This window comes from Paraburkholderia sp. RL18-085-BIA-A (assembly GCF_046027075.1).
In the GTDB taxonomy this organism is placed as follows: domain Bacteria; phylum Pseudomonadota; class Gammaproteobacteria; order Burkholderiales; family Burkholderiaceae; genus Paraburkholderia.
On the sequence record NZ_JARESU010000056.1, the window covers coordinates 1 to 56,256 of the forward strand.

54 protein-coding genes and 2 pseudogenes are annotated in these 56,256 nt (G+C 61.6%); 33 read left to right on the plus strand and 23 right to left on the minus strand.

Going from position 1 to position 56,256, the window contains the following annotated elements; all coding sequences use genetic code 11:
• Positions 1-158 precede the first annotated feature (158 nt).
• The 3 genes from P0D89_RS29595 (at position 159) to P0D89_RS29605 (ending at position 2,347) form a co-directional block, all read left to right on the plus strand.
• Positions 159-668 (plus strand): nuclear transport factor 2 family protein, encoded by a 510-nt coding sequence (locus P0D89_RS29595; protein WP_408363142.1) that lies wholly within the window; start codon positions 159-161, stop codon positions 666-668.
• 95 nt (positions 669-763) lie between these two features.
• A complete protein-coding gene (locus P0D89_RS29600) occupies positions 764-1,876 on the plus strand; it encodes a Gfo/Idh/MocA family protein (protein WP_408363144.1) in 1,113 nt (370 codons plus the stop codon).
• A gap of 234 nt (positions 1,877-2,110) precedes the next feature.
• Entirely contained in the window at positions 2,111-2,347 is a 237-nt protein-coding gene (locus P0D89_RS29605; RefSeq protein WP_408363146.1) for a hypothetical protein, read from the plus strand.
• Between the two features lie 77 nt (positions 2,348-2,424).
• Here P0D89_RS29605 and P0D89_RS29610 read toward each other — a convergent pair whose 3' ends face one another.
• From P0D89_RS29610 to P0D89_RS29625, 4 genes are all read right to left on the minus strand, one after another.
• Positions 2,425-2,955, minus strand: coding sequence for a MarR family winged helix-turn-helix transcriptional regulator (locus tag P0D89_RS29610; protein ID WP_408363148.1), 531 nt, complete (start codon positions 2,953-2,955; stop codon positions 2,425-2,427).
• A gap of 441 nt (positions 2,956-3,396) precedes the next feature.
• Entirely contained in the window at positions 3,397-4,164 is a 768-nt protein-coding gene (locus tag P0D89_RS29615; protein ID WP_408363150.1) for a glucose 1-dehydrogenase, read from the minus strand.
• 18 nt (positions 4,165-4,182) lie between these two features.
• Positions 4,183-4,566, minus strand: a complete 384-nt coding sequence (locus tag P0D89_RS29620; RefSeq protein ID WP_408363152.1) for a nuclear transport factor 2 family protein — start codon at positions 4,564-4,566, stop codon at positions 4,183-4,185.
• 276 nt (positions 4,567-4,842) lie between these two features.
• Complete coding sequence (locus P0D89_RS29625) at positions 4,843-5,268, minus strand: nuclear transport factor 2 family protein (RefSeq protein WP_408363154.1); 426 nt, start codon at positions 5,266-5,268, stop codon at positions 4,843-4,845.
• 358 nt (positions 5,269-5,626) lie between these two features.
• Here P0D89_RS29625 and P0D89_RS29630 point away from each other — a divergent pair.
• Positions 5,627-6,212 (plus strand): annotated as a pseudogene (locus P0D89_RS29630) (LysR substrate-binding domain-containing protein); the annotation flags it as partial.
• 115 nt (positions 6,213-6,327) lie between these two features.
• Here the strand turns inward: P0D89_RS29630 and P0D89_RS29635 are convergent.
• Both P0D89_RS29635 and P0D89_RS29640 read right to left on the minus strand, forming a co-directional pair.
• Positions 6,328-6,867, minus strand: coding sequence for a MarR family winged helix-turn-helix transcriptional regulator (locus P0D89_RS29635; protein WP_408363156.1), 540 nt, complete (start codon positions 6,865-6,867; stop codon positions 6,328-6,330).
• A gap of 236 nt (positions 6,868-7,103) precedes the next feature.
• Positions 7,104-7,259: a hypothetical protein gene (locus P0D89_RS29640; protein ID WP_408363158.1), complete on the minus strand. Its 156-nt coding sequence runs from the start codon at positions 7,257-7,259 to the stop codon at positions 7,104-7,106.
• A 211-nt stretch (positions 7,260-7,470) separates the two neighbouring features.
• Between P0D89_RS29640 and P0D89_RS29645 the strand changes: the two genes are divergently transcribed.
• From P0D89_RS29645 to P0D89_RS29655, 3 genes are all read left to right on the plus strand, one after another.
• Positions 7,471-8,379 carry a LysR family transcriptional regulator gene (locus P0D89_RS29645; RefSeq protein ID WP_408377608.1) on the plus strand — a complete coding sequence of 303 codons (909 nt, stop codon included), beginning with the start codon at positions 7,471-7,473 and terminating at the stop codon, positions 8,377-8,379.
• A gap of 132 nt (positions 8,380-8,511) precedes the next feature.
• Positions 8,512-9,525: an aldo/keto reductase gene (locus P0D89_RS29650; protein WP_408363160.1), complete on the plus strand. Its 1,014-nt coding sequence runs from the start codon at positions 8,512-8,514 to the stop codon at positions 9,523-9,525.
• A gap of 304 nt (positions 9,526-9,829) precedes the next feature.
• Positions 9,830-10,213 (plus strand): hypothetical protein, encoded by a 384-nt coding sequence (locus P0D89_RS29655; RefSeq protein ID WP_408363162.1) that lies wholly within the window; start codon positions 9,830-9,832, stop codon positions 10,211-10,213.
• Between the two features lie 204 nt (positions 10,214-10,417).
• Here P0D89_RS29655 and P0D89_RS29660 read toward each other — a convergent pair whose 3' ends face one another.
• The gene (locus P0D89_RS29660; RefSeq protein WP_408363164.1) at positions 10,418-10,606 is read right to left on the minus strand and encodes a hypothetical protein; all 189 of its coding nucleotides are present in this window, start codon (positions 10,604-10,606) and stop codon (positions 10,418-10,420) included.
• 274 nt (positions 10,607-10,880) lie between these two features.
• On the opposite strand from P0D89_RS29660, the gene P0D89_RS29665 reads away from it, so the two are divergent.
• A complete protein-coding gene (locus tag P0D89_RS29665) occupies positions 10,881-11,159 on the plus strand; it encodes a DUF1488 family protein (protein ID WP_408363166.1) in 279 nt (92 codons plus the stop codon).
• A gap of 18 nt (positions 11,160-11,177) precedes the next feature.
• Complete coding sequence (locus P0D89_RS29670; RefSeq protein WP_408363168.1) at positions 11,178-11,969, plus strand: phosphate/phosphite/phosphonate ABC transporter substrate-binding protein; 792 nt, start codon at positions 11,178-11,180, stop codon at positions 11,967-11,969.
• 17 nt (positions 11,970-11,986) lie between these two features.
• Here the strand turns inward: P0D89_RS29670 and P0D89_RS29675 are convergent, their stop codons facing one another.
• The 4 genes from P0D89_RS29675 to P0D89_RS29690 form a co-directional block, all read right to left on the minus strand.
• Positions 11,987-14,050: an acetyl/propionyl/methylcrotonyl-CoA carboxylase subunit alpha gene (locus P0D89_RS29675; protein ID WP_408363170.1), complete on the minus strand. Its 2,064-nt coding sequence runs from the start codon at positions 14,048-14,050 to the stop codon at positions 11,987-11,989.
• An 86-nt stretch (positions 14,051-14,136) separates the two neighbouring features.
• Complete coding sequence (locus P0D89_RS29680) at positions 14,137-14,922, minus strand: enoyl-CoA hydratase/isomerase family protein (RefSeq protein ID WP_408363172.1); 786 nt, start codon at positions 14,920-14,922, stop codon at positions 14,137-14,139.
• Between the two features lie 31 nt (positions 14,923-14,953).
• Positions 14,954-16,561 carry a carboxyl transferase domain-containing protein gene (locus P0D89_RS29685; protein ID WP_408377610.1) on the minus strand — a complete coding sequence of 536 codons (1,608 nt, stop codon included), beginning with the start codon at positions 16,559-16,561 and terminating at the stop codon, positions 14,954-14,956.
• Between the two features lie 238 nt (positions 16,562-16,799).
• A complete protein-coding gene (locus P0D89_RS29690; protein ID WP_408363176.1) occupies positions 16,800-17,981 on the minus strand; it encodes an isovaleryl-CoA dehydrogenase in 1,182 nt (393 codons plus the stop codon).
• A gap of 305 nt (positions 17,982-18,286) precedes the next feature.
• Here P0D89_RS29690 and P0D89_RS29695 point away from each other — a divergent pair, with 305 nt between their 5' ends.
• The 3 genes from P0D89_RS29695 (at position 18,287) to P0D89_RS29705 (ending at position 21,319) form a co-directional block, all read left to right on the plus strand.
• Positions 18,287-19,030 carry a TetR/AcrR family transcriptional regulator gene (locus P0D89_RS29695; RefSeq protein WP_408363178.1) on the plus strand — a complete coding sequence of 248 codons (744 nt, stop codon included), beginning with the start codon at positions 18,287-18,289 and terminating at the stop codon, positions 19,028-19,030.
• Positions 19,031-19,137: 107 nt separating this feature from the next.
• Positions 19,138-19,995: a DUF72 domain-containing protein gene (locus tag P0D89_RS29700; protein WP_408363180.1), complete on the plus strand. Its 858-nt coding sequence runs from the start codon at positions 19,138-19,140 to the stop codon at positions 19,993-19,995.
• Between the two features lie 205 nt (positions 19,996-20,200).
• Positions 20,201-21,319, plus strand: coding sequence for a 3-deoxy-7-phosphoheptulonate synthase (locus tag P0D89_RS29705; RefSeq protein ID WP_408363182.1), 1,119 nt, complete (start codon positions 20,201-20,203; stop codon positions 21,317-21,319).
• A 187-nt stretch (positions 21,320-21,506) separates the two neighbouring features.
• On the opposite strand, the gene P0D89_RS29710 is transcribed toward P0D89_RS29705, so the two are convergent.
• Positions 21,507-21,785 (minus strand): HU family DNA-binding protein, encoded by a 279-nt coding sequence (locus P0D89_RS29710; RefSeq protein WP_006049832.1) that lies wholly within the window; start codon positions 21,783-21,785, stop codon positions 21,507-21,509.
• A gap of 351 nt (positions 21,786-22,136) precedes the next feature.
• On the opposite strand from P0D89_RS29710, the gene P0D89_RS29715 reads away from it, so the two are divergent.
• Together P0D89_RS29715 and P0D89_RS29720 are read left to right on the plus strand one after the other, a co-directional pair.
• Positions 22,137-22,532: a hypothetical protein gene (locus tag P0D89_RS29715; RefSeq protein ID WP_408363184.1), complete on the plus strand. Its 396-nt coding sequence runs from the start codon at positions 22,137-22,139 to the stop codon at positions 22,530-22,532.
• Positions 22,533-22,716: 184 nt separating this feature from the next.
• A complete protein-coding gene (locus P0D89_RS29720) occupies positions 22,717-24,690 on the plus strand; it encodes a putative bifunctional diguanylate cyclase/phosphodiesterase (RefSeq protein ID WP_408363186.1) in 1,974 nt (657 codons plus the stop codon).
• Positions 24,691-24,748: 58 nt separating this feature from the next.
• Here P0D89_RS29720 and P0D89_RS29725 read toward each other — a convergent pair whose 3' ends face one another.
• Entirely contained in the window at positions 24,749-25,489 is a 741-nt protein-coding gene (locus P0D89_RS29725) for a DUF899 family protein (protein WP_408363188.1), read from the minus strand.
• Positions 25,490-25,560: 71 nt separating this feature from the next.
• Entirely contained in the window at positions 25,561-25,740 is a 180-nt protein-coding gene (locus P0D89_RS29730) for a hypothetical protein (protein WP_408363190.1), read from the minus strand.
• Between P0D89_RS29730 and P0D89_RS29735 the strand changes: the two genes are divergently transcribed.
• The gene (locus P0D89_RS29735; RefSeq protein WP_408363192.1) at positions 25,739-26,677 is read left to right on the plus strand and encodes a LysR substrate-binding domain-containing protein; all 939 of its coding nucleotides are present in this window, start codon (positions 25,739-25,741) and stop codon (positions 26,675-26,677) included. The two genes, P0D89_RS29730 and P0D89_RS29735, sit on opposite strands and share 2 nt — an antisense overlap.
• 108 nt (positions 26,678-26,785) lie before the next feature.
• Complete coding sequence (locus tag P0D89_RS29740) at positions 26,786-28,036, plus strand: MFS transporter (RefSeq protein ID WP_408363194.1); 1,251 nt, start codon at positions 26,786-26,788, stop codon at positions 28,034-28,036.
• A gap of 45 nt (positions 28,037-28,081) precedes the next feature.
• Here P0D89_RS29740 and P0D89_RS29745 read toward each other — a convergent pair whose 3' ends face one another.
• Positions 28,082-28,684, minus strand: coding sequence for a peroxidase-related enzyme (locus P0D89_RS29745; protein WP_408363196.1), 603 nt, complete (start codon positions 28,682-28,684; stop codon positions 28,082-28,084).
• 231 nt (positions 28,685-28,915) lie between these two features.
• On the opposite strand from P0D89_RS29745, the gene P0D89_RS29750 reads away from it, so the two are divergent.
• From P0D89_RS29750 to P0D89_RS29785, 8 genes and pseudogenes are all read left to right on the plus strand, one after another.
• Positions 28,916-29,332 (plus strand): cupin domain-containing protein, encoded by a 417-nt coding sequence (locus P0D89_RS29750; protein ID WP_408363198.1) that lies wholly within the window; start codon positions 28,916-28,918, stop codon positions 29,330-29,332.
• A gap of 347 nt (positions 29,333-29,679) precedes the next feature.
• Positions 29,680-30,708, plus strand: coding sequence for a VTT domain-containing protein (locus tag P0D89_RS29755; protein ID WP_408363200.1), 1,029 nt, complete (start codon positions 29,680-29,682; stop codon positions 30,706-30,708).
• A 456-nt stretch (positions 30,709-31,164) separates the two neighbouring features.
• Positions 31,165-31,386 carry a hypothetical protein gene (locus P0D89_RS29760; protein WP_408363202.1) on the plus strand — a complete coding sequence of 74 codons (222 nt, stop codon included), beginning with the start codon at positions 31,165-31,167 and terminating at the stop codon, positions 31,384-31,386.
• 340 nt (positions 31,387-31,726) lie between these two features.
• Positions 31,727-32,530 (plus strand): gamma-glutamyl-gamma-aminobutyrate hydrolase family protein, encoded by an 804-nt coding sequence (locus P0D89_RS29765; protein WP_408363204.1) that lies wholly within the window; start codon positions 31,727-31,729, stop codon positions 32,528-32,530.
• Positions 32,531-32,563: 33 nt separating this feature from the next.
• Positions 32,564-33,898 (plus strand): glutamine synthetase family protein, encoded by a 1,335-nt coding sequence (locus P0D89_RS29770; protein WP_408363206.1) that lies wholly within the window; start codon positions 32,564-32,566, stop codon positions 33,896-33,898.
• A gap of 69 nt (positions 33,899-33,967) precedes the next feature.
• Positions 33,968-35,407 (plus strand): aspartate aminotransferase family protein, encoded by a 1,440-nt coding sequence (locus P0D89_RS29775; protein ID WP_408377612.1) that lies wholly within the window; start codon positions 33,968-33,970, stop codon positions 35,405-35,407.
• Positions 35,408-35,451: 44 nt separating this feature from the next.
• Positions 35,452-35,643 (plus strand): annotated as a pseudogene (locus tag P0D89_RS29780) (5-oxoproline transporter, DUF979 family subunit); the annotation flags it as partial.
• 48 nt (positions 35,644-35,691) lie between these two features.
• Positions 35,692-36,702 (plus strand): DUF2891 domain-containing protein, encoded by a 1,011-nt coding sequence (locus P0D89_RS29785; RefSeq protein WP_408363248.1) that lies wholly within the window; start codon positions 35,692-35,694, stop codon positions 36,700-36,702.
• Positions 36,703-36,862: 160 nt separating this feature from the next.
• Here P0D89_RS29785 and P0D89_RS29790 read toward each other — a convergent pair whose 3' ends face one another.
• The gene (locus P0D89_RS29790) at positions 36,863-37,297 is read right to left on the minus strand and encodes a PRC-barrel domain-containing protein (protein ID WP_408363210.1); all 435 of its coding nucleotides are present in this window, start codon (positions 37,295-37,297) and stop codon (positions 36,863-36,865) included.
• A 204-nt stretch (positions 37,298-37,501) separates the two neighbouring features.
• Here P0D89_RS29790 and P0D89_RS29795 point away from each other — a divergent pair, with 204 nt between their 5' ends.
• From P0D89_RS29795 to P0D89_RS29810, 4 genes are all read left to right on the plus strand, one after another.
• The gene (locus P0D89_RS29795) at positions 37,502-39,868 is read left to right on the plus strand and encodes a DNA polymerase II (protein ID WP_408363250.1); all 2,367 of its coding nucleotides are present in this window, start codon (positions 37,502-37,504) and stop codon (positions 39,866-39,868) included.
• 99 nt (positions 39,869-39,967) lie between these two features.
• Positions 39,968-40,942, plus strand: coding sequence for an LLM class oxidoreductase (locus P0D89_RS29800; RefSeq protein ID WP_408363212.1), 975 nt, complete (start codon positions 39,968-39,970; stop codon positions 40,940-40,942).
• 246 nt (positions 40,943-41,188) lie between these two features.
• Positions 41,189-41,341: a hypothetical protein gene (locus P0D89_RS29805; RefSeq protein WP_408363214.1), complete on the plus strand. Its 153-nt coding sequence runs from the start codon at positions 41,189-41,191 to the stop codon at positions 41,339-41,341.
• A gap of 185 nt (positions 41,342-41,526) precedes the next feature.
• The gene (locus P0D89_RS29810; RefSeq protein WP_408363216.1) at positions 41,527-42,624 is read left to right on the plus strand and encodes a hypothetical protein; all 1,098 of its coding nucleotides are present in this window, start codon (positions 41,527-41,529) and stop codon (positions 42,622-42,624) included.
• Positions 42,625-42,779: 155 nt separating this feature from the next.
• On the opposite strand, the gene P0D89_RS29815 is transcribed toward P0D89_RS29810, so the two are convergent.
• From P0D89_RS29815 to P0D89_RS29825, 3 genes are all read right to left on the minus strand, one after another.
• Entirely contained in the window at positions 42,780-43,481 is a 702-nt protein-coding gene (locus tag P0D89_RS29815; RefSeq protein WP_408363218.1) for a ferredoxin reductase domain-containing protein, read from the minus strand.
• A gap of 711 nt (positions 43,482-44,192) precedes the next feature.
• Positions 44,193-45,410 (minus strand): sensor histidine kinase, encoded by a 1,218-nt coding sequence (locus P0D89_RS29820; RefSeq protein WP_408363220.1) that lies wholly within the window; start codon positions 45,408-45,410, stop codon positions 44,193-44,195.
• A 1,152-nt stretch (positions 45,411-46,562) separates the two neighbouring features.
• On the minus strand, positions 46,563-47,036 hold the full coding sequence (locus tag P0D89_RS29825) for a PRC-barrel domain-containing protein (protein WP_408363222.1): 474 nt from the start codon (positions 47,034-47,036) through the stop codon (positions 46,563-46,565).
• A 171-nt stretch (positions 47,037-47,207) separates the two neighbouring features.
• Between P0D89_RS29825 and P0D89_RS29830 the strand changes: the two genes are divergently transcribed.
• The gene (locus P0D89_RS29830; RefSeq protein ID WP_408363224.1) at positions 47,208-47,468 is read left to right on the plus strand and encodes a DUF2442 domain-containing protein; all 261 of its coding nucleotides are present in this window, start codon (positions 47,208-47,210) and stop codon (positions 47,466-47,468) included.
• A gap of 471 nt (positions 47,469-47,939) precedes the next feature.
• On the opposite strand, the gene P0D89_RS29835 is transcribed toward P0D89_RS29830, so the two are convergent.
• From P0D89_RS29835 to P0D89_RS29845, 3 genes are all read right to left on the minus strand, one after another.
• Positions 47,940-48,077 (minus strand): Rossmann-fold NAD(P)-binding domain-containing protein, encoded by a 138-nt coding sequence (locus P0D89_RS29835; protein WP_408363226.1) that lies wholly within the window; start codon positions 48,075-48,077, stop codon positions 47,940-47,942.
• A gap of 90 nt (positions 48,078-48,167) precedes the next feature.
• A complete protein-coding gene (locus P0D89_RS29840) occupies positions 48,168-48,533 on the minus strand; it encodes a hypothetical protein (protein ID WP_408363228.1) in 366 nt (121 codons plus the stop codon).
• A gap of 257 nt (positions 48,534-48,790) precedes the next feature.
• Positions 48,791-49,528 (minus strand): hypothetical protein, encoded by a 738-nt coding sequence (locus tag P0D89_RS29845; RefSeq protein ID WP_408363230.1) that lies wholly within the window; start codon positions 49,526-49,528, stop codon positions 48,791-48,793.
• Positions 49,529-50,664: 1,136 nt separating this feature from the next.
• Here P0D89_RS29845 and P0D89_RS29850 point away from each other — a divergent pair.
• The gene (locus P0D89_RS29850; RefSeq protein WP_408363232.1) at positions 50,665-50,928 is read left to right on the plus strand and encodes a helix-turn-helix domain-containing protein; all 264 of its coding nucleotides are present in this window, start codon (positions 50,665-50,667) and stop codon (positions 50,926-50,928) included.
• Between the two features lie 139 nt (positions 50,929-51,067).
• Here P0D89_RS29850 and P0D89_RS29855 read toward each other — a convergent pair whose 3' ends face one another.
• Positions 51,068-51,289, minus strand: a complete 222-nt coding sequence (locus P0D89_RS29855) for a hypothetical protein (RefSeq protein WP_408363234.1) — start codon at positions 51,287-51,289, stop codon at positions 51,068-51,070.
• Positions 51,290-51,904: 615 nt separating this feature from the next.
• Here P0D89_RS29855 and P0D89_RS29860 point away from each other — a divergent pair.
• From P0D89_RS29860 to P0D89_RS29870, 3 genes are all read left to right on the plus strand, one after another.
• On the plus strand, positions 51,905-52,237 hold the full coding sequence (locus P0D89_RS29860; RefSeq protein ID WP_408363236.1) for an antibiotic biosynthesis monooxygenase family protein: 333 nt from the start codon (positions 51,905-51,907) through the stop codon (positions 52,235-52,237).
• A 1,056-nt stretch (positions 52,238-53,293) separates the two neighbouring features.
• Positions 53,294-53,515 (plus strand): hypothetical protein, encoded by a 222-nt coding sequence (locus P0D89_RS29865; protein ID WP_408363238.1) that lies wholly within the window; start codon positions 53,294-53,296, stop codon positions 53,513-53,515.
• 45 nt (positions 53,516-53,560) lie between these two features.
• Positions 53,561-55,924, plus strand: a complete 2,364-nt coding sequence (locus P0D89_RS29870) for an alkaline phosphatase family protein (protein WP_408363240.1) — start codon at positions 53,561-53,563, stop codon at positions 55,922-55,924.
• Positions 55,925-56,256: the final 332 nt, after the last annotated feature.

Genomic DNA, 56,256 nt, shown 5'->3' on the forward strand with positions numbered 1-56,256 from the left:
CACGGTGAAGTGACCACTGGAGCGTAGACCGGCTCGATCGTCACGTTACGTTCCGGATTCGCAAGTGGATTGCGCTCGCGTTGGGTTTCAATCCACTCACCCCAGGTGCGTGGCATCGATTTGCTTCAGCCGCGACGACTCAATCAAGGAGACCGAAGTTGGAAGCGAAACTTCAGCAGCTAATGGATGAAGCGGAGATTCGCCGCGTTCATGTCCGCTATTGCCGCGGCATCGATCGGATGGACTGGGACCTCGTGCGGTCGTGTTACCACCCGGATGCGATCGACAGGCACGGCGCGTACGAGGGTGGTGTCGAAGGTTTCATCGACTGGGCAGCCGAATTGTTGCCGAACTTCGAATCGACGCAACACTTCACCGGCAATCAGTATGTCGAGGTCCACGGCGATGTAGCGTTTGCGGAACATTATGCGCAGGCGAGCCACCGCACGATAGCCGACGGCGACAAGCCTGCGATGGATTGGGTGGTGAACATTCGCTACGTCGACCGCATGGAACGGCGAAACGGTGAATGGCGCATTGCCGATCGGATGGTCGTACTCGACTCCCAGCGATCGGACCCGGTTCCCGGAGACCTCGCACCGCTCGAAAATTCCAATGTCGGGCGCCGTGACAAGGAAGACCCGTCGTACAAATACCAGATCGTATGACAGATGCGGCCCGTGTCTGTGGCCGGCTCCAGAGGGCCAAGCTTCGAGATCAGGTGCCCGAGGTTACTGCAGTTATCTAACGGTTAGAGGAAGCAATGGAAGGAAAATATCGTGTCGGTATCGTCGGCTTGAGCCCAGGGCGCGGTTGGGCGGCAACAGCGCATATTCCGGCCCTGCGGGCGTTGTCCGACGTTTTTGAGCTCGCCGGCGTGGCGAATACCAGCCTCGCGAGCGCGCAAGCAGCGGCCGCCGCGTTCGGTATCCCGCAGGCATTTGAAAGTGCCGCTGTGCTGGCCGCATCGCCGGACATCGACATCGTCGTCGTCACCGTCAAGGTTCAGCACCACAAGGAAGTCGTCACGGCGGCCCTGGAGGCGGGCAAGGCCGTGTACAGCGAATGGCCGCTCGGCAATGGACTCGAAGAAACCATCGCGCTTGCCGGACTCGCGCGCGAGAAAAAGGCATTGGCCGTCGTTGGCGCACAGGCGATCGCCTCGCCTGAAGTGCAGTTCATGCGCAAGCTCGTCGCCAACGGCAAGATCGGCGAGGTCCTGTCTTCGACGTATGTCGGATCGGGTTTCAGCTGGGGCGATGACATCCTGCAGGGTGACGCTTACGCCATGGACAACCGGAACGGCGCCACACTGCTTTCCGTGATCGGTGGGCACGCGATTGCGGCGATTGATACCGTCCTCGGCGATATCGAACAGATCGGCGCGGTGCTGTCGCAACGCAGGCAAACCGTGCGCGTCATCGAGACGGGCGAAACCGTCGAGATGAAAACGCCCGACCACCTGATGGCGAACGCGATTCTGCGCTCCGGAGCGCCGCTGTCGTTGCAACTCCGCGGTGGCCTGCCGCGCGGGACGAAGCTGCTGTGGGAGATCAACGGTAGCGAGGGCGATCTGCGCGTCACCGCGAGGAATGAATACGTCCCGGCGGTCAACATCTCGCCCCTGCGCGTCGAGTACGGACGCAAAGGCCAGAACGGCTACGAGGAACTCGACGTCCCGGATCCGTTTCCGATCGATGCCGGCGATGCCGTTGCAGCGCGCAATGTCGCCGGCATTTACCGGTTGATCGCCGATGACCTGCGCCACGGCACCCGCACGGCGCCCAGCTTCGATCACGCACGCGCACTTCACGAAGTGCTCTATGCAATCGAGCAGTCGAGCGAAACGGGCAATCGGATCAAAGTGAGCAAGTAGCAAGCGTGTACGGCTCTCGTATGCGCCGTACTCGCACATGAAGCGCGTAAGCGTGGGCGCGCAACGCCCCCTCTTCTGTCCATGGTCGGACGGGCCCGGGAGCGGAGCGCGCTGCAAGCAGGTTGCAGGCGAAGAGCCTGACTGGCCTCGCGGTGGACGTTGCGTCCTTTTGGTCAGCGAGGCCCGTCAGCGGGATGTAGTCACGCGATAAGCGAGCGTGATAAGGAGAAGATCATGGCTAGCGCAGCAAAGTCATTACGCTCGATGGTGGAAGACTGGCTTGCTCCCACCTCGATGGACATGGTGCATGTGGTCGAATTCAAGAACCAGCGTGCGACGCGGCAATGCTACGTATGCGTCGAAGCACGCAGGGCCGCCGGAACCGCAGCGATGTTCTTCTTTCACCACAAGGACGGACTCTGGTCTATTTTTCCGCCGGGCCGGGAGCGCCCTGCGATGCGCGCGGCGTGAGTGCGCCGCCGTTCTCCGCACACCGATCACCAATGCTTCCACGACGAAGTCGTTGTGCCGAAGACCGGGGCCGGCGGCTAGTCGATCACAGAGTCGCTCTGAGACATCATGATCAGGTTGTCTTCGATCTGGTGCATGACTTTCCAGAAAACCAGGAGATCTTTCGCCGGGATGCCGTCGAGCGAAGCCGAAATCATCTCGGTGAGTTCAGGCAGCATTTCGTCGACAAGGCGTCGTCCTTCATCCAGCAGGCTGACGTAGCATTTCCTTCTGTCCTTGGGGTCGCGCGTCCGTCGCACGAGATTGCGCTTTTCCATGCTATCGAGCGCCGGTACGGCCGTCGTCGATGCGACCCCTACCCGCTTGCTGAGTTCGAGCTGGTTCACCTCGCCGCGTTCTGCCAGAACCCGAAGATAGAACCAGTGCGCAACCGAAATGCCCTCCTTGTCCAGTAGCTTCTGGCCTTGCGCGTCGTAGAGCCGGTATACCGTGCGAGCCATCCATGGCACGGTTCGGCCGCGGTCGTCAAAAACGTCCGAGCGCTGACCATCCACCGCTTCCGGCCCCTCGCGTGCGTCGTGCACTACATTCGAACTCGACTTTGACATTGGCCATTCCTCATCGGGGTCACGCGGCCGGCAACGCATAGACCGGCCTGGCGGCGAGCGTCATGCTCTCGATACAGGGAGCTCATTGGAACCCTTGATTGTGGTCACCCCAAAGCACCTTATTTTATATCAATCTATCTTATATGGAATTATCTGTTTTACGATAACCCGCCTCATGACGATCATACAACATGCGCAAAATGGATGTGCAAACGCTCCGCCGCAACGCCGACCCGCCAACGTTGATCGAATGACGTCGCACTCTGATTCCCGGAAGCGGCAATGCCTACGCATCGATCGTCAATCACGCGAGTGCAGGGTCGTCGCTGAAGTGGGTCAGTCCGGGCGTGCCGTAGTCGCGTACCCCTGCATATCCGAATAGTTCCGTGTGGGGCGGTCCGTCCACGATGACAGGACGGCCGCATCAAACGCAAAGCAGCGTCAAGTGGCGAGGAATCCCCCGTCGACGGCCAGTTCGGCTCCCGTCACGAAGGATGCCTTGTCCGAAAGTAGCCAGACGGCGGCGGCAGCAATCTCCTGCGGAACGCCGATTCTTCCCAGTGGGTGACTCGCTCGGATCTTCTCGATCAAATCGGCGAATTGCGGATCGGATCCCAGCGCCTGAACCATTGGTGTGTCCACCGCACCGGGGAGGACGGCGTTGACCCGGATATGCTTGTCGCCGTAGTCGACCGCTGCGCCTTTTGTCACCCCCAGCACACCGCCCTTGGAGCCACAGTAGTCTGCCGCACTTCGCATCGCCACGCGGCCCAGCGTGGACGAAGTATTGACGATAGAGCCGCCACCCGTTTGCAACATGGCGCGTATCTCATGCTTCATGCAAAAGAACACGCCATCGTAATTGACTGACTGAATCCGGCGCCATTGCGCGGCAGTCAGTTCGTGCAGCAGGACGTTCGTCTGGGAAAGACCGGCATTGTTGAACGCGCCATCGAGCCGGCCATACCGACTCAATGCCGCGGCCACGAGTGCTTCGACCTGTTCTTCATTGGCTACGTTCGTTGCCACGAAGATTGCGTCACCGCCTGCCCGCCGAATCGTCGAGACCGTCTCCTCTCCCTCCGCAACACCAATATCGGCGACCACGACGCGCGCCCCCGCCACGGAGCACGCCAGCGCCGCCGCTCGCCCGATACCCGAGCCACCGCCGGTGACGATGATCGTCTTCCCTTCAAGATCGCGATTCATTTCTTTGTTCCCCCAGGATCAACGCGCGAACAGGAGAGAGCTATCGGCGTAGATGCGGCATTCATCGATCAACCGGTCCTGCAACTTCCAGATCGTCGCGGCCGGTATCGTCAGCGTCGATCCATCCTTGCGTGTGTAAGTCACGGATATCTGCGAAACGATGACATTCTCGAACGCCCATACGTTGACGAGGTTATGTTTGATGCCCGCAAGCAGCTTCAGAAAATTCTGTGAAGCCGCAGCAGCGTTTGCGCGACCGATGACTGGATCGCTATTCGCATAGACGAATGTGCAGTTCTCGGTCAGACAGTTCGCGAACTCCTGCTCGTCCATCGAATCGATCGCTTCATAAACCCTTGAAACAAACTCGATTGCTGCTGTGGGTGTTTGAGTAAATGTCATCGTGAGTCGTCTCCTTTTTGATGGATGGGTCCATCACCACTGCCGTTGTCTAGCATCGGCTGCGCGGAGCGCACCGCACGCGCACTTCACGCCGGGCAATCTCTCTTTCTGTGGTCAATCGCCCCTAGCGTGGCGCATCGGGCAACACGCAAAATGCTCCCTTCGGCAAGCCGTGTCGCCGAAGCGCTGTGCCTTATCACAGGCCGTACTCGTACGATGGATCATCGCGGTCGCGCCGCCCATAGTTCCAGTCGCCCAACGGCGCAGACTCGGTGCTCACCGGGATCGTCCGTTCCGAATCGTATACAACGATGCGGTCACAATTTTCCATTCGTCATCACGCTTTTCGAGCCGATCCACGTATCGCACGTTCACAATCCAGTCCGCGGCGGGTTTCCCGTCTGTGGGTTTCGTGCGGTGAAACGCCTGCGCGTAATGCTCCGCGAAAGCGAGATTGCCTTCCACCTTCACGTATTGGTTACCGGTGAAATGCATCGTGCTGTCGAAGAGGGGCAACACTTCCCCAGCCCATTTGATAAAACCTTCGACGCTGCCTTCGAAAGCACCATGTCGGTCAATGGCATCGGGGTGATAGCACGAACGCACGAGATCAAAGTCCATTCGGTCGATGCCCCGGCAGTAGCGCATATGCACTTCACGAATCTCCGCCTTGTCTTGAAGATCCTGACTCTTCGAATCCAATTTGTGTCTCCCAGTTCAAGTAAGAAACTGAAGCACATCGCCCCGACTCAACCTCGGCGACCGCCTCTTCGCTCTGCGTGACTTTCCCTACACCGCTACCGTGGCCATCGCACAACCGATTTACGTCAATTCACTTTATATCGCATGATGCATTGTGGAATTACTAGAGTCAAGAGCTTGTGGGTACCGTCTGATGGCTCCGGTTCACGTGGATCTCAGCACGCCGATGCGCACTACCTCAGCGTTGCTCGATCGCAGTTCAGAGCGGTCGTGAAATGACGGGAACATCTAATCCATATGGTTTCGGACATACCGCGTGAAGCGGATGTTTGTGGAAGCGTAATGGGAGGCCTGCTCGATGGACTGGACCTACCGCCTTCGTTTAAGGCATCTGCAGGTGCTATCGAGCCTCGCGAGCACCGGAAACGTGAGTCAATCGGCGACGGCACTCAGCACGACTCAGCCCGCCCTGTCCAAATGGCTGAAGGAACTGCAGGAGGATGTCGGCCTGCGGCTCTCCGAGCGACACGGGCGCGGCTTGTGGCCGACGTCGTACTGCGACGCGCTGATCGAACACGCACGCCAAATCGACGCATCTCGACATCGCACGTGACGACATCCAGGCGTTACGCGCAGGCGGAAGCGGCCTCGTGAGCATCGGGATATCAGGTCTGTCGGCGGCCGACACGGTACCGCTCGCCGTGTCGCGATTACTTCAGCGCATGCCGGGTCCGCAGGTGCGGCTGGTTGAAAGTACGATGAACCAGTTAATGCCACAGCTTGCGCGCGGCGAACTGGATATTGTCGTCGGCCGCTCGGGCCAACAGTATGATGACCCGCAGTCGCAGATCGAGACGCTCTATACGGAGCCGATCAACTTCGTCGCACGGCCTCATCACCCGCTTACGGAAAAGACCCAGCTAGACTGGGACGATGTACTGGCATGCCGAAAACGAGAATCGCGCCGCGGTGGCCATGGCATTGGACAGTCTCCGTGCTTTCGTTGATCCACGCATGGAAGAATGGCACACCGCTTGTTGATTCAGTCACCGCCTCTACTCAATCGACGACCGTGTCGCCTTGCGACGCCTGATTCAGGTTATTTTCAATTTGATGCATCACCTTCCAGAAAACACGCATATCCCTCTGCGTGATCCCATCGAGCGACGCCGAAATCATATCGATGAGTTCTGGCATCATTTCATCGACCAGCCGTTTGCCGTCTTCCTTCAGACTGACGAAATACTTTCGCCTGTCGTTCGGATCTCGGGTCCGTTGTACCAGACCACGTTTCTCCAGGTTGTCCAACGCAGGCACGGCAGTGGTGGATGCAATCCCCACCCGTTTGCTGAGTTCCAGCTGATTAATTTCACCGCGCGCCGCCAGTACACGAAGGTAGTACCAGTACGCGATCGGCAGCTTCTCCCTGTCAAGGATTTTTTGCGCTTGCGCGTCGTAGAGCCTGTGCACGGTTCGCGCCATCCAGGGTACGGTCCGGCCGCGGTCATCGAACACATCGGACGGTTCTTTCATTCCCGGCCCCGATCGCTCGGAGACGTCCATGGCCGCTTTGGCCGCGGTGGAGTGTGACTTGGGCATCCGCTCATTCCTTGAAATTGAGGTAGTCAGCCGCACGCAACGCCGCTTGGCGAAGAGCTATGACGGCCCGCTGTATTCCAGGGCATTCCCCAGGTTTGTTGACTTTATCCATCCCAAAACACATCATTCGATACAAATCAATCTTAGATGTAATCATCTTTCTGAAAATGATCTGTCGCAGGAGAGATCATACAACAGTGGACTTGCCCCTGCGTGAGCGGACACCCGGTCACGCTTTAGCGCTCAAGAGCTAGTGAGACCGTGCCCATGCTGCCAATCGCGTTGACGGGTGGGCGCGGATTTGAGCTTTCCATTTCTGATTTCCTTTCGATCGGCGAGCAGGCTGCGAAACCTGGAGCAAGCACCAGCATCGCCACCGCGACTATTTTCATCGGGCCTTTCCCTCGGCAACCGCTCAGTCCGTGTTGAAGACTCTCCTGCTCGATGTTTCTTCTGAGAGCCCGGCGATCCACCAATTCGCAACGAATCTGTGCCGACAGGCACCGCTGCGGTGGGTGTATCGCGACTTCTGCAAATCTAGCCTTCACATGCGCGCCTGACTAGACGCTAAAATCGGCAAACACCTATGAAACGGGCTCATCAATGCCGCGCGAAAACTACAACGACCTGATCGCCTTCATCGCCGTCGCGCGCGAGCGCAGCTTTACTCGTGCCGCCGCACAACTGGGCGTATCGCAGTCTGCGTTGAGTCATACCATCCGGGCGCTCGAAACACGGCTCGGACTACGCCTCTTGACCCGCACCACGCGCAGCGTTTCGCCGACCGAGGCCGGCGAGCGTCTGCTCCAGACAGTCGCGCCCCGCTTCGAGGAGATCGAATCCGAACTGGCAGCCGTAACCGAGTTTCGCGACAAACCCGCCGGGACCATTCGCATCACCGCGACCGACTACGCGACCAAGACGGTTCTCTGGCCTCGCTTGTCGAAAGTCCTGCGCAAGTATCCGGAAATCAACGTTGAAATCATCACGGACTATGGTTTGTCCGATATCGTCGCCGATCGCTATGACATCGGCGTTCGCAACGGCGATCAGGTCGCCAAAGACATGATCGCGGTCCGCATTGCGCCCGATATGCGCATGGCAATCGTCGGCTCTCCGGCGTATCTGGAGAAGCGGGAATGGCCAAAGAAGCCTCACGACCTGACCACGCATAAGTGCATCAATCTTCGTTTGCCGACTCTTGGCGGCTTCTGTCCGTGGGAACTCAAAAAGGGCAATCGCGAAGTTCAGGCTCGGGTGGAGGGCCAGCTCGCCTTCAACGGAACCTATCAGATGCTGGAGGCGGCCTTGTCTGGATACGGTCTGGCCTATGTGCCGGCCGACCTGGTTCAAACGCATATCGCAGCGGGCCGTCTTGTCTGGGTACTGGAGGACTGGTGTCCGACCTTCCCCGGCTTGCACGCCTTCTACGCCAGCCGCCGGGAATTTTCGAGCGCAATGACCGTAGTGATCGACGCAATCCGCTATCGCCCGGAAGAGAGGAAGCGGTGACGCCAGCCTCATTCATGATCACAGCTCATAACGGCTTGCCGTTTTAGGGGCTTTATCGCTAGATCCGATCTGCCTATCATCTATCCCTATTCGACAATAGCAATCGCAGGCACGGCCTGCATGGAGAAAATGATGGACTACCGATATTTGGGTCGTAGCGCCCTCAAGGTTTCGCCGCTGTGTTTGGGCGCCATGATGTTCGGCGGCAAAACGGACGAAGCCACCTCCAGGACGATTATCGACAAGGCGTCCGATCAGGGCGTGAACTTTATCGATACCGCCGACGTTTATCACGCTGGACGGTCCGAGGAAATCGTCGGCCGCGCGATTGCGCCACGGCGTGACAGCTGGGTCGTTGCGACGAAGTTCGGCTATCCCGCAACGGCGAATGCGGGTCCGAACGAACAGGGTCAGTCGCGCAAATGGATTTTCCAGTCGGTCGAGGCCAGCCTGAAGCGTCTGGGCACCGACTACATCGACGTCCTCTACTTCCATCGGTCGTTGAACGATGCGCCGCTGGAAGAAAGCGTGCGTGCCATCGGCGATCTGATCCACCAGGGCAAGGTGCGCTATTTTGGCCTGTCCAACTTCCGCGCGTGGCGCATTGCCGAGATCGTGCGTCTGGCCGATCAGCTCGGGATCGATCGGCCCGTCGCAGTCGAGCCGCTGTACAACATGGTCGACCGCACCGCCGAGGTCGAGCTGATGCCGGCGGCCGGGCACTATGGGATCGGCGTGGTTCCATACAGCCCGCTCGCGCGTGGCGTGTTGACAGGCAAATATGCACTCGAGGGCGCGCCGCCAGCCGACTCCCGCGCGGGGCGCGGCGACAAGCGTATCCAGCAGACCGAGTGGCGTCCGGAATCGCTGGCCATCGCGCAGAAAGTCGCGGCTCACGCCGCTGAACGCGGCACCACTTCGATTGCCTTCGCCATTGCCTGGGTGCTGAAGAACCGGCTCGTGAGTTCCGCGATTGCGGGTCCGCGCACAGAAGCGCACTGGGACAGCTACGTCCATGCGCTGAAGCTGCAGCTTGGACCGGACGACGAAAAGTTCGTCGACAGTCTGGTTCCGGCGGGCCATGCGTCCACGCCGGGTTATACGGACCCGAACTATCCGGTCGAAGGCCGGCGCGTCATCGACTGACCTTCCGGTGTGTGAAGGCCGCTCGCGTGCCGCAACGGCACGGCGGTGGCTGTCCGCTTACGCCCCCCGGTGCGCGTGCTCTGCCGGCACATGCTGAGATCTGCGAGAACCCGCGTAGTCTTCAGCTCAAAGAACTCGTCATGAATATACCGTTGAGAACAAGATCGCACTCGTCACCGACGCGGAATCGGGGCTTGGCCTTGCGACCCGGCATCCATGTCGCAGGAGAACTGTACAAGCCCACCGTCGATTGCATGAGTTCCTCACGCGCATAATCGCGTTACTCGTCAAAGACTTCACGACCATGCCATCCACCGTCAGCAACTCGCTCGTCTGGATATTCGACGCCTTCGAGCGAGATACGACCTACGTTCGCAAGCGAATGTTCGGATGCGATGCCGCCTATGTCGAAGGCTTGTTGTGTCTGGTCGCCGCCGATCGCGAAGCGCCGTGGAACGGCTTGCTGGTCTGCACGTCGCAAGAGCGGCACGCCGCACTGATCGACGACATGCCCGCGTTGCGGCCGCATCCCGTGCTCGGAAAATGGCTCTACGTTCCGCAGGACGATCCGGCCTTCGAAACCGTCGCGGAAAGACTGACGGCACTCGTGCTCGCGCGAGACTATCGCGTCGGTGTCGAGCCTAGGCCGCGCCGGCGCGGCAGGAAGTCCCTGTTGCCCTCGACATGATGCGCCGCGATCAGCGAGCGGTCTGCCAGCGGCCACCTGGGCCGGACGCGTTGCCGCCACCCCGCTCTCCAGCCTCCGGGCCGGGCCATGAGCGTCAGTCCGGCCCCCGCATCGGTTATGCCAACAGGCCGTGAGATTATTGAACGGGAGCGCTCCGCGCCACCTCGACAACCCCGCTGCACGGGTCGCCGGCCACCGGCACGCTCACCGGCACCCGATCGCGCAACCAATCAACCCGAACGCGCCGACGAGCCCGACGCCCGCCCCAAACCCGAAGGTTTCGAGCGAGGTCGCGCAGCCTTGCAAGGCGCAAGCGCACGTCAGCGTGGCGGCCAGAAGCAGGCGCCGTGCCTGATTGGGCACCACCGTGCCATGTCGACTGCCGTGGATCATCCTCTCCTCCGTCCGTTCCGGTTGACCGTGTCTGTGCAAAGGCGCAATCGCCGCAGCGAGTGTAGCCAGCGCGAGCGGCCGGAGAACGGACGAATAACGGGCGGAAAGACGCGGCCGCTTACCAAAGCTTGCGCGGATGTTTCCGCTTGCCGAGGTTGCCTGCCGCTGCGCGTGCCGGGACGCCCGGCATTTGATCGCAAATGCCGGTTCTCCCACATACCCCAATGGCGCGCTTTGTCATGCTCATGATTCGGGCGTCGTAGGGGAGTTCGCCATGTCAGTCTATGTCGATGAGGGGTTCCGACCCTGTGTGACGGAACGCGCAACGGTCGCGTTCCGGGTGTGCTGCGACGATCGCGCGCAGATTTTCGAGGTCAGCGCCGAGGCGCTCGTCGCGTTTTGCGGTGCGGCGAGCAAGCGCAAGCGCGACCTGCTCGTCGCCTTCGAAGACGCGCAGCAGGAGATTCTGTCGGTCGCCGCGCAAAAGTGGACGTTCAAGCCGACTGAGCCGGTGCGGCTCGGGCTCGACGAGTTTCGTATGGTCAGACATTAGCTGTGCCAGAATCGCGTCATGACCTGGATCGCCGCCCTGCCCATGTACAACGTCACGCCCGCGCTCGACTTCGAGTGGCGCGAATGGCTCGACGACGTGCTGCGTAGAGTCAAGCCAGCGTGCCGCATCGTCGAACCGGACGAGGAGTTGCACGGCTTCTGGCGGCGCCCCAACCTGCTGCTCTCGCAAACCTGCGGCTACCCGCTGATGCACGGCTTGCACGAGCAGGTGCAACTGGTCGCGACGCCGCGCTTCGACGCGCCGGGCTGCGAAGGCGCGCATTATTCGAGCGTGCTGGTGACGCGCTCGGACGCCCAGTTCGATACGCTCGCGGCCTGCCGTGGCGCGCGCGCCGCCTACAATCAGGAAGACTCGAATAGCGGGATGAACGTGTTCCGTCACGCGGTCGCGCCGCACGCGCGCGCCGGCATGTTCTTCAGCAAGGTGCTGCGCACCGGCTCGCATCTCGGCTCGTTGCGAGCGGTGGTGGACAATCGCGCGGATGTCGCCGCGGTCGATTGCGTGACCTTCGCTTTCATCGGCGATGTAATGCCGGAACTGGCCCGCCGGGTTCGCGCGATCGGCGTGACGGCGGCCTCCCCGGGTCTGCCGCTGATCGCTTCCGGCACGGTGCCGCCGGCCACCGTCCGCGCGCTGCGCGAGGCACTGAACGAATCGCTCGAAATCCGGCCCGAGCGCGCAAAACGCCTGCGTTTGCAGGGCTTTTCCGTGCTGCCGCTCGCGGACTACGCACGCATCGAGCAGCTCGAAAACGAAGCGCGCGCCGCCGGCTACGCGCGCCTCGGCTGAGCCCCCAACCCGCGAAGCTACTGCACGTTCAGCACCAGCAGCTGCGCGCCGTCGGCCACCTGATCGCCGACCGCGTACAGCACTTCCGACACCGTCCCGGCCGCCGGCGCGCCGATCGTGTGCTCCATCTTCATCGCTTCCATCACGAGCAGCGGCGTGCCCTTCTCGACCACGGCGCCGGGTTCGACCAGCACCGCGATCACCTTGCCCGGCATCGGCGCGGTCAAACGGCCTTCGCCGCCTTCCGCGTCGGCCGCATGCGCGAGCAGGTTCTGCCACTCGAACGCCAGCGCCGTGCCGAGGCAGAACACATGAAACGTGTCGCCGTCGACGAATACGCGGCCCGTGACGCGCGCATCGCCGAGCGTCGCGCGGAACTCGTGCGCGCCCGTGCCCTTCGACCACGAGAATTCTTCACGTACACCGTCGTGTTCGAGCGTTTGCTTGGCGCCGTCGCGCGCGAACGAGACGGTGAATGCGTGCTCACTATTGCCGCTTTTGTCACTCTTGTGGTCGCTGCTGTCGTCGATCGCGCGCCAGCCGAGCGTCTGCGTGTAGCCGCCGTTCAGACGCCAGTGCGACAGCGCATCCCACGGCGACGCGCCGTGCGCAGTACCGCCCTCGCGCGTGAGCAAGGCGGCGCAGGCGAGCGCGAGCGCTTCCTTGAAGGGCTTCTTCTGCGGCGCGAACAGCGCGTCGTGATGACGCTCGATCAAACCGGTGTCGAGGTCGCCGCTGGCAAACGGCTCGCTGGCGACGATGCGTTGCAGGAACTCGACGTTGGTATGCGGCCCGACCACTTCGCACGCGTGCAGCGCGCGGCTCAGGCGCGCGAGCGCCTCTTCGCGCGTGGCGCCGTGGACGATCAGCTTGGCGATCATCGGGTCGTAGAACGGCGTGATGGTGTCGCCTTCGCGCACGCCGCTATCGATCCGCACCGGCGCCTTGCGGCCCGGCTCTCCCAAGCCAGCCGCATCGATAGCAAACTCCACGCCTTCCGGCATGCGCAGATGCTTGAGCGTACCCGTCGACGGCAGGAAACCGCGCGCCGGATGCTCGGCGTAGATGCGCGCTTCGATCGCATGGCCGTCCAGCTTCAACTGCGGCTGCGTGAGCGGCAGCGGTTCGTCGGCGGCGACGCGCAATTGCCACTCCACGAGGTCCTGGCCGGTCACCATTTCCGTGACCGGATGCTCTACCTGCAAGCGCGTGTTCATTTCCATGAAGTAGAAGTCGCCGCTACTGGTCATGATGAACTCGACCGTGCCCGCGCCGACATATTCCACCGCGCGCGCGGCGGCCACCGCCGCTTCGCCCATTTCGCGCTTTATCTCGGCGCTCAGTCCGGGCGCCGGCGCTTCTTCGAGCACCTTCTGGTGACGCCGCTGCACCGAGCAATCGCGATCGAACAGATAGACCGCACCGCCGTGACGGTCCGCGAACACCTGCACTTCCACGTGGCGCGGCCGCGTCAGATACTTCTCGATCAGCACGCGGTCGTTGCCGAAGCTGCTCGCCGCCTCGCGTTTGCACGAAGCCAGGGCCGCCGCGAAATCCTCGCTGCGTTCGACCACGCGCATGCCCTTGCCGCCGCCACCGGCGCTGGCCTTGAGCAGCACCGGGTAGCCGATCGCATCGGCCTCGCGATGCAGCAACTGCGGGTCCTGGTCGTCGCCGTGATAGCCGGGCACGAGCGGCACGGCGGCCGCGTGCATCAGCGCTTTCGCGGCGGCCTTCGAGCCCATCGCGGCGATTGCCGCGACCGGCGGTCCGATGAAGACGATGCCGGCCGCTTCGCAGGCATGCGCGAAGTCTTCGTTCTCCGACAGGAAGCCGTAGCCCGGATGCACCGCCTGCGCGCCGGTGGCGCGCGCGGCTTCGATGATGCGCTCGACCCGCAGATAACTTTCCGCCGCCGTCGAGCCGCCGATGTGCACCGCCTCGTCGCACGCGGCCACATGTTTCGCGTTGGCGTCCGCGTCGGAATACACGGCCACGCTCGCGATGCCGAGCCGCTTGCAGGTCGCGGCAACGCGACATGCAATCTCGCCGCGATTGGCAATCAGGATCTTGTTGAACATGAATGTCTCGATGAAATGTGCGGTTCGGGGCGGTTGTTCTGGTTAAGGCGCTGCACGCACCCCGCAAAATGGACGTGGCGCGCGCGTCAGTTGCGCCAGGCCGGCGTGCGTTTTTCGAGGAACGACGCGACGCCTTCGCGCCCTTCCGCGCCGGCCCGCGTGCGGGCGATGCGCGCCGCCGTGTCTTCGATCAGTGCGTCGGTCAACTCGCGGCCCGCGATGTCCTGCACGAGCTGCTTGCACGCGCGCACCGCTTGCGGTCCGTTCGCGCAGAGCGTTTGAGCAAGTTGTTCGACCGTGGCGTCGAGTTGCTCCGCGTCCACCGCTTCACTGACGAAGCCGATGCGCAACGCCGTCGCGCAATCGAACACCTCGGCGGTGGTGAAATAGCGGCGCGACGCCTGCTCGCCCAACGCGCGGATCACGTACGGCGCGATGGTCGCCGGAATCAGACCGAGCCGCGCCTCGGACAGGCAGAAGCGCGCGCTCTGCACGGCCACCACGATGTCGCACGCCGCGATCAGGCCCATGCCGCCCGCGTACGCGTCACCGTTCACGCGCGCGATCACCGGCTTGTTGCAGCGATACACCGACGCCAGCATGTTCGCCAGCAACATAGAGTCGGCGCGGTTCTCGTCGTTCGAGTAACCGGCCATTTTCTTCATCCAGTTGAGATCCGCGCCCGCGCAGAACGCCTTGCCGTTCGCGGCGAGCACCACCGCGCGCACGTCGTCGCGCGCATTCAGCGCCGTGAACGCCGAGGTCACTTCAGCGATCATCGTTTCGTTGAACGCGTTGCGCACATCCGGCCGATTCAGCGTGACTGTGGCAACTGGTCCGGCGATTTCCAGATTCAGTGTTTCATATTGCATCGTCGCAGCTCCCGCGCTTCGTCGCGCATCGTCACATTCTGAACACGCCGAAACGCGTGTCTTCGATCGGCGTGTTCATGCTCGCCGAGAGGCCGAGGCCGAGCACGTCGCGCGTTTGCGCCGGGTCGATCACGCCGTCGTCCCACAGACGCGCGCTCGCGTAGTACGGGTGGCCCTGATGTTCGTACTGGTCGCGGATCGGCTGCTTGAACGCCTCTTCCTCTTCGGCGCTCCACGAGCCGCCCTTGCCTTCGATGCCATCGCGCTTGACCGTGGCCAGCACCGACGCCGCCTGCTCGCCGCCCATCACCGAAATGCGCGCGTTAGGCCACATCCACAGGAAACGCGGAGAATACGCGCGGCCGCACATGCCGTAGTTGCCCGCGCCGAACGAGCCGCCGATGATCACCGTGAACTTGGGCACCTTCGCGGTCGCCACCGCCGTCACCATCTTCGCGCCGTTGCGCGCGATGCCTTCATTTTCGTATTTGCGGCCCACCATGAAGCCGGTGATGTTCTGCAGGAACACGAGCGGAATCTTACGTTGGCAGCACAGCTCGATGAAGTGCGCGCCCTTGAGCGCCGACTCCGAAAACAGAATGCCGTTGTTCGCGATGATGCCGACCGGATGCCCCCAGATATGCGCGAAGCCGGTGACGAGCGTGGTGCCGTAACGCGCCTTGAATTCGTCGAAAGCGGAATCGTCGACAATGCGCGCGATCACCTCGCGGATATCGAACGGCTTGCGCGTGTCGACGGGAATCACGCCATACATGCTGTGCACGTCGTAGCGCGGTGGCTTCGGTTCCTGCAACGCGAGCGGCGCAGGTTTCGTGCGATTCAGATTGCCGACGATGCTGCGCGCGATCGCCAGTGCGTGCGCGTCGTTCTGCGCGAGATGATCGACCACGCCCGACAGACGCGTATGCACGTCGCCGCCGCCGAGGTCCTCCGCGCTCACCACTTCGCCGGTCGCAGCCTTCACGAGTGGAGGACCGCCGAGAAAAATGGTCCCCTGATTCTTCACGATGATCGACTCGTCGCTCATCGCGGGCACATACGCGCCGCCCGCCGTGCACGAGCCCATCACGACGGCGATCTGCGGAATGCCTGCCGCCGACAGATTCGCCTGGTTGTAGAAGATGCGGCCGAAGTGATCGCGGTCCGGGAACACGTCGTCCTGATTCGGCAGATTCGCGCCGCCCGAGTCGACCAGATACACGCAGGGCAAATGATTTTCCGCGGCGATCTCCTGGGCCCGGACGTGCTTTTTCACGGTGACCGGATAGTAAGTGCCGCCCTTGACCGTCGCGTCGTTGCACACGATCACACACTCCTGCCCCGCGATCCGGCCGATGCCCGTGATCACGCCCGCGCCAGGCGCGTCGTTGTGATACATGTTGTACGCGGCGAGTTGCGAGAACTCGAGAAACGGCGTACCCGGATCGAGCAGTTTCTCGATGCGCTCGCGCGGCAGCAGCTTGCCGCGCCCGGTATGTTTGTCGCGCGCCGCCTGGCCGCCGCCCAGCGCGAGCTTTTCGACCTTTGCGCGCAGATCGGCGACCAGCGCTTCGAGCGCTGTCGCGTTGGCGCGAAAGTCGTCCGAGCGTGGGTTCAGCTTTGATTCGATGATCGGCATGGGCTAGCTTCTCCTGTGTCGATCGGAGTTGGCGCTTTAGCGCTTACTCCGATCCCATGCAACTGCGGTCGATCGGAGTTGGCGCTTTAGCGCTTACTCCGATCCCATGCAAGGTGGTTGATGTTCGCCGCCTCTTATCGAGGCCGGCGCCGAACGCGCCGCGATGCGGCGCGCGCAATGCTCGTGTGGTGCGCATGTCATGCTCGCGCGTCGCCCCGCGCGCCGCGCTCGCGACCCGTCAGAGCGTTTCGGCAAACAGTTCGCGGCCGATCAGCATGCGGCGGATTTCGCTCGTGCCCGCGCCGATTTCATAGAGCTTCGCATCGCGCCACAATCGCCCGACCGGATACTCGTTGATATAGCCGTTGCCGCCGAGAATCTGGATCGCTTCGCCGGCCATCCACGTGGCTTTTTCCGCCGTGTAGAGAATCACGCCCGCGCAGTCCTTGCGCACCTGGCGCACGTGATCGTTGCCGAGCGTATCGAGTTGACGGCCCACCGCGTACAGATACGCGCGGCACGCCTGCAGCGTGGTGTAGAGATCGGCCACCTTGCCCTGAATCAGCTGGAACTCGCCGATCGACTGGCCGAACTGCTTGCGGTCGTGGATATATGGCACGACCGCATCCATCACCGCGACCATGATGCCGGTCGGGCCGCCCGCAAGCACCGCGCGCTCGTAGTCGAGGCCGCTCATCAGCACCTTCACGCCGCCGTTTAACTGGCCGAGAATATTTTCTTCCGGCACTTCGACGTTCTCGAACACCAGTTCGCCGGTATGCGAGCCGCGCATGCCGAGCTTGTCGAGCTTTTGCGCAACCGAAAAACCCTTCATGCCCTTCTCGACGATGAACGCGGTAATGCCGCGCGAATTCGCTTCGGGATCGGTCTTCGCATAGACCACCAGCGTGTCGCAATCCGGGCCATTGGTGATCCACATCTTGGTGCCGTTGAGCACGTAGCGGTCGCCCTTTTTCTCCGCGCGCAGCTTCATGCTGACGACGTCCGAGCCCGCGTTCGGCTCGCTCATCGCGAGTGCGCCGACATGTTCGCCTGACACGAGCTTGGGCAGGTATTTGCGCTTTTGCGCGTCGGTGCCGTTGCGATGAATCTGGTTCACGCACAGGTTCGAATGCGCGCCGTAAGACAGGCCGACCGACGCGGACGCGCGCGAGATCTCTTCCATCGCGATCATATGCGCGGTGTAGCCCATGTTCGCGCCGCCGTATTCCTCCGAGACCGTCATGCCGAGCACGCCGAGATCACCGAACTTGCGCCACAGGTCCATCGGGAATTGATCCGTGCGGTCGATTTCCGCGGCACGCGGGGCGATTTCCTTGGCGGCGAATCCCGCGATGCTGTCACGCAGCATTTCGATTTCTTCGCCGAGCGGGAACTGCAAACCGGGCAGGTTGCGCATTGCTGTGTCTCCAGAGTTCGTTGGCGGCCGGTCGGCCTCGTGGGCGCCGGCGGGTCCGCGCGGGCCGGTGGACGGCGGCGGCTTGCATCACCGCTGCCGTCCCGCACGAGGCGCGACAAGTTTCAATGCGCATTTCACGCCAGATTGACGTAAGCGTCAATAGGTATTTTTGAGTGTTACTCAGAAAATGTTCAAACGTGCTTCTGACGCTGCTTTGCGGTTAAAATCGTGCTCATTAGCCTCGTTTGGCTCATTGGGCGCGCTCGCCGGGCTCCAGCAGCGCCTCAAATCTGAACTCCACTCATATGACGGTTGCCGTGAAGGCCGAGTTACCTGTGTCGCGCCGCCAGCCGGCCGGGCGCAAATCGCAGCAACGCGTGAAGGAGATTCTTCAGGCGGGGCGCGACGTTTTCTCCGAGAAAGGCTACGAGCGCGCGACGACCGCCGAGATCGCGCAGCGCCTCTCGATTTCCGAGGCGACCGTGTTCAGCTATTTCCGCGGCAAGCGCGAGCTATGCGCGCGCGTGATCAGTGACTGGTACGACGAGATCATCGGCGCGATCGAGTCGGGCTTGCCGCGCGACGGCAGCGTGCGCCAGCAGTTCGCCTTCATCGTGCGCACGCACTTGCGGCTGATGCTGGTGAACGGCACCGATCTCTGCGCGCTGGTGCTGTCCGAGGGACGCGCGCGTCATCACGAACTGAGCGAGGCGCTGACCGAACTGCAGCGCAGCTATACCGCGCCGTTGATGCGCGTGTTGGCGCAAGGCCAGCAGAGCGGACAGATTCGCACCGACATGCCGCTGCGTTTATTGCGCTCGATGGTGTTCGGGCCGATGGAGCATGTGCTGTGGGACGCCACGCTGACCAGGCGGCGCATCGATATCGACGCGACCGCCGATCAGTTGATCGACGTGCTGTGGACTGCGCTCACGCCGCCCGACCTGGCGGTAAACGCGTTGCAGCGGTTCAGGGCGGAAGTGGCGGAGGCCGACCGGCGCTTCGAAGAGGCCACGCGGCGCCCGCCGGATGCGACGCGCGACGCGTAGCGGGTCGTGTTGCACGGTTTTTCGCCAGCGCGAATCCGCTTCTCTCTCGCGGCCAAAAAGAAGCTAATCTACTGCTTCCCCCGGCTGGAGCCAGAAGGAGAACTTACGTGGCTGAAGAAAAAAGCGCAAAAAGTGCGGCCAGCGCGAAGAGTGCGAAGCCTGCCAAAAGTGCCAGCTCCGCGAACATCCGCGTCGGTATCGGCGGCTGGACTTACGTGCCATGGCGCGGCACCTTCTACCCTTCGGACCTCACGCAAAGCCGCGAACTCGAATACGCGAGCCGCCAACTCACGTCGATAGAAATCAACGGCACGTTTTACGGTTTGCAAAAGCCGGCGAGCTATGAGAAGTGGTATCAGGAAACCCCGGACGATTTCGTCTTTTCACTGAAGGCGCCGCGCTACGCGACCAACAGAAAAGTGCTGGCCGATGCGGGTGAAACGATCGAACGCTTCTTCGCGAGCGGCGTGCTGCTACTCAAACAGAAGCTCGGTCCGGTCAACTGGCAATTCGCGCCGACCAAGAAATTCGACCACGAAGACTTCGAGGCTTTTCTGAAACTGCTGCCCGCCAGCATCGAAGGCCAGAAGCTCAGGCATGCAGTCGAAGTCCGCAATGACACGTTCAAAACGCCGGACTTCATCGCGCTCGCGCGCAAGTACAAAGTCGCGGTGGTGCTGGCGGCCGACAGCGACTACCCGCAAATCGCCGACCTCACCGCGCCGTTCGTGTATGCCCGCATCATGGGCACGACCGATAAACAGGCCAAAGGCTATTCGGCCAAAGCCCTCGACGCATGGGCCGAACGCGCGCGCCAGCTGGCCGCGGGCGCGACGCCGGACGACCTCGAAACCGCCGCCGAGCCACCGGCCAAAGCGGCTGCGCGCGATGTCTATCTATACGTGATCAGCGGCTTCAAGGAGCGCAACCCGGCCGCCGCAATGGCGCTGATCAGGAAACTCTGATCTGGCGCAGTCCCAGCCACGGCTAGCGGGTGTCATAATCGCGCCAGCGGATCGGTGCAACTCAACGCGAATCCTGCGCGCTTTCAGTGCAGCGGCCACGCCGACCCAACACCAACCCCACGCAGCGTCCCCGCCAAACCGGCGCGCGCACGCTCGAACATTCAGGCGGCCACGCCGCCTCATCATCAAGCCCCGGGAGAATATTTTGAGCGCCATCGACAATCCTTTGCACGATCAGGAAGTCGGCTCGGCCGACGCCACCCAGGACACCACGCGCATCGACGACGTGCGGATCGGCGCGGTCCGTCCGCTGATTTCCCCCGCGCTGCTGCAAGACGAGTTGCCGGTGCCGCTCGCGGTACAGACGCTCGTCGAGAAAACGCGCGCGGAAATCGCCGACGTTCTGCATGGCCGCGACGACCGCCTCGTGATGATCGTCGGCCCCTGTTCGATTCATGACCACGACCAGGCGATCGAATACGCACGCAAGCTGAAGGACGCGGCCGACGCCTACAAAGACGATCTGCTGATCGTGATGCGGGTGTATTTCGAAAAACCCCGCACCACGGTCGGCTGGAAAGGCTATATCAACGACCCGCGTCTGGACGGCAGCTTCCGCATCAACGAAGGCCTGCGGCTCGCGCGGCGATTGCTGCTCGACATCAACGGCCTGGGGCTGCCTACGGCTACCGAGTTTCTCGATCTGCTCAGTCCGCAATACATCGCCGACCTGATCGCGTGGGGCGCCATTGGCGCGCGCACGACCGAGAGTCAGAGTCATCGGCAACTGGCTTCGGGGTTGAGCTGCCCGATCGGATTCAAGAACGGCACCGACGGTGGCGTGCAGATCGCTGCGGACGCGATCGTCGCGGCGCGCGCGAGCCACGCGTTCATGGGCATGACGAAAATGGGCATGGCCGCGATCTTCGAAACGCGCGGCAACGACGACGCGCACGTCATCCTGCGCGGCGGCAAGAAAGGACCGAATTACGACAGCGCGTCGGTGGACGCCACTTGCGCGGCGCTCAAATCAGCAGGTCTGCGCGAGCAGGTGATGATCGATTGCTCGCATGCGAACTCGGGCAAGTCGCATTTGCGTCAACTGGAGGTGGTGCAGGATCTGGCGCAGCAACTATCGCAGCGCGAGCGCCGCATTATCGGCGTGATGCTGGAAAGTCATCTGGAAGAAGGCCGTCAGGACCTGAAGGCCGGGGTGCCGTTGCGTTACGGCGTGTCCATCACGGATGCCTGCGTGAGCTGGGCACAAACCGAGCCGGTACTTGATACCCTCGCCGCCGCAACCCGCAAGCGCCGCGCGGGCTGAGCGCGCGTGACAAGCCGCTACGGCGAACTCCGGGCAAACTCAGGGCAAGTTGAAGCACACGCGCCGCACCACCCGCCGATCGGTCCAGCCTGCCGGGGTTGGGCAGCGCGTGATTCCTCGCGCCCGATGCATTGCTCGCCGCGCGCTTCACGGCGCACGTGGATGCTCCGGCGCGAAGCGCGTTGCATTACGACGCGTTGACTGCTTCCTTGAACGCCTTGCCGGCGGTGAATTTCACCGTCTTGGCAGCTGCGATCTGGATCTCGGCACCCGTCGACGGATTGCGGCCTACGCGTGCTGCGCGCGCGCCGGTCGAGAAAGAACCGAAACCGACCAGTTGCACCGTATCGCCGCCCACCACGGCCTTGGTCACCGCTTCGACGATCGCGTCGATGGTTTGGCCGGTGGCCGCTTTGCTTTCGCCGGTCGCTGCGGCGACTGCATCAATCAGTTCCTGTTTGTTCATAGCACTTCCCGTATGGTAATCATGGAACCGGCGCCACATCTGTCGCGCCGGGACCGACACACTAACGCATAGGCGCGCATTCGCGCAAACCTTCGGTGTAAGGCTTGTATCACCCGCCCAGAGCCAATTTGACGATTTTTCGTTGCAAACTGCCATAAGAATCGCGCGCTTACGCGCTTCCGGCGCTTTCCACGCGCTTGCGTCATATCACAATCCGTTGCAATTTCAGTGCTTTAGCGGTGGGTGGACGATTACCGGCAGGCATTCTTCCCATCTTAGGTTCGATCACGAGGATCTGGCATTGGCGGACGAAATGCCGGTGAAAATCAACAATTCGGCAGGAGTAAAAAAATGAAATTTTGCCGTCTTGCAACAAAAGCGCTGCTTGCCGCCTTGTCCGCGATGCCTCTGACAGCTCTGGCCGACGACAATGCCAGCTGCGCGACACTGGTCGGCGCGACATCCGGCTCGACGTCGCCCCAAGGCTTTCAAATGCGCGACGGCGAACCTGTCGACCTGGTTAGCGGGGCAAAGGTGGTCCACGGCAGGCTGCTAGTGTTCAGCGACGACGCGGTGTTTCGCGCTTACTGGCAACCCGACAATAGCCCGGAAAAATACGTGCTGGCGAATGCGGGCGTGAATACCGTGCGCCTCGTGTCGACCCCGCCGCGAGGCACGCCGGCCAGAAACGGCGAACCCGGTACGGCCGTTCCGCCGCAACGGGTGCTGTCGTGCCCCGCGCCTTGAATCGGTAAAAAGCGCACTAGCCCGTGCTGTACGCAACGCACAAATGACGTGCAGCCCCCGTACTGTCCGGTCGGAGTTACCGCTTGCCCCGCCAGATTTATTTCCTCCGAGGGCCTCTCAAGGTCCGAAATGCGCGGCCGATATATCAGGTTGCGTGCGCGTTGCAAGCGTGAAAGGAATGGGAATGGTTGGGCTAGCGAGGTTGAGGGAAGCACTATCGGTTGCTGAGGGCGACCCTGAACTCGTGCGTTCGCAGGTTCAGGCTTTCAGCCGTCAGATACCGCTCCTCTATTTCATCCTGCTTGTCAACATGACGGCCGTCGCGGTCACGCATCTACGCAGCGCGCCGGCATGGTTGTCCATCTATGTGCCCGCCACGCTCTGCGGGCTGTGCATTGTCCGTTGCGTGCGATGGTGGCGCATCCGTCATCACGTGCTGACCCACGACAAAGCCGTGCCCGAGTTGCGCAAGGTGATCTGGCTTGCCGGCATTTTCGGCGTCGCGTTCAGCGCCTGGTCGCTACTACTGTTCCCCTACGGCACCGCCTTAGAACAGGCGCAGGTCGCGTTCTACATGGCGACGACGCTGGTGGGCTGCGTATTCTGCCTGATGCATCTGCGGGCGGCTGCGTTGCTTCTGCTTTCAATCGTCATCCTGACTTTTTCCGTCTTCCTCGTTTTCACGGGCTATCCGGTGTTCATCGCGATGGCGGTCGACATGACGCTGGTCGGCATCGCTCTGGCCGTCATCATCCAGCTTTACTTCCGCACCTTTGCCGATGTGGTTCACGCGCAGCGCGAGCTGCAGGCGAGCCAGCAGAATACGCAGCGGCTCAGTGACGAGAACTTCCGGCTCGCAAGCCTCGACAGTCTCACCGACCTGCCCAACCGGCGCAGCTTTTTCGCGTCGCTACGCGCAATGTCGGAACAGGCGCTCGCCACGGGTACCGGCTTCAATGTCGGGCTAATCGATCTCGACGGCTTCAAACAGGTCAACGATGTCTACGGACACGCGAGCGGCGATCTCGTGCTGCAGGAAGTCGGCTTGCGCCTGCTCGCGCTCGCCGACCCGGGTCTGTTCTTCGCGCGTCTGGGCGGCGACGAATTCGGCGTGCTCGTCCAGCACAAACTCTCGAACGAAATGCTGGTGGCGGTGGGCCAGCGCATCTGCGAGACGGTCGGCCAGCCGTACCGGGTGGGCGGCAATGTCGCCAAGCTATCGGGCACGATCGGCTGGGCCGCGTTTCCCGAAGCCGGCACGACGGTCGCGCAAGTGTTCGAACACGCTGATGCCGCGCTGTACTTCGGCAAGGAAAGCCGGCGCGGCTCGCCGGTGATCTTCTCGACCGAACATGAAACGCGCATCCGGCGTTCGAGTCTCCTGACCCAGGAGCTACGCCATGCCGACCTCGAAGCGGACCTGTTCCTGGAGCTGCAACCGATCTACGATCTGCTCACGCACCGCCCCATTGGCCTGGAAGCGCTCGGGCGCTGGCAGAACGCGCGGCTCGGCATGGTCAAGCCGGAAGAATTCATTCGGGTTGCGGAGCGTACCGAACTGATTCTGCGCGTCACGGAAGTGCTGCTGCGCAAAGCACTCGACGAAGCCGCGCGCTGGCCGTGCGAGCTGTTTCTTTCGTTCAATCTGTCCGCGATTGATATCTCCACTTCGGCGCGCGCCCGCCGTCTGATCGATATCGTATCGGCGAGCGGCGTGCCGCCGCATCGCGTGGCGTTCGAGATCACGGAGACCGCCGTGACGCGCGATTTCGAACAGGCTCGCAGTTCGCTTACGATGATCAAGCAAGCTGGCTGCCGCGTGTCGCTCGACGACTTCGGTACCGGCTATTCGAGCCTGAGCTACGTGCACCGCCTGCCATTCGATACGATCAAGATCGACCGCAGCTTCGTGACCGACGTGGACTCGAACAGCGCGTCGAAAAAGATCGTCAAGTCGGTGCTCGACCTGTGCGGAAACCTCGGGCTCGAATGCGTGGTGGAAGGGCTCGAAACGTCGCTGCAAGCCGAGATCGTCAAGAGGCTGGGTGCGCGCGCGGTGCAGGGCTATCTGTTCAGCCCGCCGATGCGCGCCGGCGCCGTCGCCGCGTACTTGCAGGCGGCGTCGGCGCAGGCTTTGGCGATGGACGCGCAGTGGTAGACACGCCGCGCGCCGCCCCCACGCCGCCCCGCCGCAGCGCCGCCGCGCAACTGCCGCTTCAGCGCGGCGTGCCCGCGTAGTCCAGCTTCGGATACCAGTCGCTGCCACGGCCGCCCGGCGTCAAGTCGAGCACGGTCCACAGCGGCATCAGGTCCGGCGCGCCGCGCGGGTCCTGGCCCGGGTCGGCCGTCGACGCCCCCATCTCCGCGCCGTAGAAGTGCCGCACCGTGCCCCCGGAACGCGTGAATACATTGAGCGCGGGCACGTCGTCGCCGGCGGGGTCTTCGGCTGCGTAATCGCGGTTGAACGTGTTGCCGCCCGACGAGTAGAGCCGCAAATGCCGCCAGCCGCGCTCCTTCGCGAACGCGACGAGCTTTTCGATCGGCGCGCGGCCGATCACCGCGAACGCCACGCGCTGCAGGATGTCGGGCATTTCGCCGTCGTAGGCGCTCAGCAGCGACGTGCACATCGGACAGGGCCGCGCGCGCTGCGGGCCGAACATCCAGTTGTAGGTGACGAGCGTGTCGTGCGTGCCGAACATCTCCGACAGCGTCACCGGGCCCGCCTCGCCTTCGAAGCGATAGTCCTCGGGCACGATGCCGCCAGGCGGCAACGCGCGGCGCTGCTCGGCGACCCGCTCGATATGGCGGCGCAATTCGATTTCCTCGGCCAGCAGTTCGTTGCGCGCGCGGCGGTACTCGGCGCTCTCGCCGTGAAAGCGTGGCGGCAAGTCGGCCAGTTGCCGGGCCGGCTTCAGCGTGGCGGTGGATGTGGATGCGAATGGAGTTGCTTCAGTCATCGGCCATCTCCTTGTACGGGAAAGGGGTAGAGGACGGGTGGTCGCCCTCCATATAGCCACGACGAGTGGCGTCAGCGCAAATCGACAGCGATGGCAAGAAAATCTCTGGCATTTTCTAATGCCGCCTCGCCCCCACCGCAAAAAACCCGACCGCAACCACAACCGTCCAGCGCGGTATCCTTTTGCGAAACACCAAGCGCGCCAGAGCCGCCGTCACGGCGCGCCGCGCGCCGTTCCTGGGGATGCACCATGCCGCTTCGTCTGCCACCTCTGCCCGCGCTTCGATTCTTCGAAGCAGCCGGCAGGCATCAGAGTTTCAAGCTCGCCGCCGCCGAGCTGAACGTCACGCCGAGCGCGGTCAGTCACGGCATCGTCGGTCTGGAGCAGGCGCTCGGCGTCGAACTGTTCGTGCGCGAACCGCGCGGCATTTCGCTGACTGCGGCCGGGGCGGATTATCTGTCCTACGTCTCCGAAGCGTTTTCGCTGATCGCCATCGGCACGCAGCGGCTGCCGAATCATCGGGCGGATCGCCCGATCGCGTTGAGCTGCGCGCCGACCTTCGCGTCACGCTGGCTGCTGCCGCGCCTCGCCGGTTTTCGCGCGCGCTGGCCGAAGCTGAACGTGAGCGTCGACACGTCGCATCGCCAGGTCGGCTTTCCGGTCGACGGCTTCGATTTCGCGATTCGCCTGAGCCGGGCGCCAGTGGCGGGCACTGCCTGGACGCGCCTGTTCGGCGAACGGCTCGTGCCCGTGTGCAGTCCCGCTTATCTGGAGAGTTTGCGCGACGCGCACGGCAACATCGAACTACGACACGCGACGCTGATTCACGTGAACGCCGCGAGCGAGGACTGGCAAACCTGGCTCGACGCCACCGGCGCCGACGGTATCGAAAACGCTGGGGGCTTGCGCGTCGACACGATCCAGCTCGCGTTCGAAGCGGCCTGCATGGGCCTCGGCGTTGCGCTCGGCAGAAGGCCGCTGGTCGATAGCGATCTGGCGAGCGGCGCGCTCGTCGAAGCCTGTTCCGCAACGGTCGCCTCGACCACCGCGTATTGGCTGGTGAGCGCGGAAAGCGCGGACCGGCGGCCGGAACTGTTCGATTTCAAACGCTGGCTGGTCAGCGAGGCCGAGCCGTTCGACATCCGGTCCGCGGCGACGGAACCCGGCTCGCGCAGCGCATCGAGCTAAACCGCGTGCGGCGGCACACAGGTGAGCCACGCTCACCTGTCGTCGAAATCTTTTCCTTTGCCGTGTTCCGCGCTCGCTGCGACCATGGCGTCGAAGGAGATCAGATCCATGTCGACCGCCAACAGCAAACGCTTCGCCCCCGTCTTCAATCCGACCACGGTCGTGATCGTCGCCGGCGCGCTGATTCTGAGCGCCGCGATGGGCATCCGCCAAACCTTCGGGCTTTTCATCGGACCGTTCTCGTTCGACCGCGGCTTGCCAGTCACGCTGATCGCCTTCGCGATCGCGCTGCACAACCTCGTGTGGGGTTTCGCGCAGCCGTTCGCGGGCGCCGCCGCGGACCGCTACGGCTCGGCGCCGGTGGTCGCGTTCGGCGCGACGACTTTCGCGGCCGGCCTCGGACTTGCGGCGGTGGCGCCGAACAGCGCACTGCTGATTGTCGGCATGGGACTGCTGGTCGGCATCGGCGTGAGTTGCACGACGTTCGGCGTGGTGTTGCCGGCAGTCGGCCGGATTGCATCGCCGGAAAAACGCAGCATGGCGATGGGGCTGGTGAGCGCGGGCGGCTCGGCAGGACAGGTGTTGATGATTCCGCTCGTGCAAGGCATCCGGTTGAGCTCGGGCGTCGCCGCGTCGCTGTTCGCCCTCGCCTTCCTGATGCTGCTGATCGCGCCGCTCGGCATCGTGCTCGACCGGCGCGCGAGCGTCGGCGCACACAAGCACGAGGCGCCCGCCGCGCCGCTTCGCGAAGTGCTCGCTCTGGCGATCCGGCACCGCGGCTACCGGCTGCTGACGCTCGGTTTCTTCACGTGCGGGTTTCAGCTGGCGTTCATCGCAACGCATCTGCCCGAGTACCTGTCGCTCTGCCATATGCCGGTCGGACTTGGTGCCACCGCGCTCGCGCTGATCGGCCTGTTCAACATGGCGGGCAGTTGGGCATGCGGCTGGCTGGGCGGCCGGTTCCGGCAGCATCATGTGCTCGGCTGGCTGTATCTGATTCGCAGCGTGACGATCGGCGCGTTCTTCCTGCTGCCGAAAAGCGCTGCGTCAGTGGTGATTTTCGCGGCCGTGATGGGCTTGACCTGGCTCGGCACCGTGCCGCTCACGAGCGGACTGGTCGCGAAAGTGTTCGGCACACGCCACCTGGGCAGCCTGTTCGGCGTTTGCTTTCTGAGCCATCAGATCGGCTCGTTTCTCGGTGCGTGGCTGGGCGGCCTCGCGTTCGATCTGACCGGCTCGTATGCGCTGCTGTGGGAAGCGACGGTGGTCACTGGATTGATCGCCGCGATGCTGCATTTCCCGATCGACGACACCGCCGTGAACACGCCCGCCCTTCGCGCCGAACCGGCCGGTGCGTGAGCGGGCGGCGACGGCGCACAGCGCGCGAAACCCGCTTGCGCGCGGCTATTGGCGGGGCGCGTCCGGCGCCTTCGGCACACGTCCCATCAAATAGAACTCGTCGTTCGGCCGCATCGAAATGACGTTGGCCATGCGGTTCGACAATCCGAAAAACGCGGTAATCGCCGCGATGTCCCAGATGTCTTCGTCGCTGAAGCCGTGCTCGCGCAGCGATTGAAAATCGGACTCGCCGACCATGCCCGATTCGCGGCAGACCGTCAGCGCGAAGTCGAGCATCGCCTTCTGACGCGCCGTGAGATCCGCCTTGCGATGATTGACGGCGACCTGATCGGCGAGCAGCGGCGCCTTCTCGTAGATGCGCAGAATCGCGCCGTGCGCGACCACGCAATACAGACACTCGTTCACCGCGCTCGTGGCGACCACGATCATCTCGCGCTCGCCTTTGGTGAGGCCGCCTTCCTTCAGCATCAACGCGTCGTGATACGCGAAGAACGCGCGGAATTCGTCCGGGCGATGCGCCAGCGTCAGAAACACGTTCGGAACGAAACCGGCTTTCTCCTGCACCTCGAGAATGCGGGCGCGGATGTCGTCCGGCCATTCGCCCGGCTCCGGCACGGGATAGCGGCTGATTGGCTGAGGACTTGCCATGTGATGTCTCCGTTATATCTGTATGGGCATGACGACGATTGTAGCAACGGGGCCAGCGGGCCGTGGGGCGCACCTGCGGCGAACCGCCCGCGGCCGTTACGCTCGACAAAGGCCGATTCCGGCGCCCGTATCGTCTAGACTTTCAGCTCAGGGAGCTTGAGCCGGATGGCGGCGACCGGCGCGAACCGGATTGCAGCGGCGGCGAGCATCGCAGTCATCGCAGGAGCGACTATGTCAGACGTTTTGCACGACGCGCGGGCACCCGTCGTCAAGGTGCGGCCCGACCGGGAGATGGCGACGACCCAGCGGCTGCCCTACTTTGTCGGCATTTCCGCGGGCACGGCGGGCAGCACGGGTTTGTCGATGTACATGGTGGTGGTGCCGCCCGGCGGCCATGCCGAGCCTCACTTTCACGCCGACTACGAAACTGCGATCTACCTGCTCGAAGGCAGGATCGAGACCCGCTATGGGCCGGGTCTGCGCGAGTCGGTCATTACCGAAGCGGGCGACTTCCTGTTCATTCCCCCGGGCGTGCCGCATCAGCCGTTCAACCTCGACGACACCACAGCCGCGCGAGCGATCGTGGCGCGCAATCATGCGGACGAGCACGAACGTGTCGTACCGTATGATCCGGCGGTGGATGCCTGATCCGACTGGGTTTATCGCCGCCGTTTGTCTGCGCGGTTCGCGCTTCCAGTCCGCCCTCAGCCGGCGCCCCCCAAAGGCGAGCGCCGCGCCAGGTCAGGGCCCCCGCCCGCGCTTGCCCGTCACCCCGCCGTCCGGCAAAAATCCCGTCCGCGCGGCCCGTGTCGGTGCGCCCTTTCGCCACTTGTGCTTAAATCCGCTTTCCGTGGCGATGCGTGCACCGTTTTTGTCGATCTGCTCACGCTGTCGTCCGGGAGCGCAACATGCGGCGTGTTTGTCACACGCCGGTCAAACGCGGGCGATTTCATTTCCGATTTCATTTCCTTCTACTGCATCTCAGGAGCGCGGTCGTGTGGCATTTTCCGGTTGCTATCCCACCCTCGCTGGGCGTGTGGGCCGTTTTCATGAGCGTGCTCGTCACTCAGCTCGGCGTGCCGATTCCGGCAGCGCCGATGTTGATCTTCGGTGGAACCATGGCCGCCATGGGACAGACCTCGTATACCAACGTCGTATTCGCCGCGGTCGGCGCGACGCTGATCGCCGACTCGCTGTGGTTCTTCACCGGCCGCGCATACGGCCGGCGCCTTTTGAACTATCTGGTGCGCTTCTCGCTGTCGCTGGACACCACCGTGCGCGTCGCGCGCAATACCTATGAACGCTACGGCGCGCCGATTCTCACCGTCGCCAAGTTTCTGCCGGGCCTCGGCCTGGTCTCCGCGCCTTTGCTCGGCACGACCGCGATCAGCGTCGGCGTGTTTCTGTGGTGGGATCTGGTCGGCGCCACGTTGTGGGCCAGCATGTGGGTGATCGGCGGCGCCGCCTTGCACGATCAGATCGTGCAACTGGTGCTCCTCGTGCGACAAAACGGCGGCACGATTTTCGATGCGTTCGCGGCAATCTTCGCGGCTGCGCTGCTGTACCGTTGGGTGCGCCGCTTGCAATTTCGCCGCTGGCTCGCGCATACGCGCATCACGCCGGATCAGCTCGACGCGATGATGAAGTCCAACGACCCGCCGCTGATTCTCGATGCGCGTCCGCCCAGCGTGCGCGAGAAGGAGTCGCACCGGATTGCCGGCGCGCGGCCGCTGGATCTCGATTCACCCGATCCGATCCATCCCGGGTTGCTGAAGCGGCCGATCGTCGTCTATTGCGTGTGTCCCAACGAAGCGACCGCCAAGCGCATCGTCAACCAGTTGCATCGCAAGAATATTCACCATATCCGCGCGCTCAAGGGTGGGCTCGACGCATGGGAGAAACGCGGCTATCCCTTGGAGCCTTTGCCGCCCGACTTCAATACCGCAATGGCGCATCTGATCGAGGATAAAGGCGGCGAAGGCGAATACACCGTGCGCGCGACACTGGCGAAGTCGTCGCATTGATCTGTGCGACCACGCTTGGACCGGGCAGCAACAGCGCTGCCGCGCGTGAATGCTCCCGCCGATACAGCCATTGTGATGGATCGGCGCGCGGCCTTCCTTCAGATTGAATACGTATTCTGAATATCCCACGCGCATCACGCATTGCGTCGCCAGATAAATCCAGCAAAGCATTCCTAAATAAACACACCGATGCTCATTCGAAATGAGCGCTAATTCTCCCGACACTATCGGGAAAGTCCCGATCAATCTTTTCCGAAAGGGATTGACTGCCTTATTGGCTCGTATATGCTGACTATCAGGCGGTCGTCGCGCGGGCGTCGCTCGATGTTTTGTAGTGCAGCGAAATCAGCTCGCGCAGTTCAATGCGATCATCCCGGCGGCCTGTTTCGTTAAGCGCCCCGTGCGGATTTCGAATAAGCCGTTCAATGCTTTCTACGTCGCCAGTCGAGTGTAATCGTGAGAGTCCGAGGCCCTTTGGTGAGATGGAATCGCAGTCACGCGAGTGGTCTTCGCGCTGACAGCGCCATCGCCGACGGCAGCAGCGGCAGCCTTGCGTTCCGCCGCTTCCTGTCTGTCCTCCCGATCCTGTCCCGCCGTTCAGTTCGGCGTCACAACTCCACTTCCGCACGCGCGTTCATCGCGGTGCGTACAGACGAAGTCGCTTCGCTGCTGCCGTAGCGCCTTCCACCTTTTTTTCGCCGTTCGATTCGTTCGCCTGGCCAAGCGTTGACATTGGCGTTGGCCTGAACGCGCGCTTCGCAGCCGCGCGTTCGCGCCTGCGCGGTGCTGTGCCGCCTGTGCGCCTCATGTGCTTCGTGCGCCGCAGATGCGTGGCACAGCGCGGCGGATGGAATCGAATAGCCCGTTCCGATAGCACACGCGGCGCGTCCTGCGTTGACGACGACCGCCTGCACGACTCCGGCGGCCCTGCGCTTTTCGCGCGGCTACGCATTCGTGTCGCGCCGTGCTTAACCCTTCTCATATCGCGTCCCGCGAGGCACGCACACGTCTATTCGTTATGCAAAGCAAACCTTTGGTCGGCATCAGCGCCGACAGAACAATGCTCGGAGACCACGCGTCACACGGGGTCGGTGAGAAGTACATCACCGCGATCGTGGATGGCTCGCACGCGCTGGCCATGCTGCTGCCCGCGCTCGGCGCGCGTCAGTCCATCGACGACGTGCTGGTGACGGTCGACGGCCTGCTGTTCACCGGCAGCTATTCGAACGTTGAGCCGCACCGCTACGGCGGCAATCCCAGCGCGCCGGGCACGCTGCACGACGCCGCGCGCGACGCCACGACGCTGCCGCTCATGCGCGCGGCACTCGCCGCCGGTGTGCCGGTGCTGGCCATATGCCGGGGCTTGCAGGAAATGAACGTGGCGTTCGGCGGCACCTTGCATCAAACCGTTCACGCGGCGACCGGGCTGAACGATCATCGCGAGAACACGAAAGACGACCTGGACGTGCAATATGCACCGTCGCATTCGATCACGCTCACCGCAGGCGGCTTGTTGCAGCGGCTCATTGCAGCACCTGCGAGCGGACCGAACGAAGCGTGCGTGAATTCCTTGCACGGCCAGGGCATCGAGCGGCTCGGCGTTGGCCTCACGGTCGAAGCCGTTGCGCCGGACGGGTTGATCGAAGCGGTGAGCGTGAACGACGCGCGCGCGTTCGTGCTGGGTGTGCAGTGGCACCCAGAGTGGAAGCATGCGGACGATGCGCTTTCCACCGCGATCTTTCGCGCGTTCGGCGACGCCTGCCGCGAGCGAATGCGCACGACGGCCGGCTGTGGAGCGGCCTTTGCCGCGACGCATGCCTGAGCCTTGCGCGCACCAAAACTGAGAGAACGAATCATGCACGACATCGACGAGTTTCTGAAAAAGCACCACGTCACCGAAATCGAAGCGATCATTCCGGATATGGCCGGGATCTCGCGCGGCAAGATCATTCCGCGCAGCAAGTTCGGGTCCGGCGAGTCCATGCGCCTGCCGCAGGCGGTGATGATCCAGACCGTCACCGGCGACTATCCGGCGGACGGATCGCTGACCGGCGTGACCGACCCGGACATGGTGTGCGTGCCCGACGCCAGCACCATCCGGATGATTCCATGGGCCGTCGATCCCACCGCGCAGGTGATTCACGATTGCGTCCACTTCGACGGCACGCCGGTGGCGATCTCGCCGCGCCGCGTGTTGCGCCGCGTGCTCGAACTCTACAAGGCGAAGGGCTTGAGGCCGGTCATCGCGCCCGAGCTGGAGTTCTACCTGGTCGACATGAACCGCGACCCCGACCTGCCGCTGCAACCGCCGATCGGCCGCACGGGCCGAGCGGAGACCGGACGTCAGGCGTATTCGATTGAAGCCGTGAACGAATTCGATCCGCTCTTCGAGGACATCTACGAGTACTGCGAGGTGCAGGAGCTGGAAGTCGACACGCTGATTCACGAGGTCGGCGCCGCGCAGATGGAAATCAACTTCATGCACGGCGATCCGTTGAAGCTCGCCGACAGCGTGTTCCTGTTCAAGCGCACGGTGCGTGAAGCGGCGCTGCGCCACAAGATGTACGCGACGTTCATGGCCAAGCCGATGGAAGGCGAACCGGGCTCGGCCATGCACATGCATCAAAGTCTCGTCGACGAGGAAAGCGGCCACAACGTGTTCACCAGCGCCGACGGCAAGCCGACTTCGCTGTTCACGAGCTACATCGCCGGCTTGCAGAAGTACACGCCGGCGCTGATGCCGATCTTCGCGCCGTACATCAACTCGTATCGCCGCCTGTCGCGTTTCATGGCCGCGCCGATCAACGTCGCATGGGGTTACGACAACCGAACGGTGGGCTTTCGCATTCCGCATTCGGCGCCGGCCGCGCGCCGCATCGAAAACCGCATTCCGGGCGTGGACTGCAATCCGTATCTGGCGATCGCCGCGACGCTGGCCGCGGGCTACCTCGGCATGACGCAACAACTCGACGCGACCGAGCCGCTGCTCAGCAACGGCTACGCATTGCCGTATCAGTTGCCGCGCAATCTCGAAGAAGGCATGACGCTGATGGCCTCATGCGAGCCGATTGCAGAAGTTCTCGGCGACAAGTTCGTCAAAGCCTACCTTGCTTTGAAAGAAACCGAATACGAGGCATTTTTCCGCGTGATCAGTTCGTGGGAACGCCGGCATTTGCTGCTGCATGTCTGAGGCGGGATTGAAGAAAAGACCCTGTTTCAGAACGTGATTCGCGAATGCAAACGAAAACCTGGAGGCAGCATGAACTACAGAACGGAAGAAGCCGCATTCGTCCAACCGGTGCGACCAGCGCAACCCGCCGCGAGCGCCCAGATCGCGCGCAGCACCGCCGAATACCGCGCGCTCGACGCCGCGCATCACATCCATCCGTTTTCGGATATGGGCTCGCTCAATCGCAGCGGCAGCCGCGTGATCGTCAAAGCACAAGGCGTGTATCTGTGGGACTCGGAGGGCAACAAGATCATCGACGGCATGGCGGGGCTGTGGTGCGTGAACGTCGGCTATGGCCGCAAGGAACTCGCCGACGCCGCGTACCGGCAAATGCAGGAACTGCCCTACTACAACACCTTCTTCAAGACCACGCACCCGCCGGTCATCGAACTGTCGGCGTTGCTCGCGCAGCTGACACCCGAATCGTTCAACCACTTCTTTTACTGCAACAGCGGTTCGGAAGGCAACGACACGGTGCTGCGCATCGTCCATCAATACTGGGCGTCGCAACGCAAGCACGCGAAAAAGGTCGTCATCTCGCGCGTGAACGGTTATCACGGTTCGACCATCGCGGGCGGCACGCTGGGCGGCATGAGTTATATGCACGAACAGATGCCGTCGAAGGTCGAGAACATCGTGCATATCGACCAGCCGTATTTCTTCGGCGAGGCGCAACGCAATCAGACGCCGGAAGAATTCGCGCTGGCTCGCGCGCGGCAACTGGAAGCGAAGATTCTCGAAATAGGCGCGGACAACGTGGCCGCGTTCATCGGCGAGCCGTTTCAGGGCGCGGGCGGCGTGATCTTCCCGGCCTCGACCTATTGGCCGGAGATTCAACGCATCTGCCGCAAGTACGACATCCTGCTGATCGCCGATGAAGTGATCGGCGGCTTCGGCCGCACCGGCGAATGGTTCGCGCATCAGCATTTCGGTTTTGAGCCGGATCTGCTCACGCTCGCGAAGGGCCTGACGAGCGGCTATGTGCCGATGGGCGCGGTCGCCCTGCATGAGGGCGTCGCTCAGGCGATCATCGGCAATGGCGACTTCAATCACGGGCTCACCTACTCCGGCCACCCGGTGGCGGCGGCCGTCGCGCTCGCCAACCTCAAGCTGCTGCGCGACGAGAAGATCGTCGAGCGCGTGAAGAACGATACTGGGCCGTACTTCCAGAAGAAACTGCGCGACACCTTCGCCGCTCATCCGATCGTCGGCGAGGTTTCGGGTGCGGGTCTGGTGGCCGGTCTGCAACTGGCCGAAGACCCGAACGCGCGCAAGCGTTTCGCCAACGGCGGCGAGGTCGGTACGATCTGCCGCGACTTCTGCTTTAACGGCAATCTGATCATGCGCGCCAGCGGCGACAGGATGCTGTTGTCGCCGCCGCTCGTGATCAGCAGGCGGGAGATCGACGAGATCGTGTCGAAGGCCAAGGCCGCGATCGACGCAACCGCGCAGGAGCTCGGTATTGCGTGACCGCAGTTCGCTGGGCGCCGCTGCGCTGAAATGATGCCGTGATGATGCGCAGCGGTGTTCCCTTACGGCTTGAGTTATCCGGCATATTTCGCCAGCGCGGCTGCGGCTTGCGCGGCACGCTGATAACGCCCGCGGCCGCACACCTCAAAGTCATGCCGGCAGCGCTGCCGAAGCCAAAAAACCACAACCGCGCAATCACCGCACAACTACCGGCCACTTTACTATTGTCGACCGTCCACACCATACTGTCATCTTGTTCGTATCCCGCTTCCGAGGAGCCGCCGATGACCGTTCAACTCACTCGCGAAATCGCGTCCCGATTCGCCAATCTCGCGCTCGCTCATCTCACGCGCGAGTATCCGAACAAGCTGACACACTCGCTCGCCGGGCCGCAGGACGTGCAAGGTCCGCGCGCGCTGCATCCGATCTTCTACGGCAGCTACGACTGGCATTCGTGCGTGCACGGCTACTGGCTGATCCTGCATCTGCTGGAGCGCTTTCCCGACCTGCCTGAAGCAGCGCGCATCGTCGCGGTGGTCGATGAGCATTTCACCGACGCCAATGTGGCCGGCGAACGCGCGTATCTCGACCTGCCGCACAACCGTGGTTTCGAACGGCCGTACGGCTGGGCCTGGCTGCTGGCACTCAGCGCGCAACTGGTATCGCTGAAGCGCTCCGAAGCGGCGCGCTGGTCGAAAGCTTTTGCACCGCTCACCGACAGCTTCGTCGAACGCTTCGAGGAATTTTTGCCGAAAGCGACCTACCCGCTGCGCGTGGGCACGCATTTCAACATGGCCTTTGCGCTCGCGCTCACGCTGGATTTCGCGCGGCAGACTTCGCGCGACTCGCTCGAAGCGCTGCTCGTCAATACCGCCGAGCGCTGGTTTCTCGACGACGTCGCGTGTCAGGCGTGGGAGCCCGCCGGCGACGAGTTCCTGTCGCCTTCGCTGATGGAGGCGGAATTGATGCGGCGCGTGTTGCCGCCGGCCCAGTTCGTCGACTGGTTCGGACGCTTTCTGCCTGATGTCGGCGCGAAGAAGCCGGCGACGTTGTTCGAGCCGGTCACCGTAACCGACCGCAGCGACGGCAAGATCGCGCATCTGGACGGTCTGAATCTGAGCCGCGCGTGGTGTCAGCGTTCGCTGGCGCGTGCGCTGCCTGCCGGCGATATTCGCCGCACGGTGTTGTTCGATGCGGCCGAGCGTCATTTGCAAAGCGCACTGCCCCATGTAGCCGGCGATTACATGGGCGAGCACTGGCTGGGCACGTTCGCGACGCTTGCGCTGGAGGCCTGAATGAAGTGAAGTGAAAGGCTCGTTGGGGCTGAGGCGCCGCAGGCGCGAAACGGTTCTTACCTGCCAACCGTTTCGCACCGCCAGCGCCCCCATTTATTCGCAGCCCAATGAAGAGAGCCGACATCTGCAAATCAGCCGGTGCACGAAACGGCTCCCTGCATTACTGCGGCGTCACCTTCTTCGGCTTCGGCGGCGCCTGCACCTTGCTGTACTGGAACTCCGGCGTCGCCTTCAATGCCGCCTTGGTCGCGCCGGCCAGATAGAAATTACCGCCGCGAATATCGAGCGCGGCGATCGGCACCGCCACATCATGCGACGCCACGCCGAGGAAGCCACCGGCGGACACGATCGCCGCGGACAGCGAGCCGTCGGGCGCGACCACGAGATCGACCACCGTGCCGATCTTCTCATTCTGGTCGTTGTACACGGCCTTGTTGAGAATGCTCTTCTTCACACTCCAGCCGCTTAGCAGCGCATTCGACTGCTCGACCGTGACGCTCAGCGGTTGCGTCCCGGCGACTTGCGCCTGAGCGCTCACGCTGGCCGCTGCTGCTACCGCGACTACGACTGCGACAACCAGTTTGCCCAACGTCATATCGTTCGCTCCGTTCTTGGTGGACTTGAGCGGCGCATGCTTTGCGCCGAAGGAATCGTTGCAGAGCGATCATACCGATTGCGCGGCGCGGGCGGCGGCGTTTCTCTCACCGGCACCGCTCGCCAGCGCGCGGCGGTAAAATCGCGCGAGCGATGATGGTCGTCTAATAAGTGGAAGCAAAGGGTGCAAACCAAGGGTGCGAGTTTGACTGAGCTTGAGCAGGGTTTCATTTTGACCCGACATTGGCGGGACACGCCCGCCGGCACGGAAATCGACTTCTGGCTGGCAACCGACAGCGGGCCCCGCCACATTCGCCTGCGCCCTCAGCCTTCGGTTGCGTTCATTCCCGCCGAACACCGCGAGCGCGCCGAAACGATCCTGCGCCGCGAAGCGCCGCTCGATCTGCGTCCGCTCGAACTGCGTGACTTCCAGCATAGGCCGGTAATGGGACTTTACTGCCCGCAATACCGGCAACTGACAGGCTTCGAAAAACGCCTGAAGCAAGGCGGCGTCGACGTCTACGAAGCCGATATCTTCCCGCCCGAGCGCTATATGATGGAGCGCTTCATCACCGCGCCGGTGTGGTTCGGCGGCGAGCCGCAACGCAGCGGGCCGCTGTTGAACAGCGAGTTGAAGCCGGCCACCGGCTATCGTCCGCCGTTGAAGCTGGTCTCGCTCGACATTGAAACCAGCGCGCACGCCGAGCTTTATTCGATTGCGCTCGAAGGCTGCGGACAGCGCCAGGTCTATATGCTCGGGCCGCCGAACGGCGACGCGAGCGCGCTCGACTTCGACCTCGAATACTGCGAAACGCGCGCACAGTTGCTTGAAAAACTGAACCTGTGGATGGAGCGGCACGACCCCGATGCGATCATCGGCTGGAATCTGGTGCAGTTCGATCTGCGCGTGCTGCAGCAACACGCCGAGCAATATCGCGTGCCACTGCGGCTCGGCCGCGGCGGTGCGGTGATGGAGTGGCGCGAACACGGTCTCACGCGCAATCACTTCTTTGCGGGCGCCGCTGGGCGTTTGATCATCGACGGCATCGAGGCGCTGCGCTCCGCGACGTGGAGCTTCCCGTCCTTCAGTCTCGAACACGTGGCGCGCTCGGTGCTGGGCGTTGGCAAGTCGATCGACAACCCGTATCAGCGCATGGATGAAATCCAGCGCCGCTTCGACGAGGACAAGCCCGCGCTCGCACAGTACAACCTGAAGGATTGCGAGCTGGTCACGCGCATCTTCGCGAAGACGGAGCTGCTGCCGTTCCTGCTGGAACGCGCCACCGTGACCGGCTTGCCCGCGGATCGCAGCGGCGGATCGGTCGCGGCGTTCACGCATCTGTACATGCCGCGCATGCATCGGCAAGGCTTCGTCGCGCCCAATCTCGGCGATGTCGCCGGCGCCGCGAGCCCCGGCGGCTTCGTGATGGATTCGCGCCCCGGCCTGTACGATTCGGTGCTCGTGCTCGACTACAAGAGCCTGTATCCGTCGATCATCCGCACGTTTCTGATCGACCCCGTGGGTCTCGTCGAAGGCATGCTGAACCCGGCCGACGACCAGTCGGTGCCGGGCTTTCTCGGCGCCCGCTTCTCACGCACGCGCCACTGTCTGCCGTCGATCGTCGCGCAGGTATGGCAAGGCCGCGAGGCGGCCAAACGCGAACACGACAAGCCGCTTTCGCAAGCGCTGAAAATCATCATGAACGCCTTTTACGGCGTGCTCGGTTCCACTGGTTGCCGTTTCTTCGACCCGCGCCTCGCATCGTCCATCACGATGCGCGGCCACGAAATCATGCACACCACGCGCGAGCTGATTCAGGCCGAAGGTTACGAGGTCATCTACGGCGACACGGACTCCACCTTCGTGTGGCTGAAACACGCGCACAGCGAGGAAGAGGCCGGGCACATCGCCCGTGCGCTGGTCGAGCGTATCAACGCGTGGTGGCGGCAAAATCTGCAAACGCGCTTCGGGCTCGACAGCGCGCTCGAATTGCAATTCGAGCGGCACTACCGGCGCTTTTTCATGCCGACGATTCGTGGCGCCGAGGAAGGCAGCAAGAAGCGTTATGCGGGACTCACCGTGTTGCCGGACAGCGGCGAGGAGATTGTCTACAAAGGACTCGAAACGGTGCGCACCGACTGGACGCCGCTCGCGCAGCAGTTCCAGCAGGAGCTATATGGGCGCATTTTCAGGCAGCAGCCGTATCAGGACTACGTGCGCGACTATGTGCGCGACACGCTCGAAGGCAAGCTCGACGATCAGCTCGTGTATCGCAAGCGCCTGCGCCGGCCACTCGGCGATTACGAGCGCAACGTGCCGCCCCACGTGCGCGCGGCGCGCGTCGCGGACGAGTTCAACCGGGCCCAGGGACGCCCGCTGCAATACCAGAACGGCGGCTGGATCAGCTACGTGATGACGGTCGCCGGTCCCGAGCCGCTGGAGACGCTGCGCTCGGCGATCGACTACGAACACTATCTGACCCGGCAATTGCAGCCCGTCGCCGATGCCATCCTGCCGCTGCTGCGCGATGACTTCACGACGCTGATATCGGGGCAGAGGCAGTTGTTCTGACGCGGTGCTAGCATCGGGGCTGATGCCAATCGATCAACCAGGGCTACTCAGACGCTTACATTGACCGGGCGCAACCGCCATACACGAAGGAGTTGAACGTTGCGAAAGTCGCAGACCGCGAGCGGCCAGCAGGACCACGCGCAAACCACCGTGAATCGCGTATTCGCAAACGATGCGCTGAGTATCGGACTTACGCTGCCGCTACTTCGCACCGGCACTGTCGTCGCCGATTTCGACGAGCAGTTGACCCTCGCACGACTCGCCGACGAACGCGGCTTTCGCGCGCTCTGGGTCCGCGACGTGCCGTTGAATAGCGCGGACTACCCGGACCCGGTCGGACATCTCGACCCGTGGGTGTTTCTCGGCGCGCTCGCGATGCAGACCCAGCGTATCGCGCTCGTGAGCGGCGCAATCGTGCTCACGCTGCGTCATCCGCTGCATATCGCCAAGGCGGCGCTGTCCGTGAACATGCTCAGTCACGGACGCTTCATTCTTGGGCTCGGCTCGGGCGACCGTCCGCCGGAATACGCGGCATTCGGCGCGCAGTCGGATGAGCGGCGCGAGCTGTATCGACGTCACTGGGAAACGCTGGCGGCCGCGCTCGGCAAGCCGCCCCGCGTGATTCCCGACCGGGCGCCCGAAGGCGCGCCGAGCTTCGAGCTACTGCCCGCGAGCGCGGACACGGTGCCGCTCCTGGCCGTGGGCTCTGGCGGTCAGAGCGTCGACTGGATCGCGCGGCATTCGCTCGGGTGGATGACCTATCATCGGGAGCCCGAAGCGCAGCGCGCCCGTTACAGCATGTGGCGGGCCGCCGTCGAGCGCGCGGCGCCCGACGCCTTTCGCGCGTTCGGCGTGGCGATGCGGCTCGACTTAAGCAACGATCCGCATGAGCCGGCGCAGCCCGTTGCGCTCGGCTACCGGACCGGCCGGCACGCATTGATCGGCATTCTCGACGCGCTGCGCGCCGGCGGAACCCATCACGTGACGTTCAATCTCGCGACGCAGCGCGCTGCCGCCGACGTCATCGATGAACTGGCGCGCGACGTGTTGCCGCGATTCCACTTCGCCCAATAGCGCCACGCGCCTACTTCGAAATCTTCTCCAGTTCGAGCCCTTTGGTGCGCGGCCCCATCAAGCCAATCGCAAGCATCACGATCAGCATCGCGCCCGCGATGGGCCTGGCGGCAGCGAAAGCGGTCGCCGGGTGTTGGCGACCCCTAAAGATTGGCCGAGTTAAGAATGGCGCGTTCGCTGACTGCATGGTCGAACTGTATGGCACGTGCAGGGGAAAACAAACCCTCGAGCCGACGGAGACAACTCATGAAATGGTTTCAACGGCTCTCCGAACGGGTTTTTCGGTTTGCTGAGTCACGGGAAGATATTGACTGGGTCGCGAAGTGGGTCGGCGGGACCGTCTCAGCCCTCGCCTTAGCAATGGTCTTCGAACTTGTCGTCGCCTTGATACTTAAGTAAAAAATCCGACTTGGCAGCGCCGGCGATATTCTCTCGCATCGACCCATCATGGGCTTTGAAGCGAATCTTGGGATTCAGCAGCAGAAGTCATCTTGCAGCATTAAAGAACTGCTTGTTTGAGAACGAAGCGGTTGACCCGGCTGTTGTAGGCGAGGTTTGAACCATATGGCCGAAGGAGTGAGCGCATGAAAGTCTCTGAGCTGCTTTTACGCCTCAACGATGCCAGCCCTGACGCTGTCGTATTGCTGCTACCAAGCTACTCCAACTATACGGAGGTAGAAGAGCTTCGCGACGTCGCCTCGGTTGCAGAACCGTGGATGTGCGAGCGGCACCGTGATGTCGATGGGACCACCACCGAAGTCCATCATCCGGCGGGCCGCGGCTACACCCTTGATGGGGACGCGGCAACTGATGAAAGTTGGCCTGAACACGTTGTCATCCTGTCGCCGCAACCAGGAGAAATTGATGCGTGGCTCCGAGGCGACCCGGAGGTCGTGTCCGACAACGCTCCCCTTAAGGACGGTATCCGTGAGCAAGCGCTGCTCGCGCGGCGCAAGATGGTCGCAGACGGTCGGCTTCTGTCCGCAGACGAGTTCCGAACACAGCTCGGCGTTAGCAAGAAGCACTTCGGTCGGCTACTGAAAGAAGGCAGCATCTTCGGCGTCGACGTCGATGGTCATCTTTGCTATCCGGCCCTGCTGGCTGCCTCACGACATAAACGCAAACGCCTGCAGGCAATCTGTAGAATCATCGTTCCCGCGCCACCTGAGAGTCGACAGGACTTTCTTTGGTCAGCTCGGGGCAGTTTGGGTGGCAGGAGCCCGCTGCAGATGCTCGATGATGACAATGACTACAGGCGGCTCCGCGATTTGGCCAAAGCGTGGGCTGCAGAATACTCGCGTACGTCAGTAAAACTGTACGAGGGCGAGCATGAGTCCGAGCCTATCGGGATAGAACCCCTCTACACAGCGATAGCGGAAATTGACGCGCTAAAACCCCTGTGGACAAGGGCATCAAAGGCGCTGCATGACCACGGCTACCAATGGCCTCTAGGCCCTTACCCGGAAGCTCGAAGGTTCACCCTGTTTGTTGAACGCCAGTCGACAGGCTACGCACAGGCGGTCCTGGAAGCTTGCGTGCAAATCCTCGCAAAGAATGACGTTGTCCGCGTAAGGACAGGATTTGCATCGGGCACGCGTGACTCGGAAACGGTGTCGGTCGGCAAGCACCGAAACGTTGTTGATGTCGCAAGGAAGGTCATCGCCCATCTTCGCAAACGCTAACTGCGACTCGGGTACCAGCTTCGCAAACAGCTTGGTAACGTCGAAATTGTCGCTTCGCCGCTTCGTCGACCACGCGAACCTCATACGATGCGACATGGCAGCAGGTCGCGTAGGCGATGAGAAGGAATCTCGTAAGCGGCTTCAACAGCGTCGTACTAGCGTTCTCCGAACGCTCTCTCGCCAAGAACGATTTTATGCACATTCGAGGGGTAGACCCACTGGAGCGCCTGGCATTCGATAAGCTTCATGAAGGAAGGCGGTCCGCTGCAGATTACATGAGAGTTCGCGTGGGTGGGACTCACGGCGTGAACCGCGACGCTCGCAATCTGCTGCTCGCTTAGACCGATTCGGTGGTTAATCTGAGCATGGTCGCGAAGTTCGTCCAAATCCGCCCGGAAGACAGCTCGCTGGGATGTTCGAGCAAAGTTGTGAACTTCCAGGCAGCATCCCGCCGCCGATGCGATATTCCTTGCGACACATGCGATAGCTTTGACTCCAACGCCGGCTGAGAACAGGATGTAGCGCGCGTTTTGGTCTATGACAACGGCGGTGTCTCGCGGTGCCCCAATGTAAATCTCATCTCCTCTGTTCCAGAGAAAATCCGAACTTGGCCGGTTTGTTCCTCTATCGGCGTCTTGCCGTACTCCTACGATAAAGGCGTCACTGCGTGAAGGAATGTGCCACAGGGGGTGCGTGCGCCCGACTCGGCTTCCGTTGTCTCGAGCGAGGTCAACTATCGCTCCGTCTTCGAACGGCGGTAGTTCCGCACGATGCTTTGTCTCCAATTCAACCGCGTGATAACCCTGAGCGAGCGGCCACTTCCGCGTCACAATCGCCGCTATCAGCTTGTCGTTCATCTTTTTGCTCCACTACGAACATGCAGAGGTTGGGAAGGTGCCCGGTAAGGCAACGCAGAAATGCGGTCGACCCGAGGCTTAATATTCAAATGTCGGATTCAGGGTAGGACGCGTCTATGCCGACGGCAAGGTGCGATGGTTGAATGCCGCTTATATGACATCCTGGATAATCATGTGAGTCGGCTCTTGTGGATTGAGTTTGCCCGGCGCACCGAGCCAGCCCATTAGCGGTGCCGGCTCGTTCGCAAGCGGACGGGTCGGTCCGACCCGCATTTAAAACTGTGCTGCGACACCCGCTTTATCAATGGCATTTTAGGCAATCCACGCCGGTGCCGACCTAGGAGCGGGAGAAGCTGTGAAATGACCGATTGAGGTTCGTGCAATGGGGCTCGCCGCGCGCACCATCTGCGGTGCCCACTGCAACGTTTTGGGAACCTCTCCTTTCCGGGCGCAAGCTGGGGATTCGGATATGTTTCCTCGCGAAGGGTCACTGCGGTTGATGGTCGACAAATAGCTCACTCCGGGCGCGACTACTTGCGTCCGGATAAATCGCTTGTATCTGGCGGGGACTACCGTGGGGTGCATCCGGCTTGAGAAACGTCGGGCCGGCGCACCCCTAGTCACGGTCTTTTTTCGGCACGGCGACGGCGGTTGGTCAGTATCTCCTCCGCAGCCGGGGCACCCGATGATGGACGCGCATCGATTCGCGGCTTAGCTCCGAGCGTGCTCCAACGGAATCCTGGCGGTAAAGCAGGTACCATCGGCGACGGTCGAACAAGCCTCGAGCATTCCCCCGTGGGCCTCGACGATTTGTTTGCAGATGTATAACCCAAGGCCGAGACCGCCGCCAGGAGCGCTCGAAGGTGGCCGCCAGTAAGGCTCAAACACTTTCGGAAGCATGTGCGAAGGTATCAGGTCTCCACCGTTCGAAACGGACAACGACAGGTGTGTTTTGTCCGCGGTTGCACGAACAATCACTGGCAAGTCTGCCGCCCCATGCGTTAGTGCATTTCCGAGCAGGTTCGAAAGCAGTTGCTGGAGGCGAAGAACATCGCAATCGACGGGCCGGTCGAGCGCCACTTCTGTGGCTATCTGGCGCGAGGGATTAGCATCGCGAAGTTCGTCCACGACCGCGAGTAGAGACTCGCTCAGCTCGTCGACTTTCTGAATCGACACGGCAATGCCAGCTCCAAGTCGTCCTCTCGCAAAATCCATCACATCGTCGATTAGCCGGCTCATCCGCAGAACCGTGCGTTTCAGACGGTGACCTGCATTCACCAGGTCCGGGTCTGTTGGCCGGCGCACGAGTAGCTCGGCCGTAGCATTGACCGCGGACAATGGGTTGCGTAAGTCGTGGCCGAGGACCGCAATGAACTGCTCCCGAAGGTTTGCGGTTGCCCGTTCATCCAGCAGCGCTGCTTCGGTGGACCACTGAAGTTGCTCGCTGTCCAGTTGCATGGCTATCAGATTGGCAAACACTTCGAACATGCGGACAACGCGCGGCTCGGAGACTTTTGCCGGCCTCGGGTCGATTGCGCACAAGTTTCCAAAATACTCGCCGCTCTGGGTGATGATAGGCACGGAAATGTAACTTTCGAGCTTATATATCGCAGGAGTGTGATGCCCTCTGTAGGTGACGTCGTCGCTGAAGCAGTCGACAATGATTGGAACACGTGCAGCCCTCGACTCGAAGCACAGTGTTGTATGAATCTCCAGTTGCCCGCCTGGCTTCAGGCCGAAGCCGATGTTGTCCTGCACGGCACACGCCGTCCAAGTCGTGTCAGTCACACGGGCCACCGCCGCGAAGCCCATCCCTGTTTCGTCGCAAACCATCTTAAGCATCGATGGCACCGCGCCGATGCGCGCTATCGCGCCAATGTCGCGCGAGAGCGCCTCCGAAGATTCCCGCGAAAAACCCAGCTTTTCCATTAGTCAGAACATCATGAATTTTTAGGTCGGAGCGACGGCGCTCGCAGGGCGGAAAACTCAAGATGGGACCAACAATATCTCTACGGGATTAAGGCGGTTGTTCCCCCGACAAGGGGCTCGGCCCAACAACTCCAATTCCCATGGCTAGCAGACATGGCGCTGAACCTCAAGCTGCTGTGGACTGTCTGCCGCATGCCTAGACACCGAGTTTGATATTCCCCAATGCGACGTGTCGGGGCTTATCCGAGCCATCTCTGAGAATGGCGGACGGCTGCCTGCAAGCAAGCGCGACCCATACGGGCATCTACCGGACAGGCTTTTGAGTCGCATCGAACAGATTGTCCGACAAGCGTTTCACCTTTGCAGCGATAGGCACGAGTAAGTCACAAGAGTCATCACGAAAGACTCCCCATGCGGTCCCGATGCCCGCTGGTGTTGCCGAACACTCGACGCTCCCAATGAGCTTGGGCTGCGCCACGGAGCGGTCCACTGACCGGGCACTGAGCGCTGATGTCGCGTTGGGGCTGATCGAGCGGTATCAATCGGGCTTTTTCAAGCCGCTTGGGTTATCAGGCGTGCCGGGCGACGCACGCGTCGACGTCCCAGCGCCGCCGGTGCGGTCCGTGGCGCCCACCCCGGGCGTTGCGGAGGGGGAGCCGGTCGTTGGAGCTGAAGCCGGCGTCGAAAGGTGCGCACCGCTCTTCGACCCTGCATTTCCGCCTTGGTGACCCATTCCTGAGCCGCTAGCAGCTCCCTGCCCATGCACCGCTCCTGCGAGGGTCAGCGCCAGCGCACCGACTGCAAGTAGTCTCATAACCATACAGCCTCCTCTGTCAAAATGACTCGACAGCGCGCGACTTGCACTAACGGACTTATGAGACCCGCGCGCGCTCGTTTCCGCGAGCGCTGCAGGAAATGCAACTGTTCGTTCCTTTGAAAGACGCCCTGACAGTCACCTCGTCAGCGGGCCAGTGGCCTTGATGCCTTCCCGGCCGCTTTTGGACAATACCTTCAGACCGCCCGAACATGTCCGCCAATCCCGCCATTGCAGCGAGCCTTGCCGGCGTACCTACGCCGCCGCGGCGGAGCGCGGAAGCGTAGATGCCAGACCTACGGCCCAGATAGCCGTCTGGGTCGGTCCAGGGGGCCGTGTTAATGCTCGCTCGGCCTGATGGCAGGGTCGTTTTCCACCACTTCATGGGTCGCTGACCAGTACGGTTCCCGGTTGTAGTAGGTGTGCATCGACATTCCCCACTTTGCGTCTGCCATGGTGGGCCAGTGGTCCTTGTCAAAGCCGGGGTCGTCCTTGAGGCGCTGCGCCGCAATGTCGACGACGAAGCACTTCTCATCCGTATCGAGAGTCAGCGCGCTCCACGGGATAGCGTGCAGGTTAGAACCCATTCCAAGAAAACCGCCCTCAGAAAGCACTGCATAGGCGATGCGACCGTTGCGGACGTCAAGCATGATGTCTGAAATTTTTCCAACGTGTTCGCCATCAGACGACATGACCTTGTTCCCATCGAGCGTTGCTGCGGCCATGATGTCCGGCCCCGGGCCTTCGCCGATACCACCGCCGACGATGTTAGCTCCGCCTCGGGTACCACGTTGCGGGTTGATTGAGCCCATGATTCACCTCCTTCGAGAAAGGTACCCCGTGGCGCGCAAGCGGTGTGCCCGAGCCGGCGGCGGCAGAAGTGCAGCCATCGCCAGACCTTCGAGAGGGCTTGTCGGCGTTTTTTTGTTGGGCGCAACCTGCGACGACCTGTCGTTCAGCTGCTTCCAGCTCAGGAGGTGACCATGCGCGGCGTCGTAGTTGACGTGCGATTCGACAATACACATCTGCTTCTCAACCTGTCCGACGGTCAGTCTGTGCGATTCCCGCTGGCCTGGTGCCCTGTTCTGAAGGCCGCAACGGCAACGGAACGCGAGCACTTTGCGATTTCGCTCGACCAACAGCAGTTGTTCTGGCCTGAAGTCGAGGAGGACGTGAACATTGCCGCGCTGCTTTCCGGCTTCGGGGTCATAGACCGCTCGGTTAAAAGGCGGGGCAAAACCTGAAGAGCGAGAGTTCTTCTCAGCGGAACCGGGAAATCAATGCTTGAGCGTTTGCCCGATGACATTTCGTGCATCGCAATTGCATCCGCCCGCATTCCGTCGTCTGCGAGGAAAGCGACCCGCCGCCTCGGCGGCAGCGGGTCAACTGACGACGCCGGTTCTTCGTTTGTTCTCTTACGCCACTCCCCGCTGGCGCCGGCTCGGGCCTTTGCGGCTCTCATCGCAGCATCCTCTCCGGGAATCGCCATTGCGTCCGTGTGTTTGCGCACAGAATCATCTGACAAAAAATCCATTTCGGGCCGCGTCCACCCAAGCTGCGGAATGTCCTCATCCAATTCACATGGCTGAGGTCACCGTGGAAATAGCTCGAACTCGTCCGACGCGAGGAATGTCCCTAGGTTCGCGACGTCTTCTGCTTCGGCCCAGCGTTTCAGGGGAATTGCATCCGTGAAGACCCTATCGAAGTCCTTGTCGTCAAACAGCGGGCCCGGCCCATCGCGGCAAGTGTTCGGACACACAGCCCGGACTGACGAAATTGTCCCGTTTCTTGCTTTGCAGTTCGAGTGTCGCCGACTTGCCGAACGCCTCGCCTCCTGCATTCACGATGCTCATGGCGAGGCTGCATTTCATCGGATGTTGAGTCAGGATGCCGCTGGTTAGTGTCAGGGACGGGAGCGGCAACGTCTGTTTCCTGTCTGGACCTCACATCGCCTCGACGACGACGGGTTTGCGTTCGACTCCGAGCAGACCTTCACCAATGCTAGGTTCTGCCTTCGCGATATCGTCCAGTGACGCTACGGACAGTTGTTCGTCCAGAATTGAGAATGCGACGCGAAGCCGCGTGTAGTCGGCATCGTCTAGAAGCCATCCGCCGCCCTGCTTTTCAGTGGCATCCAACTGCACCACCGCCGCCTGTGCCTCTGCTATGTACCCGATTTCGTCTGACTGGTGTCCGAGGCGGCAAAGCTCCCCGGCGACCAAGAGATATCGACCCAGCGTAGCAAACAGCTCGCACGAACCGTAACCCAGGAGCAAGGCATCCAGCGCGGTATAGCACTGCAAAAGCATTGCCCGCGTAACAGGCTCGTGTGTCGCCCGGCCACTCTTTACACCTCTATTTAGCGGTTTCACTGCGTGCCCTCCGGTTGCGGCTGCTTTTTCTGTCCGAGCGTGTACGGCCAGGTATCAAATCATTTGAGGCCCAGCACCCGCAGCACGGCATCATGTACACCATCGGGGTGAAGTGGCGAGTGTTCCAGGCTGCTAAACGGAATCACGAACCACAAGCCACAGAATAGGAACCTCGGCGAACAAAAAGCCATTCTTCAACAAGTTAAGGGGTGGGTCTGACCTCGCGACCGCCGAACTTGAGAAGAACGGGAATCCAGGTCCTTGCCTTCAAGGTCCGGGCGCTTATTGCGCGCAAATACATCGAACAGTAATGGAGAGCCGCCATATTCTGCACAGAAGTCTCGCACGCGCTGTTGAATCGAGCGATAGCTTTGCTGGACTTCGTCCTCGCTTTGTAGCAAGTTGTACTCTGAAAGTTTCGTGTGTAGGTCGCGAAGCACGCCTAACGTCGGCGCGTCCAGCACTACGTGTCCGTTGGCAAAAATCGCCTCAAGTACGTGCGGCCGCTTACTGCATTTGACGCGCAACGCTTTGATGTAAATGTTGGCCAGCCGCGAAGCTTGCAGAAACGGCAGGGGTGGGAATTCGATTTGATGGGCCTTACCGCGCGTTTCGGACGCGCGTTTCATTGACCAATGGGCGCGAATGTCTCGCACCATTTCAGCCTGCCAAACGTCGAACGCGGCGCGGTCGCTCAGATTCGCGGCGTCAAAATAGCCTGGCGCCAGTTGCTTCGCGAACTGCCGGTCGGCCCATTCGTTGAACACCGCCAGCGGGCGATGCGGCCCACCGGTGTATCCCGTCGCGACTCCCCGAGCGCTCTTTGTGTCAACCCCGGCGTGTGTCTCTTCCTTCGCGTGACGGAACCATCTCTCGGCCTCGCCAAGGTACTGCTGGTATTCCGCTGCAAGTGCGGCGTTGTCTGCATGCATGGACTTCTCGTGTCTTAGTGAGGGGGCACGCGTCGACCCACGCCAATGAATCGAAAAGGTGCGAACGAACGCAACCGCGAGTTGACGCGTCACGACGCAGTGCAATGTGGCGCCCGCAATCGCTGCGGCCATATGACGCTAATTGAGGTGCACGGAGAGAGTCGCCACGGCGCGCATCGTGTGCCTCCTGACAAGACGGCGGCTTGGAAAAAGCGAGCGCGAACGTCTTGTCGGTCAGACAGTGAAACTGTCCAGAAGTCGACGACATCGATTGTCCACGGCACCTGTCCACTGTTTGACATTCTTGAGATTCTAGGGGGCCTTCAAACCCAGCGGCAAGTAAAAAGGTGGTAAAGGACGTCTTGCTAACCGGTGTGAAGAACGTGGGAAGTCACCGTGTCGGCGTGCATTTTCGAACCCGTCGCCGCGGGCGCGTTGGTCTCGGCAGCGATTGGGCGTCCAGCTTCCTCAGCGCTGGGCTGCGCGATGGTGTTCGCCGGGTGTCGACAACTGTAGGAACTGCAAAACGACGAAGGTTCCATTACTGGATGGTGACAGTCGGGACGCCAATTGAATCGGCCTATCACGGAGCACTATTTGAAGAAACATTCTTTCCAGACAGCTAGCCACTCGATTCGTTTGCGCCCTCATAGTAATGACGCTCTCGTCCCGTGGTCGTCGTCGCGATGTGCGACGAAGTCGCGCAACGGTACGTGCCTCTGTTTCCGGACAAGCTGTACCTGTCGGTGGAACTTCCCGGACCCACTGACGACAAAAGCGGGTGATGCGAAACAGGAGCAGCCTTCGAGCGAGTATTTCGACAGATTTCGTCGTCGGGTGAGAGTTTTTATTGCGCTCCCACTTCACGCGTGGAACGCGACGCGCGAATTCTCGCCGTGAACGCGATAGCGGAAACGCCATTCGTGTCGATTGCCGTCGGCTGAACCTTGGCACGTCGCGACGTGGAGACGACGTGCAGCAAGAAGCGTTTCGATGCACTGAAGCTTGCGCGAACGACACGCCTGTCCGGGAGCTAGCGCTCGGCCGCAAGCATCAGCTTTGGCGCCGCGTCATACATTCGTAGCGTGAAACACATAGGTCTGGTCGGGATGAAGTCATATGGAGCATTGCACGCCATGAATCGTCGCATGAATTTGGATGCACATCTGGAGAACACTCGCAAAAACAACCCTTCCAGACGGGCCTTCGCAGCACGGCTGGACATGACCATCAAGCGCGCAAAGGTCACTTCCAGTCGGGTGGCCCGGTTTCTCGGCGTACCAGAAGGTGACGTGACCCTTTGGCGCGCCGGAGTTACCGTTCCGAAGTGCACGGATTGTGAGCGCCTGTCTGAACTTCTCGACGTGGACGTCGCCTGGCTATGCGCAGGTCAGGAGTAGGCAACAGCGTGTCATGGCAGTTCTCGTCGCGGGAACCTCGCGTGCGTAGCGCACGAGCTCTGTGTACACTTGCAGGCCTTCATTTTCTGCCCTTGTTTTATCATTAGCCCTGGTTACAGAAGTTCCGTTCCGTCCGTGTTTACGGGATACTGTCAAGCAATCTTTGCAGTCGTTCCGCTTGGACGGGGACAAGTCCCGGTGTCGCTAATGCCTGGAGTACACGCTGGTGCCAGTAGGTTCGAGAGAATAACCAATCCGCCCCGTCCTCGCTAAAAACCTGCTCGAGATGGACAATTGCGCTTTCGATGTTTTGGAGGGTGTAAGGACTTTTTCCCAGCACATTTCTATCTTCAGCGGTCATGGCACGCTCCGAACTTGCCGGCATGTATTGCCGGCGGTACGCGGGGTCGAAGGCCGGGTTCGATAGTCATGCTTAAACAGCATAGCAATATAATTCCATCTAAATGCCAAGTAATGCGAATTAAAATTATGAATGCAAAAATTCATTCAATGCGAAGTCGTGACGAGGCCGAGACACCGGACGTTGCGTCCAGGCATCGTGAGATGCAGCGATAGTCGCGACGGACTGATTCTCGCCGCTCCGGACTGTCCGCCGCAGCGTTGGCACTAAAAGCACGCACAGGGTGAGCAGAGATGGGCACGCGCAGGCCGTCGCGCATCGCGCGCCCTTCGATTTTCGGCAGTAGGGGGAATATGGTCCGGCGGTCGCTCGCTCGATGCGCAGACGTGCACCCCTACCCAACTTCACCTTCCGTGCCCGTATCAGTCGACGAGAAGCCAAGTGTCCCATTTCCGGCCGTCTCCGAGAGCAAGTTCGATGTTTTGTCATGGAAGCGCTGCTTGACCCGCTGGGGCGAACGAAGGCAGTATCAGAGACGCGGCGCATTGCCATACCGGCGAACTGCCAGTGGGCATGTGCCTGCCGGAGCCCAACTCCATCGGTGAGGAGACGTCCATGATAGAGGTGACGAATACGTACGACCTGCAGCCAGGCGTCAATCTGGAGTCTTACGCCGAATGGGCCAGGAAGGCGGCGGAAACGATTGTGCAGCAGCCCGGTCTGGTCGAACTTCGCGCGAACCGGAATTTGCTCGGCGCCCCGCAGATTCGAACGACCACCTGCTGGAGGTCTACAATCGACTGGGCGACGTTCGCAGACGGGCCATGGCGCGCGCTGGAGCAGGAATTACGGACCTTCGCGACCAATTTCAAGGTTGAGATGTGGGGACCGTCGCCGCTCCTGCCGACGCCACTCCGTCCGGACCCAACCGGCGGTGCTGGTGCATGAGCAGACCCACGCGCGTCGTCAGCATCGAAACCGGTCGCGGCAGTCCGTCCGAAAGAGCTATTTTTCTGGCCGTCTGCCTCACCTGACCCAGATGCTCGCGTGCTGTGCTCACGAATTGCAGTCGGTCAGACACCGACTGCTTTCGTCAGAGGCGCGGTAACCGTCATGCGCCACGGGATTGTGTGACGATGCGAATTGCGCACTGCTTATGATTCTCATCGCTCCTCAGTCGCCGTCATGGCAGCGAAAAGGACGTCGAACTCAGAACCAAAACATTGGACGTACTTCAGTTCGCGCCGCGGCCAGCTTACCGGTGAGGGTATCGCGAGAGCGTGCAAATTCGACAATCTGGAGTGCTGTATCGCCCTTCCGAAGAATCGAGGCGTATAGACTGACAACATAGTTCACGGCAACCTGCATATCAACAACGGGGATGCCCGCATTTTCGTTTTAAGCTCAAGAACGAGCGCTCGGCACGTGTGCTTGAGGTACATTTGAAACAAAATTTTAGAGAAAAGCATAAAAGCGACTATTCGAAGCGAACACACCGGAGCAGCGGTCACCTTGGGAAATGGCGGATTTTCGCTATCCTTGAAGGGACAACCCAAGTGGGAGTAGGCACGCAAGGTGGAGGGAGCGCACTCCGAGTTGAAGTACGCAGCGGCACACTCGCACAAGCATGGCGAACTGCAGGGCACGGAAGCCCGAAGCTACCCGAGGGTAGCGACTCAACCCGCGCAGGGGTACGGACGTTCCTTGGCCGTGCCGATACTCTCGATGGTCCAGTAGCTTGTTGTTCGGCTGTGACATAGGCGCTGTCGCAATGCACAACTCGCGCACACGTCCAAGCGTCTCACCTGGTTGGATATCGCACTGCGGTGGCACACCGTACGAGTTGCCAATGTGCGCTACCGAACATAGGCGAATGCAAAGCGCGAGGCTTATCTGGCACTCGGTATAAGCTTACAAATCAAAAGGTTTGACCTCTGCGAACGTCAACCGGTCCGTTATCTATCGGATTTCCAGCGCGCATGTTGCGAATACACGGAGATAACAATGGCAGAGAAGCTGGCGGTATTCCTTTCCCAAACGCTGAGGAAAAAGAAAGAAGCGGTTTTCAGCAATTTCAACAGGCAGTTTCTCGCTCAGAGTGACTCCCGATTTTCAACGAACATGTCGAGGACCGTTGTCGCAGTTCAGCCTATTGTCGGCCAGGCACCGGGACTGCTGGTCAGGAAGAGAAAATGCACTCCGAGCGCACATGGCGCACACGTTTAAGCCACTTCAGGGCAAGTTCTGACTATCCTGCAGGCGGAGGTGGGCATGTATCAGATTTCGGTTGTGAATCGCACGAGTTGCATTGCGGACCGGGAAATGCATCGTGTCCTCCGTGCCATCAATCGGCAGATTGCCGAAGATTTTGAGCCTTACTGGGCATTTGGCGGCAGACTTCGTGTCGAGGGCCTCGTTGGCCCGGACACCGACCTCACGCAACTCAAAGAATTGCGCGGCGACGCCATCCTTTACGTCCTTGACTCGGCTGCTTCAAACGACGTGCTCGGATATCACGACCAGAACCTCGCCGGAATTCCCTATGGGTTTGTCTATCTGGACCTCTGCAAGACGCTCGGCGAAGAATGGTCGACCACCTTGTCTCATGAAGCACTCGAGCTTATCGGTGACCCGCAGTGCAATTTGCTCGTGCAGGGACCGGACCCAAACGGCGATAGTCGCACCGTCTATCATTTTTTTGAGATGTGCGATGCCGTGCAAGCCCAGACGTACGTCATCGATGGCGTGACCGTTTCGAACTTTGTTTTGCCGCACTATTTCACTCCGGGCGAGGAGGAAGGTGCGCGAAACGATTTTTGCGGTACCGACCTGAAATCGTTTGGAGTCGGTTCGGGAGGATATATTGGTTACTTCGACCCGACGAAAGGCCAATATAGCCAGTTCTTCGCAAACGATGCGCTTGCACGGCAGCGCCTGAACGCAAAGTCAGGCGGTCTCGGTCGGGTCGTGCGCCGCAGCAACATGCAGAATGAACCGACCTCGCGCAAATTTCAGGTTACCGAACGGTTTGCCGCGGCGGCAACAAAGGGCGTCGCAGTCAGCACATTTCCCGACGACCCTATCCGTCACGTCATTATGCTCATGATGGAGAACCGGTCCTTCGACCACATGCTGGGGGCGCTCCAGGTCTTCAATCCAGATATCGACGGGGTCGACCCTCAGAATCCCGGCGTCAATCTTGACGCCGAAAAAGGTAACGCGCCCCACAAGCAGACTCCGTCTGCTGCTCAGTTCGTCAGCAAAGATTTCAAAGTCCCGCACGAGTTCGAAAACGTGACCAGACAGATTGCGGACGGGATGACGCACTTTGTGGATGAGTTCCGGCGTGAGAACCCGAATGCTCCGGCTACTGAAGCTGACCAGGTGATGGCGTATTTCAAGGATGGCGACCTGCCAGCATTGCACGCGCTGGCGAAATCGTTCACGGTATGCGATCGATGGTTCTCATCGATGCCGGGACCGACCTGGCCAAACCGCTTCTTCGTACATAGCGGTACGAGTCTTGGAGATGTACTCATGCCAGACGGTGCCATCGACACTGTGCGCATGTTTTTCGGTAGGTACACCCAGCGAACGATTTACGACGAGCTCAATGACAAGGGCATTTCATGGAAGATTTACCACGGTGGTGTGCCACAATCCATTGTGCTCAGCCGTTTGAAGCGCCTGTACTTCACAGATGGCTTCCAGGAGATGGATGCATTCCTTGACAACTGCAAAGGAGCGGAAACAGATTTCCCGGCATATGCCTTCATCGAGCCACGGTATTTTGATGGATTGCGCGGCGGCGAAAACGACCAGCATTCCCCAGCCGGTGTGGTGGCAGGCGAAAAGCTTATAGCCGATGTTTACAACGCAATCCGGGCAAATCAGGCGTTATGGGAATCGACGCTTCTAATCGTCACCTATGACGAACACGGCGGCTTTTACGACCATGTCGTGCCGCCTGCGACGGTGGCGCCGGACGAGAATACCGACAATTACACGTTTAGCCAGCTAGGCGTGCGCGTTCCCGCTGTTCTTGTTTCTCCGTGGGTAGCTAAAGGTGTCGACCATACGTTGTACGACCATACGAGCGTTTTGCGTTACGTCTGCGAGAAATGGGGTCTTCCGGCAATTTGTCGTCGGACGGCATCAGAAGCGGGCGAGCATCAGTCGGGCACGTTTGCGTCGACCATTTCGCAGGCGAAGCTTCGTACTGACACGCCGGAGAGCATTTCGGCCCCCGCTCAGTCCAGCTTGATGGCCCAGAAGCAGAAAGGAACGCCGTCGACCTTTCACGATGCCCAGACTGCTCTTGTTTCATACGCCGAGCTTGTACGGCAGGAACGCGAACGCACGACGGGCCGCTTGGCCGCGACCCGGCCTGCATTGGCCATAAAGGGCAACGGGAAGACAGCGCCGGTTCCGGTTTCCGAGCGTGCGAAAGCAATAGAGAAGTGGTTGGTGCAGGCAAGAAGAAGCGCAGGGTCTAAGCCCGTCGCGGCGCCGATATCGGTACCGTCAGACATCTCTATGTCCGTGCCGGGTAAGAAGGTCCCAAGCGGTGGGCACCACAAACCTAGGCCGAAAGCCAAAGGCCGCACCGGCACATCCAGGTCCGGTCGTACTTAACCGTAGCCCGGCTCGCAATTTCCCCCGCCGTTCGACGAACCGCTGTCGCCAACTCGGTTACAGCGGTCGCCTATGGCGCCTCCATCCAAGGCACACGCCATCACCACCCCGTACCCGCAAAACCGAAATCGCAATTTCAACACGGACGGAATCTAGCGCCGAGAACTCCGTGGCATCAAGCATCATGTCGACGCCTGCAATTGCCCCGAACTCAACGAGGTACAGCTGATTCCGAGCGTCAGCCACGACGATATCAGTCGCAGTTAGACCGGCGAATCGGCCCGTGGTTGCTAATCGGCAACCGTCGACAATGGCTGCTGCTGTTAAAGCGT

Excerpts from the sequence above, each read along its gene's own strand:
- P0D89_RS29600 (WP_408363144.1), top strand. The coding sequence starts at position 764 with ATGGAAGGAAAATATCGTGTCGGTATCGTCGGCTTGAGCCCAGGGCGC.
- P0D89_RS29605 (WP_408363146.1), top strand. The coding sequence starts at position 2,111 with ATGGCTAGCGCAGCAAAGTCATTACGCTCGATGGTGGAAGACTGGCTT.
- P0D89_RS29610 (WP_408363148.1), bottom strand. The coding sequence starts at position 2,955 with ATGTCAAAGTCGAGTTCGAATGTAGTGCACGACGCACGCGAGGGGCCG.
- P0D89_RS29615 (WP_408363150.1), bottom strand. The coding sequence starts at position 4,164 with ATGAATCGCGATCTTGAAGGGAAGACGATCATCGTCACCGGCGGTGGC.
- P0D89_RS29620 (WP_408363152.1), bottom strand. The coding sequence starts at position 4,566 with ATGACATTTACTCAAACACCCACAGCAGCAATCGAGTTTGTTTCAAGG.
- P0D89_RS29635 (WP_408363156.1), bottom strand. The coding sequence starts at position 6,867 with ATGCCCAAGTCACACTCCACCGCGGCCAAAGCGGCCATGGACGTCTCC.
- P0D89_RS29640 (WP_408363158.1), bottom strand. The coding sequence starts at position 7,259 with ATGAAAATAGTCGCGGTGGCGATGCTGGTGCTTGCTCCAGGTTTCGCA.
- P0D89_RS29645 (WP_408377608.1), top strand. The coding sequence starts at position 7,471 with ATGCCGCGCGAAAACTACAACGACCTGATCGCCTTCATCGCCGTCGCG.
- P0D89_RS29650 (WP_408363160.1), top strand. The coding sequence starts at position 8,512 with ATGGACTACCGATATTTGGGTCGTAGCGCCCTCAAGGTTTCGCCGCTG.
- P0D89_RS29655 (WP_408363162.1), top strand. The coding sequence starts at position 9,830 with ATGCCATCCACCGTCAGCAACTCGCTCGTCTGGATATTCGACGCCTTC.
- P0D89_RS29660 (WP_408363164.1), bottom strand. The coding sequence starts at position 10,606 with ATGATCCACGGCAGTCGACATGGCACGGTGGTGCCCAATCAGGCACGG.
- P0D89_RS29665 (WP_408363166.1), top strand. The coding sequence starts at position 10,881 with ATGTCAGTCTATGTCGATGAGGGGTTCCGACCCTGTGTGACGGAACGC.
- P0D89_RS29670 (WP_408363168.1), top strand. The coding sequence starts at position 11,178 with ATGACCTGGATCGCCGCCCTGCCCATGTACAACGTCACGCCCGCGCTC.
- P0D89_RS29675 (WP_408363170.1), bottom strand. The coding sequence starts at position 14,050 with ATGTTCAACAAGATCCTGATTGCCAATCGCGGCGAGATTGCATGTCGC.
- P0D89_RS29680 (WP_408363172.1), bottom strand. The coding sequence starts at position 14,922 with ATGCAATATGAAACACTGAATCTGGAAATCGCCGGACCAGTTGCCACA.
- P0D89_RS29685 (WP_408377610.1), bottom strand. The coding sequence starts at position 16,561 with ATGCCGATCATCGAATCAAAGCTGAACCCACGCTCGGACGACTTTCGC.
- P0D89_RS29690 (WP_408363176.1), bottom strand. The coding sequence starts at position 17,981 with ATGCGCAACCTGCCCGGTTTGCAGTTCCCGCTCGGCGAAGAAATCGAA.
- P0D89_RS29695 (WP_408363178.1), top strand. The coding sequence starts at position 18,287 with ATGACGGTTGCCGTGAAGGCCGAGTTACCTGTGTCGCGCCGCCAGCCG.
- P0D89_RS29710 (WP_006049832.1), bottom strand. The coding sequence starts at position 21,785 with ATGAACAAACAGGAACTGATTGATGCAGTCGCCGCAGCGACCGGCGAA.
- P0D89_RS29715 (WP_408363184.1), top strand. The coding sequence starts at position 22,137 with ATGAAATTTTGCCGTCTTGCAACAAAAGCGCTGCTTGCCGCCTTGTCC.
- P0D89_RS29720 (WP_408363186.1), top strand. The coding sequence starts at position 22,717 with ATGGTTGGGCTAGCGAGGTTGAGGGAAGCACTATCGGTTGCTGAGGGC.
- P0D89_RS29725 (WP_408363188.1), bottom strand. The coding sequence starts at position 25,489 with ATGACTGAAGCAACTCCATTCGCATCCACATCCACCGCCACGCTGAAG.
- P0D89_RS29735 (WP_408363192.1), top strand. The coding sequence starts at position 25,739 with ATGCCGCTTCGTCTGCCACCTCTGCCCGCGCTTCGATTCTTCGAAGCA.
- P0D89_RS29730 (WP_408363190.1), bottom strand. The coding sequence starts at position 25,740 with ATGGTGCATCCCCAGGAACGGCGCGCGGCGCGCCGTGACGGCGGCTCT.
- P0D89_RS29740 (WP_408363194.1), top strand. The coding sequence starts at position 26,786 with ATGTCGACCGCCAACAGCAAACGCTTCGCCCCCGTCTTCAATCCGACC.
- P0D89_RS29745 (WP_408363196.1), bottom strand. The coding sequence starts at position 28,684 with ATGGCAAGTCCTCAGCCAATCAGCCGCTATCCCGTGCCGGAGCCGGGC.
- P0D89_RS29750 (WP_408363198.1), top strand. The coding sequence starts at position 28,916 with ATGTCAGACGTTTTGCACGACGCGCGGGCACCCGTCGTCAAGGTGCGG.
- P0D89_RS29765 (WP_408363204.1), top strand. The coding sequence starts at position 31,727 with ATGCAAAGCAAACCTTTGGTCGGCATCAGCGCCGACAGAACAATGCTC.
- P0D89_RS29770 (WP_408363206.1), top strand. The coding sequence starts at position 32,564 with ATGCACGACATCGACGAGTTTCTGAAAAAGCACCACGTCACCGAAATC.
- P0D89_RS29775 (WP_408377612.1), top strand. The coding sequence starts at position 33,968 with ATGAACTACAGAACGGAAGAAGCCGCATTCGTCCAACCGGTGCGACCA.
- P0D89_RS29785 (WP_408363248.1), top strand. The coding sequence starts at position 35,692 with ATGACCGTTCAACTCACTCGCGAAATCGCGTCCCGATTCGCCAATCTC.
- P0D89_RS29790 (WP_408363210.1), bottom strand. The coding sequence starts at position 37,297 with ATGACGTTGGGCAAACTGGTTGTCGCAGTCGTAGTCGCGGTAGCAGCA.
- P0D89_RS29805 (WP_408363214.1), top strand. The coding sequence starts at position 41,189 with ATGAAATGGTTTCAACGGCTCTCCGAACGGGTTTTTCGGTTTGCTGAG.
- P0D89_RS29810 (WP_408363216.1), top strand. The coding sequence starts at position 41,527 with ATGAAAGTCTCTGAGCTGCTTTTACGCCTCAACGATGCCAGCCCTGAC.
- P0D89_RS29815 (WP_408363218.1), bottom strand. The coding sequence starts at position 43,481 with ATGAACGACAAGCTGATAGCGGCGATTGTGACGCGGAAGTGGCCGCTC.
- P0D89_RS29820 (WP_408363220.1), bottom strand. The coding sequence starts at position 45,410 with ATGGAAAAGCTGGGTTTTTCGCGGGAATCTTCGGAGGCGCTCTCGCGC.
- P0D89_RS29825 (WP_408363222.1), bottom strand. The coding sequence starts at position 47,036 with ATGGGCTCAATCAACCCGCAACGTGGTACCCGAGGCGGAGCTAACATC.
- P0D89_RS29830 (WP_408363224.1), top strand. The coding sequence starts at position 47,208 with ATGCGCGGCGTCGTAGTTGACGTGCGATTCGACAATACACATCTGCTT.
- P0D89_RS29835 (WP_408363226.1), bottom strand. The coding sequence starts at position 48,077 with ATGAGCATCGTGAATGCAGGAGGCGAGGCGTTCGGCAAGTCGGCGACA.
- P0D89_RS29840 (WP_408363228.1), bottom strand. The coding sequence starts at position 48,533 with ATGCTTTTGCAGTGCTATACCGCGCTGGATGCCTTGCTCCTGGGTTAC.
- P0D89_RS29845 (WP_408363230.1), bottom strand. The coding sequence starts at position 49,528 with ATGCATGCAGACAACGCCGCACTTGCAGCGGAATACCAGCAGTACCTT.
- P0D89_RS29850 (WP_408363232.1), top strand. The coding sequence starts at position 50,665 with ATGAATCGTCGCATGAATTTGGATGCACATCTGGAGAACACTCGCAAA.
- P0D89_RS29855 (WP_408363234.1), bottom strand. The coding sequence starts at position 51,289 with ATGACCGCTGAAGATAGAAATGTGCTGGGAAAAAGTCCTTACACCCTC.
- P0D89_RS29860 (WP_408363236.1), top strand. The coding sequence starts at position 51,905 with ATGATAGAGGTGACGAATACGTACGACCTGCAGCCAGGCGTCAATCTG.
- P0D89_RS29865 (WP_408363238.1), top strand. The coding sequence starts at position 53,294 with ATGGCAGAGAAGCTGGCGGTATTCCTTTCCCAAACGCTGAGGAAAAAG.
- P0D89_RS29870 (WP_408363240.1), top strand. The coding sequence starts at position 53,561 with ATGTATCAGATTTCGGTTGTGAATCGCACGAGTTGCATTGCGGACCGG.